Source organism: Sorangium sp. So ce693 (genome assembly GCF_051521375.1).
Classification (GTDB): Bacteria; Myxococcota_A; Polyangia; order Polyangiales; family Polyangiaceae; genus Sorangium; species Sorangium atrum.
Genome location: NZ_CP150347.1, coordinates 4,038,015 through 4,095,685, shown reverse-complemented (window position 1 = coordinate 4,095,685; position 57,671 = coordinate 4,038,015). Strand labels below are relative to the sequence as shown.

44 protein-coding genes and 1 pseudogene (2 of these 45 cut by a window edge) are annotated in these 57,671 nt (G+C 71.2%); 14 read left to right on the top strand and 31 right to left on the bottom strand.

From position 1 onward, the window contains the following. From WMF14_RS15620 to WMF14_RS15600, 5 genes are all read right to left on the bottom strand, one after another. On the bottom strand, positions 1-1,866 hold the 5' portion of the coding sequence (locus WMF14_RS15620) for a pyridoxal-dependent decarboxylase (RefSeq protein ID WP_437801802.1). The gene continues 489 nt to the left of window position 1, outside the view; 1,866 of the gene's 2,355 nt are visible here — the first part of the coding sequence; its start codon is at positions 1,864-1,866; its stop codon lies off the left edge, out of view. A gap of 167 nt (positions 1,867-2,033) precedes the next feature. Beyond that, on the bottom strand, positions 2,034-3,182 hold the full coding sequence (locus WMF14_RS15615; RefSeq protein ID WP_437801800.1) for a DTW domain-containing protein: 1,149 nt from the start codon (positions 3,180-3,182) through the stop codon (positions 2,034-2,036). A gap of 12 nt (positions 3,183-3,194) precedes the next feature. Continuing rightward, on the bottom strand, positions 3,195-4,184 hold the full coding sequence (meaB, locus tag WMF14_RS15610; RefSeq protein WP_437801798.1) for a methylmalonyl Co-A mutase-associated GTPase MeaB: 990 nt from the start codon (positions 4,182-4,184) through the stop codon (positions 3,195-3,197). A gap of 1 nt (position 4,185) precedes the next feature. Beyond that, positions 4,186-6,834, bottom strand: coding sequence for a methylmalonyl-CoA mutase (scpA, locus tag WMF14_RS15605; RefSeq protein WP_437801797.1), 2,649 nt, complete (start codon positions 6,832-6,834; stop codon positions 4,186-4,188). Further along, complete coding sequence (locus WMF14_RS15600; protein ID WP_437801795.1) at positions 6,827-7,279, bottom strand: VOC family protein; 453 nt, start codon at positions 7,277-7,279, stop codon at positions 6,827-6,829. The genes scpA and WMF14_RS15600 overlap by 8 nt, the downstream gene beginning before the upstream one ends. A gap of 236 nt (positions 7,280-7,515) precedes the next feature. Here WMF14_RS15600 and WMF14_RS15595 point away from each other — a divergent pair, with 236 nt between their 5' ends. Further along, positions 7,516-8,379: a PAS domain-containing protein gene (locus WMF14_RS15595; protein WP_437801793.1), complete on the top strand. Its 864-nt coding sequence runs from the start codon at positions 7,516-7,518 to the stop codon at positions 8,377-8,379. A gap of 19 nt (positions 8,380-8,398) precedes the next feature. Here WMF14_RS15595 and WMF14_RS15590 read toward each other — a convergent pair whose 3' ends face one another. Beyond that, positions 8,399-9,898: a M14 family metallopeptidase gene (locus WMF14_RS15590; protein ID WP_437801791.1), complete on the bottom strand. Its 1,500-nt coding sequence runs from the start codon at positions 9,896-9,898 to the stop codon at positions 8,399-8,401. A 511-nt stretch (positions 9,899-10,409) separates the two neighbouring features. Between WMF14_RS15590 and WMF14_RS15585 the strand changes: the two genes are divergently transcribed. After that, positions 10,410-10,730 (top strand): hypothetical protein, encoded by a 321-nt coding sequence (locus WMF14_RS15585; RefSeq protein WP_272103769.1) that lies wholly within the window; start codon positions 10,410-10,412, stop codon positions 10,728-10,730. Positions 10,731-10,881: 151 nt separating this feature from the next. Beyond that, the gene (locus WMF14_RS15580) at positions 10,882-11,691 is read left to right on the top strand and encodes a class I SAM-dependent methyltransferase (RefSeq protein WP_437801789.1); all 810 of its coding nucleotides are present in this window, start codon (positions 10,882-10,884) and stop codon (positions 11,689-11,691) included. 95 nt (positions 11,692-11,786) lie between these two features. On the opposite strand, the gene WMF14_RS15575 is transcribed toward WMF14_RS15580, so the two are convergent. Genes WMF14_RS15575 through WMF14_RS15565 form a run of 3 tightly spaced genes read right to left on the bottom strand, consistent with a single transcriptional unit; the run spans position 11,787 to position 14,200 of the window. Then, positions 11,787-12,533 (bottom strand): glycine-rich domain-containing protein, encoded by a 747-nt coding sequence (locus WMF14_RS15575; protein WP_437801787.1) that lies wholly within the window; start codon positions 12,531-12,533, stop codon positions 11,787-11,789. Between the two features lie 3 nt (positions 12,534-12,536). Continuing rightward, entirely contained in the window at positions 12,537-13,550 is a 1,014-nt protein-coding gene (locus WMF14_RS15570) for a hypothetical protein (protein WP_437801786.1), read from the bottom strand. After that, a complete protein-coding gene (locus WMF14_RS15565) occupies positions 13,547-14,200 on the bottom strand; it encodes a hypothetical protein (RefSeq protein WP_437801784.1) in 654 nt (217 codons plus the stop codon). The genes WMF14_RS15570 and WMF14_RS15565 overlap by 4 nt, the downstream gene beginning before the upstream one ends. A gap of 371 nt (positions 14,201-14,571) precedes the next feature. On the opposite strand from WMF14_RS15565, the gene WMF14_RS15560 reads away from it, so the two are divergent. Beyond that, positions 14,572-14,727 carry a hypothetical protein gene (locus WMF14_RS15560; RefSeq protein ID WP_272103759.1) on the top strand — a complete coding sequence of 52 codons (156 nt, stop codon included), beginning with the start codon at positions 14,572-14,574 and terminating at the stop codon, positions 14,725-14,727. A gap of 156 nt (positions 14,728-14,883) precedes the next feature. Here WMF14_RS15560 and rnk read toward each other — a convergent pair whose 3' ends face one another. From rnk to WMF14_RS15545, 3 genes are all read right to left on the bottom strand, one after another. Continuing rightward, positions 14,884-15,306, bottom strand: a complete 423-nt coding sequence (gene rnk, locus WMF14_RS15555) for a nucleoside diphosphate kinase regulator (RefSeq protein ID WP_272103758.1) — start codon at positions 15,304-15,306, stop codon at positions 14,884-14,886. 502 nt (positions 15,307-15,808) lie between these two features. Further along, entirely contained in the window at positions 15,809-18,208 is a 2,400-nt protein-coding gene (locus tag WMF14_RS15550) for a family 43 glycosylhydrolase (RefSeq protein ID WP_437801781.1), read from the bottom strand. A 41-nt stretch (positions 18,209-18,249) separates the two neighbouring features. Beyond that, positions 18,250-19,731: a hypothetical protein gene (locus tag WMF14_RS15545; protein ID WP_437801779.1), complete on the bottom strand. Its 1,482-nt coding sequence runs from the start codon at positions 19,729-19,731 to the stop codon at positions 18,250-18,252. A 734-nt stretch (positions 19,732-20,465) separates the two neighbouring features. Between WMF14_RS15545 and WMF14_RS15540 the strand changes: the two genes are divergently transcribed. Next, positions 20,466-21,803: an extracellular catalytic domain type 1 short-chain-length polyhydroxyalkanoate depolymerase gene (locus WMF14_RS15540; protein ID WP_437801777.1), complete on the top strand. Its 1,338-nt coding sequence runs from the start codon at positions 20,466-20,468 to the stop codon at positions 21,801-21,803. A gap of 118 nt (positions 21,804-21,921) precedes the next feature. Here WMF14_RS15540 and WMF14_RS15535 read toward each other — a convergent pair whose 3' ends face one another. The 6 genes from WMF14_RS15535 to WMF14_RS15510 form a co-directional block, all read right to left on the bottom strand. Continuing rightward, on the bottom strand, positions 21,922-24,036 hold the full coding sequence (locus WMF14_RS15535) for an ATP-binding cassette domain-containing protein (protein WP_437801775.1): 2,115 nt from the start codon (positions 24,034-24,036) through the stop codon (positions 21,922-21,924). Further along, complete coding sequence (locus WMF14_RS15530) at positions 24,033-26,804, bottom strand: ATP-binding cassette domain-containing protein (protein ID WP_437801773.1); 2,772 nt, start codon at positions 26,802-26,804, stop codon at positions 24,033-24,035. Before WMF14_RS15530 ends, WMF14_RS15535 begins: the two co-directional genes overlap by 4 nt. Next, positions 26,801-27,952, bottom strand: a complete 1,152-nt coding sequence (locus tag WMF14_RS15525) for an HlyD family secretion protein (protein ID WP_437801771.1) — start codon at positions 27,950-27,952, stop codon at positions 26,801-26,803. The genes WMF14_RS15530 and WMF14_RS15525 overlap by 4 nt, the downstream gene beginning before the upstream one ends. Position 27,953: 1 nt before the next feature. Continuing rightward, complete coding sequence (locus WMF14_RS15520) at positions 27,954-28,919, bottom strand: sigma-54 interaction domain-containing protein (protein ID WP_272103749.1); 966 nt, start codon at positions 28,917-28,919, stop codon at positions 27,954-27,956. A gap of 569 nt (positions 28,920-29,488) precedes the next feature. After that, a complete protein-coding gene (locus WMF14_RS15515) occupies positions 29,489-30,022 on the bottom strand; it encodes an LEA type 2 family protein (protein WP_437801769.1) in 534 nt (177 codons plus the stop codon). A 162-nt stretch (positions 30,023-30,184) separates the two neighbouring features. Next, positions 30,185-30,436, bottom strand: coding sequence for a hypothetical protein (locus WMF14_RS15510; RefSeq protein ID WP_437801767.1), 252 nt, complete (start codon positions 30,434-30,436; stop codon positions 30,185-30,187). A gap of 339 nt (positions 30,437-30,775) precedes the next feature. Between WMF14_RS15510 and WMF14_RS15505 the strand changes: the two genes are divergently transcribed. Beyond that, the gene (locus WMF14_RS15505; RefSeq protein WP_437801765.1) at positions 30,776-32,251 is read left to right on the top strand and encodes an amino acid permease; all 1,476 of its coding nucleotides are present in this window, start codon (positions 30,776-30,778) and stop codon (positions 32,249-32,251) included. A 208-nt stretch (positions 32,252-32,459) separates the two neighbouring features. Beyond that, the gene (locus tag WMF14_RS15500; RefSeq protein WP_437801763.1) at positions 32,460-34,817 is read left to right on the top strand and encodes a DUF2169 family type VI secretion system accessory protein; all 2,358 of its coding nucleotides are present in this window, start codon (positions 32,460-32,462) and stop codon (positions 34,815-34,817) included. A gap of 88 nt (positions 34,818-34,905) precedes the next feature. On the opposite strand, the gene WMF14_RS15495 is transcribed toward WMF14_RS15500, so the two are convergent. From WMF14_RS15495 to WMF14_RS15460, 8 genes are all read right to left on the bottom strand, one after another. Then, complete coding sequence (locus tag WMF14_RS15495) at positions 34,906-35,730, bottom strand: DUF4123 domain-containing protein (RefSeq protein ID WP_437801761.1); 825 nt, start codon at positions 35,728-35,730, stop codon at positions 34,906-34,908. Positions 35,731-35,744: 14 nt separating this feature from the next. Further along, the gene (locus WMF14_RS15490; RefSeq protein WP_272103715.1) at positions 35,745-36,101 is read right to left on the bottom strand and encodes a PAAR domain-containing protein; all 357 of its coding nucleotides are present in this window, start codon (positions 36,099-36,101) and stop codon (positions 35,745-35,747) included. 19 nt (positions 36,102-36,120) lie between these two features. Further along, positions 36,121-38,127, bottom strand: coding sequence for a type VI secretion system Vgr family protein (locus WMF14_RS15485; protein WP_437801759.1), 2,007 nt, complete (start codon positions 38,125-38,127; stop codon positions 36,121-36,123). A 146-nt stretch (positions 38,128-38,273) separates the two neighbouring features. Continuing rightward, the gene (locus WMF14_RS15480; protein ID WP_272103712.1) at positions 38,274-39,107 is read right to left on the bottom strand and encodes a class I SAM-dependent methyltransferase; all 834 of its coding nucleotides are present in this window, start codon (positions 39,105-39,107) and stop codon (positions 38,274-38,276) included. Continuing rightward, entirely contained in the window at positions 39,104-39,523 is a 420-nt protein-coding gene (locus tag WMF14_RS15475) for a hypothetical protein (RefSeq protein WP_272103710.1), read from the bottom strand. The genes WMF14_RS15480 and WMF14_RS15475 overlap by 4 nt, the downstream gene beginning before the upstream one ends. A 438-nt stretch (positions 39,524-39,961) precedes the next feature. After that, complete coding sequence (locus tag WMF14_RS15470) at positions 39,962-40,777, bottom strand: hypothetical protein (protein ID WP_437801757.1); 816 nt, start codon at positions 40,775-40,777, stop codon at positions 39,962-39,964. Further along, positions 40,774-41,031, bottom strand: a complete 258-nt coding sequence (locus WMF14_RS15465; RefSeq protein WP_437801755.1) for a hypothetical protein — start codon at positions 41,029-41,031, stop codon at positions 40,774-40,776. The genes WMF14_RS15470 and WMF14_RS15465 overlap by 4 nt, the downstream gene beginning before the upstream one ends. A gap of 686 nt (positions 41,032-41,717) precedes the next feature. Further along, positions 41,718-42,041 (bottom strand): hypothetical protein, encoded by a 324-nt coding sequence (locus WMF14_RS15460; RefSeq protein ID WP_437801753.1) that lies wholly within the window; start codon positions 42,039-42,041, stop codon positions 41,718-41,720. Positions 42,042-42,060: 19 nt separating this feature from the next. Between WMF14_RS15460 and WMF14_RS15455 the strand changes: the two genes are divergently transcribed. After that, positions 42,061-43,290 (top strand): hypothetical protein, encoded by a 1,230-nt coding sequence (locus WMF14_RS15455; RefSeq protein ID WP_272103704.1) that lies wholly within the window; start codon positions 42,061-42,063, stop codon positions 43,288-43,290. 223 nt (positions 43,291-43,513) lie between these two features. Here the strand turns inward: WMF14_RS15455 and WMF14_RS15450 are convergent, their stop codons facing one another. The 4 genes from WMF14_RS15450 to WMF14_RS15435 form a co-directional block, all read right to left on the bottom strand. Continuing rightward, on the bottom strand, positions 43,514-45,250 hold the full coding sequence (locus WMF14_RS15450; protein WP_437801751.1) for a glycoside hydrolase family 43 protein: 1,737 nt from the start codon (positions 45,248-45,250) through the stop codon (positions 43,514-43,516). A 482-nt stretch (positions 45,251-45,732) separates the two neighbouring features. Next, entirely contained in the window at positions 45,733-47,130 is a 1,398-nt protein-coding gene (locus WMF14_RS15445) for a sigma-54-dependent transcriptional regulator (RefSeq protein ID WP_437801749.1), read from the bottom strand. A gap of 324 nt (positions 47,131-47,454) precedes the next feature. After that, positions 47,455-48,873, bottom strand: a complete 1,419-nt coding sequence (locus WMF14_RS15440) for an SGNH/GDSL hydrolase family protein (RefSeq protein ID WP_437801747.1) — start codon at positions 48,871-48,873, stop codon at positions 47,455-47,457. Positions 48,874-49,438: 565 nt separating this feature from the next. Continuing rightward, a complete protein-coding gene (locus WMF14_RS15435; RefSeq protein WP_437801745.1) occupies positions 49,439-49,990 on the bottom strand; it encodes a hypothetical protein in 552 nt (183 codons plus the stop codon). 523 nt (positions 49,991-50,513) lie between these two features. Between WMF14_RS15435 and WMF14_RS15430 the strand changes: the two genes are divergently transcribed. The 5 genes from WMF14_RS15430 to WMF14_RS15410 all read left to right on the top strand — a co-directional run bounded on the left by WMF14_RS15430 (position 50,514) and on the right by WMF14_RS15410 (position 55,289). Then, the gene (locus WMF14_RS15430; protein ID WP_437801743.1) at positions 50,514-51,233 is read left to right on the top strand and encodes a class I SAM-dependent methyltransferase; all 720 of its coding nucleotides are present in this window, start codon (positions 50,514-50,516) and stop codon (positions 51,231-51,233) included. Continuing rightward, positions 51,226-51,885, top strand: a complete 660-nt coding sequence (locus WMF14_RS15425; protein ID WP_437801741.1) for a class I SAM-dependent methyltransferase — start codon at positions 51,226-51,228, stop codon at positions 51,883-51,885. Before WMF14_RS15430 ends, WMF14_RS15425 begins: the two co-directional genes overlap by 8 nt. 24 nt (positions 51,886-51,909) lie before the next feature. Further along, on the top strand, positions 51,910-52,776 hold the full coding sequence (locus WMF14_RS15420; protein WP_437801740.1) for a hypothetical protein: 867 nt from the start codon (positions 51,910-51,912) through the stop codon (positions 52,774-52,776). A gap of 57 nt (positions 52,777-52,833) precedes the next feature. Beyond that, the gene (locus tag WMF14_RS15415; protein ID WP_437801738.1) at positions 52,834-54,207 is read left to right on the top strand and encodes a hypothetical protein; all 1,374 of its coding nucleotides are present in this window, start codon (positions 52,834-52,836) and stop codon (positions 54,205-54,207) included. 68 nt (positions 54,208-54,275) lie between these two features. Then, a complete protein-coding gene (locus WMF14_RS15410; protein WP_437801736.1) occupies positions 54,276-55,289 on the top strand; it encodes a hypothetical protein in 1,014 nt (337 codons plus the stop codon). A gap of 819 nt (positions 55,290-56,108) precedes the next feature. Here WMF14_RS15410 and WMF14_RS15405 read toward each other — a convergent pair. Then, positions 56,109-57,086, bottom strand: coding sequence for a tetratricopeptide repeat protein (locus WMF14_RS15405; RefSeq protein ID WP_437801734.1), 978 nt, complete (start codon positions 57,084-57,086; stop codon positions 56,109-56,111). 514 nt (positions 57,087-57,600) lie between these two features. Here WMF14_RS15405 and WMF14_RS15400 point away from each other — a divergent pair. Further along, positions 57,601-57,671, top strand: a pseudogene (locus WMF14_RS15400) (integrase core domain-containing protein); it runs 1,092 nt beyond the window's last position.

The following is a 57,671-nucleotide window of genomic DNA, read 5'->3' as shown; positions in this document are numbered from 1 at the left end:
CAAGAGATCATAGATCGCCTTGTTCAATCGGTTCATCATTTCGAGGCTGGTGTTGATCGAACCGTCTGGGTGCTTGAAGTTGACGGCGTAGGTGAGGATGTTCTGATCGGGACCGAGCTCCGGCAGCACCGCCATCGCCTCGGGGTCAGCCAGGAGCTCCTCGAGGCTCGGTCGGTCGATGCGCTCGCGGATGAACTGCAGCTCGCTCTCCACGTCGCCGCCCCCGATCTCGGCTGGAAGCCGCGGGACCGGGACGATGATGAACCGATCTTCCCGGCGAGCCAAGCAGAGGAGCCGCGCGTAGAACCTCTTGCAGTTGAAGAGGGCTTTCCGGTGGAGCTGCCCGTACCCGCTCCGGGTCGGCCGGATGACCTTGTGGCTCAGGTAGACCGCCGCCACCGCGGCTCCTGGCTTCGACCCTTCGAGCCCATAGATGCCCACGGTCGGCTCCGCGTCCCCGTGGACGATGTAGGGGGCCTTGAACGTCACCATGTCGCGCATCGCCGAGTTCCGGTAGCAGAGCGCCCCGGCCGGGTACGGGACATAGCCCGACTTGTGCGGATCCACCGTGATCGAATCCGCCCGGCCGAGCGCCGAGAGCTGCGCCGTCACGTACCTGCTCATCCCGATCTCGGCCGCAGGCCCCGAGGGCGCGTCCTTCGCGCGCGGCCCCTCGTCAGGGCGGAGGATCGAGGCGAAATAGCCGCCCCATGCGGCGTCTGCGTGGACCGTGAACGAGAGCCCCTCCTTCTGGAATCGATGGCGCAGGTCGAGGATCGCTTTCAGCGGATCGACCGCGCTCTCCTCCGTGCTCCCGACGACGCTCACCACCGTGTAGACCGGCCGCCGCTCGTCGAGGCAACGCTTCAGCGTCGCCTCCAGCGCGGAGAGGCTCATCCGCGCGTCGCAGTCCACGGGGATATCGAGCACGTTCGCCGAGCCGATGCCCAGCACGGCCGCTGCCTTGGGGAACGAGTAGTGCTTCGTGGCGGGGACGAGAAACACAGGCGAGCACGGCAGGTCTGCCCCACATCGCCGGTAGAGCTCCTGGATCCCCAGGTGCTGGAGGGAGTGGCCCGCCATCGCCGCCGTGATCGTATCGCTCGAGATGCCGTACTCCTGCGTGAGGCGCGCGGGCAGCGCGAGAATCTCGTCCACCTTGAGGTTCAGGAGCGACCAGGCGTCGAGGGCGCCGAGCTGCGCGCGCCTGCCGTCGCACGTGGTCACGACGAGCTCACGCGCCGCCGAGAGGCTCGGCTCGGATCTCATCGCGTCCCGGAGCGACAACGGGTAAAATTTCAAGTTCCTGGAAGACCAGATCGCCTCGATGTTCGCGACCGTGCCGCCGCAAGTGATGTGTCCCCAGGGTCGAATGGCCTTCTCGCCGGCGCCCTCGTCCGGCAGCGAATAGCCGAGCATCCGGCAGAGATCGTCGCCCACGAGCATCTCCAGGATCGTGGTCGCCGTGGACCCTTCGAACGCGACGTTGTTGGGGTTGTAGAGCATCGCGGCGAAGTAGCCGAGCACGCTGGGGATCGAGGTATCCCAGTTCATGTGCCCCTGGTACCGATCGCTGAAGAAGGGCACCGATTTCTTGAGGAACGACATGAGCGATCGAAAGCCGTCCTTCAGCGAGTCCATCGCGTGGAGGTAGGACGGGTGCCGCTTGGACTGCTCGGTGATGTGCGTGGGATCCTGAGGGTGGAAGTTCCGTCGCCAGAACGAGTGATCCCGGACGGCCTCCACGATGAGCCTCTCGAACTCGTCAGCGTTCTCGGCCTTCGGGCCCAAGAACCACGCCTCCGGCGACCTCGTCCCGGCCCCTTTGAGGAACGGCCCGTCGCCGAATTGGAAGTATTGTTTCATCCTGGATCTGTCGTTCGACGCCCGCCCGTCCATAAGGCTTTCGCTCCTCTTCACTCGCCGTCTCGAGGGAATCTCGCAACGAAGGTGGCCAGACGGTACAGGTCACCTTGGCCACGGTCAAGCCGGCGCGATCCGTGTTTGCAGGCGGTTTTGACCCGTTTGTCTCTCTAGCTGTCTGGTGCCGAGTCCTCCCCCGCGAGGTCGAGCAGGCGCGCGAGGACGACCTCGAGCCACCCCACCGCGCGCCCGCACCGACCGGCGCCCCACGGCGCCGGCTCCCCGGCCCGGAGCGCCCGCGCCCCGTTGGCGATGCCGCCGGGGCGCCGCCCGAGGTGCCGCGCGCAGAGGTCGCGCAGGTCGAGGAAAGGCGGGCGCCGGACGCCCTCCTGCGCGAGCACGTCCACCGTGAAAGAGCCCCAGGTGCCCAGCACGCCGTCACCGACGAAGGCGCGGAAGCGGGTCAGGGCAGCGCCCGCGTCCTCGCCGTCGAGAAGGCGCGCCTCGGGCACCTCGAGCTGGTGCGCGACGCTCGGGCCCAGCGGCCGCCGCGGGCGCAGGAACGCCTCGAAGCGCTCGCCCGACGCGCGGCAGGCCACGAGGTGGACGAGCTCGGATGTCGGCTCGGCCGCGCCCGCGCCCGCCGGCCCCCCGGAGCTGGCCCCGCCGTCGACGAGCACCAGCCTCTCCGGCTCGGCGAGGTAGGGGCGCAGCGGCGCGAGCGGCGAGGCCGCCTGCGCGCGCCGCCGCCGCGGGGCCTTGCTCCTCGCCTGGTGCTCGATCTGCCGGTCGACCATGAACGTGAAGGCCCGCAGCATCTCGTCGAAGCGCGCGGGCTCGCCCTCGAGCGCGCCGAGCGCGCTGGCCACCGCCTCGACCGTGGCGAGGCACTCGGGCCGCGGCTCCTTGCGGATGCGGTAGTTGCCCGGCGCGCGGGGCGTCACGCCGATGCGCCGCACCGAGGCCAGGCGCGGGTTCAACGCGAGCATCTTCCTCGCCTGCCACCACGTGCCGTCGACCACGAGGAGCGAGCGCACCGGCGCCCCGCCCGCCGCGGGCGCGTCGCCTCCGGGATAGAGCAAGGCCGTCGTCGGATCGCCGGCGAGGGCGGCGATCCGGGCGTCGTCCTCGAAGACCACCCCCTCGTGCAGCTCGGAGTTGGGCAGCGACAGGTGGGTCATGAGCGCCGTGCCGATGCCGACCTTCCGCTCGCGCGGGTGCTGGAGGAGCACGACCCGGGTCCTCGTCGGCAACGAGGGCAGGAGCGCGCAATAGCAGACCGGACGGGGGCGCCGGCAGCGCCAGCAGACGTCGCGCATGGGAGAGACCCCTTATAAGCTCCGCTGGCCCCAGGCCTCCAGCAGCTGCCGCGCGGCGCGCAGCGGGCTGAGCGATCCCGCCTCGACGAGCGCCTCCACGCCGGACAGGCGCTCGCGCACGCCGGCGCTGCGCAGGAACGCCTCCCGCAGGTGCCCCTCGATGAGCTCGAACAGCCAGCGGCGCGCCTGCGCGGCGCGGCGGCGCAGGAGCCAGCCGCCGGCCTGCATGTGCGCGCGATGGCGCAGCACGTTCTCCCACGCCTCGCTGACGCCTCGGCCCTCCTGGGCCGAGCAGACGCCGACGACGGGCGCCCAGCCGTGAGGCGCCGGAGGGAACAGGTGCAAGGCGCTCTCATAGTCGCGGCGCGCTCGCGCGGCCCTGTCGACGTTCCCGCCGTCGGCCTTGTTGATGATCACGAGATCGACAAGCTCCATGATGCCCCGCTTCACGCCTTGAAGCTCGTCGCCGGCCCCGGGCAACATGAGGAGCAGGAAGCAATCCGTCATGTCGGCGACGGCGACCTCGGATTGCCCGACACCCACCGTCTCGACAAGGATGTTGCTGTATCCGGCCGCCTCGCAGAGCACGATGGCCTGGCGCGTTGCCCGCGCCACGCCGCCGAGCGAGCCGCCCGACGGCGAGGGGCGGATGTAGGCCCGCGGGTCGCTCGCCAGCCGCGGCATCCGGGTCTTGTCGCCGAGGATGCTCCCGCCGTGGACAGGGCTGCTCGGGTCGACAGCGAGCACGGCCACCGTCTCCCCCCGGTCGCGCACGAGGTGAACGCCGAGGGCGTCGACGAACGTGCTCTTGCCGACCCCGGGCACGCCGGTGATGCCGAGGCGCGTGGCGCCGCCGGCGTGAGGCAGGCAGCGCTCCAGGACCTCCTCGGCGAGCTCCTGGTGGCGGGGGAGCGAGCTCTCGGCCAGCGTGATCGCGCGCGCGAGCGCCGCCCGGTCGCCCGCGAGGAGACCGTCGACGAGCTGCCTCGGGCTCGCCTTCAACCTAGCGCGCCTCCTGCGACGAGAGGCTCCCAAGGAGCGTCCGGACGATCCGCGCCGCGGCCTCGGGGATGACCGTCCCGGGCCCGAAGATCCCCGCGACGCCGCGCTCCTCCAGATACCGGTAGTCCTGCGGCGGGATCACGCCGCCCGCCACCACGAGGATGTCCCCGCGGCCCGCCTGCCCGAGCGCGTCGATGAGCTGCGGCACCAGGGTCTTGTGGCCGCCGGCGAGCGAGGAGACCCCGACCACGTGCACGTCGTTCTCGACGGCGTGGCGGGCCACCTCGTCCGGGGTCTGGAAGAGCGGGCCGATATCGACGTCGAACCCGAGATCCGCAAAGGCGGTGGCGATGACCTTCATCCCCCGGTCGTGCCCGTCTTGACCCATCTTGGCGACGAGGATGCGCGGGCGCCGGCCCTCGAGGGCCGCGAACTGCTGGACGAGCGCCTCCGCCTCGCGGCGGGCGGCCGCATCGCGGATCTCCGCGCCGTACACGCCGCTCACCGTGCGCACCGGGGCCTCGTAGCGGCCGAAGACGCGCTCGAGCGCGTCGGAGATCTCGCCGAGCGTCGCGCGGCGGCGCGCGGCGTCGACGGCGAGCGAAAGCAGGTTCCCCTCGCCCGTCTCGGCAGCGCGGGTGAGCGCGGCGAGCGACTCGCCCACGGCGGCCTCCGCGCGGGCGGCCTTCACCTCGCGCAGCCGCGCGAGCTGCTTCTCGCGAACCGCCGTGTTGTCCACCTCGCGGAGCTCGATAGGGGCCTCTCTCTCCAGCCTGTACGCGTTGACCCCGACGATGATGTCGCGGCCCGCGTCGATCCGGGCCTGCTTCCGGGCGGCCGCCTCCTCGATGCGCAGCTTGGGAAGGCCGTTCTCGATGGCCTTGACCATGCCGCCCAGGGACTCCACCTCCTGGATGAACTGCCACGCTCTCCGCGCGAGCCGGTCTGTCAGGCGTTCGACGTGGTAGGAGCCGCCCCACGGGTCGATGACCCGGCAGATATCCGTCTCCCGCTGCAAGAGGAGCTGGGTGTCGCGCGCGATCTTCGCCGAGAAGTCCGAGGGGAGCGCCAGCGCCTCGTCCAGCGCGTTCGTGTGCAGCGACTGCGTGCCGCCGAGCACCGCCGCGAGCGCCTCGATGGCCGTCCGCGTGACGTTGTTGAACGGGTCCTGCTCGGTGAGGCTCCAGCCCGACGTCTGGCAGTGGGTCCGCAGCGCCATGGTCTTCGGGTTCTTCGGGTGGAACCCCTTCACGATCTTCGCCCACAGGAGCCGCGCGGCCCGCAGCTTGGCGATCTCGGTGAAATGGTCCATGCCGATGCCGAAGAAGAACGAGAACCGCCCGGCGAAATCGTCGATATCCATGCCCGACGCGATCCCGGTGCGCAGGTACTCGAGGCCGTCGGCGAGCGTGTACGCGAGCTCCAGCTCGGCGGTCGCGCCGGCCTCCTGCATGTGATAGCCGCTGATGCTGATCGAGTTGAACCTGGGTGTCTTCTCGGCGGTGTAACGGAAGATGTCGGCGACGATCCTCATCGACGGCGCCGGAGGGTAGATATACGTGTTCCGGACCATGAACTCCTTGAGGATGTCGTTCTGGATGGTCCCGGAGAGCAGCTCGGGGCGCGCGCCCTGCTCCTCGGCGGCGACGATGTAGAAGGCCATGATGGGGAGCACGGCGCCGTTCATCGTCATCGACACGCTCATCGTATCGAGCGGGATCTGGTCGAAGAGGATCTTCATGTCCTCGACGGTGTCGATGGCCACACCGGCCTTCCCCACATCGCCGACCACGCGCGGGTGATCCGAGTCGTAGCCGCGGTGGGTCGCGAGGTCGAAGGCCACCGAGAGCCCGGTCTGCCCTGCGGCCAGGTTGCGGCGGTAGAACGCGTTCGACTCCTCGGCCGTCGAGTAGCCGGCGTACTGGCGGACGGTCCACGGGCGGACCACGTACATGCTGGTATACGGCCCGCGCAGGAACGGCGGCGCGCCGGCGGAGAAGCCGAGGTGATCGAGCGACGCGACGTCCGACGGGGCCGCGCCCGGCTCCGGGATCTCCCTCGTGTCGCCGAGCTGCCGCATCGCCGCGCGCGCCAGGCTCCGCGCGAGCTGCTCGACGTACCAGGAGCCGGCCGCAGGGCTGTCTCCGGCGTCGAAGCGGGCCTCCTCGCGGAGGATGACCCGGGCGTTGCCGAGCAGGCGCTCGGGCGGCGTGACCACGATGTCGTCCGCGCCGCCCGCGATGGCCGCCATCATCCCGACGATGCCGCGGAGGAGGTTCTTGTGCTCCTCGTCGCCAGGGACCGCGGCCGACGGGATGACGGCGGTGATCGTGGCGCCCGGCCGCAGGAGCTCGGCCAGGAGGCGCGCCGCGCAGAGGCGGGCGATCTCCAGGAAATAGCTGCATCCCATCGTGAACCGCAGCTCCGGCGCGCCGCTCCCGAGCTCGGCGACCAGCGACGCCACGAGCGGGCCACCCGTGGCCGGCGGGAGCGAGGGGCTGTCCGGCGCGAAGATCGGCGGCACGAGGAGCCCCTCGGCGCTCGCCCAGGAGAGGTCGTCCGCGGTCTTGCCCTTGAGATCCCGGTGGAGCGCCTGCTTCCACGTCGCGAGCGCGACCGGCGCGAACTCGGCGAAGAGCCTGTCATCCATGGGACTGCACGACCTCGATGAGGTGACCGAACGGCGCGTCCTCGCGCGATCGGGGGTGCACGAAGAAGATCGTCGTGCCCCGGGAGCCCGGCCGCGGCGCCGCGTCGATGATGCGGAAGCCGCGCGCCTTGAGCTCGTCGAAGGCGGCCTGGACGTCGCTGACCCGGTAGGCGACGTGGGCGAAGCCCCCGCGACCGCCGTTCTTGTCGATGAGCTTCTGGACGGGAGACTCGGCAGAGAGCGGCTCGAGGAGCTGGACGTGGTTGTCGCTGTCGCCGATGCGGAGCATCACCTCGCGGACCTGATCCGTGCCCCGCACTTCCTCCCGGTGCACCTCGCGGAAGCCGAGCATCTCGTACGCCTCCACCTGCGCGTCGAGCTGCCCGGCGGGCACGGCCATGGCGATGTGGTCGATGAACAGAAACCCGGGAATCTGGTCCTTCATGGGCTCTCGTTGGGTCGGGAGGCCGGTCGGGGCTGCAGGGGCCGGCCGTGTCGAGGGGGGCGCCATGCGCGCAGCTTGAGCCGCGAAGCGGGGCGGCGGCAAGAGCCGCGCGCCGCGCGCCGCGCGACGCTGCTGACGCGCGACGGGCTGCGGGCGTGGGCCGGCGTCGTTATAGACTCGCGACGACGCGCGAGAGCGCGAGCGCGCCCTGGGCAACAGAGGGGGGAGCGTGCGACATGAAGGGACGGGATCACGACGAGCTCGTCGCGGAACTCGAGCGGCTGCGCCTGCGCGTGAGCGAGCTCGAGAAGGACAGGGGCCGTCGCGGCGCGGGGGTGGAACGGCTCGCGGACTACGTGCGGCTCCTGACGAGTTACATGCCGGCGGCGGTCGCGCTGTTCGACCGCGACATGCGTTACCTGCTGACGAGCAAGCGCTGGCTCGAAGACTATGGCCTCGCGCCGCGCGAGATCATCGGTCTCTCGCACTACGAGGTCTTCCCCGACATCCCGCAGCGATGGAAGGACATCCACCAGCGCTGCCTCGCAGGGGCGAGCGAGCGCCACGAGGAGGACCCGTTCCAGCGATCCGACGGGCGCGTCGAGTGGGTGCGCTGGCAGGTCTTCCCGTGGCACGACGAGCGCGGGGGGATCGGTGGCATCATGATGTTCACCGAGGTCATCACCAAGCAGAAGGAGCTCCAGGATCGGCTGCGTGCGCAGTCTGCCGCCCTCCGCGAGCTGTCGACGCCGATCATCCCGATCTGCGACGAGGTGCTGGTCCTGCCGCTCATCGGCACGCTGGACGAGCGCCGCTCGCACCAGCTGGCGGAGGCGCTCCTCAACAAGATCTCCGACAACAGAGCGCAGATATGCATCGTCGACCTCACGGGCGTCTCCGCCTTGGATACGCGGGCAGCGAGCGCGCTCGCGCGGATCGCGCAGGCGGTGCGGCTGCTCGGCGTCGAGGTGGTGTTGACGGGCATCCGGCCCGAGGTCGCTCAGGCGCTGGTCGCCCTGGAGGTGGAGCTCAGCAGCATCGTCACGCGCCGCGACCTCTCCCACGGGATCGCGTTCGCGATGGCGGCCAAGAAGCCCTGACCGCCCGACCCATCCGGGCTCACCGTACCCGCCACGCCGGGTGCTCGTCCCCGATGGCGGGCGCCTCCACGAGGCCGTTCTCGACCGCCCCGTCGTCGCTCTCCGGCTCGCACAGGTACACGGCGATCGCGCCGAGCTGCTGCTCGGTGTCGACCCGGGACCAGCCCGCGGGGGCCCGCCGGGCCTCCTCGCGCCACCGCACCGACACCTCTCCGACCCGGGCCGCCTCCAGGATCGCCCGTCCGCCCTCGGCGCCGAGCGACGCCACCCGGGCGACCTCGACGTCGTAGATGCCCCCGGCCGGCTCGACGCGGAGGCCGTGCCGGCGCAGGGCCTCGGCGATCGCCGGCGGCACGAGGTACGCCCGCGGCCGATCCACCACGGTGGTCCCGACGAACCGCGCGTGGTGCGGGATCCGCAGGGTGACAGGCTCGCCGTCGAACGTCCGCGGGCTGCGCGTCAGGATGTCGATCGGGGCCCCGGTCGGCTCGAGGCGGTACCGGACCGCGACGCGCTCCGGCGGCCGAGCGCTCGCGGCCACGACCTCGCGGACCGCGTCGGCGTGGGCGGCGACCCAGGAGAGGGCCTCGATCTGCCACGCCGAGGCGGTCTGGACGCGCTCCTCGAACGGGAGATAGCTGTAGCACTCGAGGAGCAGGTCGAGCCGCCCCGTGAGCCCGCGGTAGTTCGAGCCGAACCGCGGGTGGTGCGGGTAGGTCATCCAGCCGAGGCCGACGGGCGAGGCCGGGTCGACCTCGCCGTCGGCGTCGAGCACCCGCTCGTCCTCGACGAAGTTGCCGTACCAGCCGCTCTCGAAGCCGCGCCGCCGGACCGCGGCGATCACGTCGGGGACCAGGCAATCGCGCACCATCGCGATCGGCTCGGGGCGGCCGGACTCGATGGTGTGCGGCACATCGACCGTCATGTGGAACCGGTGCACCGACCCGTTGGTCGCGTGGTTGTCGATCGTGAGATCGGGCGCCCAGGGGATGCACACGCGCTGCTGGAGCAGGCGCATCTCGGGCGCGGCCTGGCGGAGGTAGTCGCGGTTCAGGTTGATGCCCTGGCTCTGGGTGCGGGTGCCCACGACGGGACCTGGCTGGCCGGTGAGCTTCTTGAGGTCGAGGCGGCGGTTCCGCGGGTCGAGCGCGTCGTTGCCATCCGCGTTGAACAGCGGAACGACGAGGAGCACGAGGGCGTCGAGCCAGTCCGGGTGGCGGCCGTCGAGCAGATCGCGGACGAGCGCGAGGCTGGCCTCCTTGCCCTCGACCTCGCCGGGATGGATCCCGTCGAGCATCAGCACCACGGGGCGCCCGGCGCGGCGAGCGTCGTCCGGGGATCGCACGCCGTCCCTGGACAGCACGAGCAGCGGCAGCTCCCTCCCGCCCGGGCTGGTCCCGAAGGTGGTCACGTGCAGGCGGGGGTCGTTGCGGCCTTCGAGCGCGCGGACGAACCGCATCACGTCGGCGTGCAGGGAGGTCTCCCGGAATCCGGTGGCTTCGGCGCGGGTGAGCAGCATGGGCCCGATCTCTACCCCGCCGCCCGCAGGAGGGGGCAGCGATCGACGACGACGGCGCGACGACGGCCGACGACGACGGCGCGACGACGGCGCGCCCGCCGGAAGAGCCCGCACGTGTGGTGGTGTGGCGGGTGTGGTGGACGAAGCGACGGAGTCCTCGTCCAGGCTGGTCAGATCGACAGGACAGGATGCGACCCGAAAGCGTGGAAGGCTCGGCAGGCGCGTCAGAGACGCATGTCTTCCCTTCTCCACGGTCACGGGCGTCACGGGCGCGGGCGGTCCGCACGCGGCACACGCGGTGTCAAAACGCTCAAAGAACGGATTGTCATTTTGGCAGGATGAGCCATTGTACAGGTGGCGGAAGTGTCAGCTTTGGCAGAGCGGCGCAAGAAGCCCCTCGATCCATGCGCTGGTTCCAGCGGATGGCTGCTGGCACGACGCTCGCATTCGCAGGAGTCGTCACAGGGACGCTGGCAGCGAGCGGGCGCTCGCGAACGAGGCAGGTAGCACGATGTTGAAGATCCTCCGGAAGTTGAATGAAGGGAGCCTCCTCCAGCGCACAATGATGCATATCGCGGTGCTCGTCGCTGGATCTGCGAGCGTCGTCGCGCTGACCAGCGTGCTGCTCGTGTCGACCGCGAGGACCGTGCTGCCGCGGCACGACGCGACCGAGGGCGGCGCCGACAAGGCAGATGAGGAGCAGAGCGCGGACTCGGATGCTGATCCGAGCTCGTCGGAGGCGGCGGCGAGCCCCGCCGGCGCGAGGGGCGCGCCGAAGGCGCTGGCGCAGGCGCGCATGGCGAGTCGACGCGAGAGCGCGGTCGCGCGGTGATCACCACATCACCTCATCACGGCATCTCCCTCGCGCGGACGCGCGGCGGTCGTCGCCTCGCCGCGAGGGCGTGAGCGCCGGCCAAGGGAACGCCGCGCCAGGACACCTGCGGCTGGATCCGCTCGGCGCGCACGTGGTAGCACCTCTGCCGATGACCCAGCCTCCGAGCCCCCTCGCCACCCCTGTCGCGTGGAACATCGTCGCCGACGACTACGCGGCCGACATCGTCCCTCACTTCGAGAAGTATGCCGCCGACGCGCTCCGGCTCGCCGGCGTCGTCCCGGGCGCCCGCGTGCTCGACGTGGCCGCCGGGCCAGGCACCCTGTCCCTCCTCGCCGCCCGGGAGGCGCGCGTGACCGCGCTCGATTTCGCCCCCGCGATGGTCGAGCAGCTGCGCGAGCGCGCCGCGCGCGCGGGGCTCGCGGTGGACGCCCGCGTCGGCGACGGCATGGCGCTGCCCTTCGAGGACGGCTCCTTCGATGCCGCCTTCTCGATGTTCGGGCTGATGTTCTTCCCCGACCGCGACCGCGGCTTCCGCGAGCTCCTCCGGGTGCTGCGCCCCGGCGGCCGCGCCGTCGTCGGGAGCTGGGCGCCGATGGACAGGACACCCATTCTCGGAGAGCTCTTCTCGGCCATCCGCGCCGAGCTGCCCGGCCTGCCTTTCGGCGAGGGCAAGGCGCCGCTCGGGGATCCAGACGAGTTCCGCGCCGAGATGGAGGCGGCGGGCTTTCGAGACGTGTCGGTGCGAGAGGTCGAGCACGCCATGGAGGCGCCCTCGACCGAGCTGCTCTGGGGCTCGATGCGCCGGAGCAACGCGCCGCTCGTGCTCCTGCGGGAAAAGCTCGGGGAGGCCCGCTGGGGGGAGCTCGGCGAGGCGATCCTGGGCAGGCTGCAAGCGCGGTTCGGCGACGGTCCTCAGCAGCTCTCGATGACCGCCCTCCTGGGCGCCGGCTCGCGCTAGCGCCATCGCATCGCCACGCCCCGAACGGCGCGGCGCGTGGGCCCGGCGAGGGCCCACGACGATCGCTCCTCGCTGCGCCAGCGCGGCCGCACCGGCTACGGAGCGACGCGGAGCGTCCGCGACGCCACGAGCGCCCGGCAGAGGGCGATCCGGTCGTCCAGGTCGAGCCCGGGCAGCTCGCGCACGTAGAAGATGCCGTGCCGGGCGATGAAGCGCAGCGCGGCCTCGCCCCATGCGTCGACGCGCACGAGCACCGCGTCGCCCTGGACGAGCTCCGCCTTGCCGTCGCTCAGCCGGACCGACACCTCGCGATCGCGGATCACGCGGCGCGGGCCGCAGACGGACGACGCGTCGCTCCACAGCTCGGGCGGCGGCTCGCCGTACAGGGCGCTGTACGCGTCCGCGAACTCGTCCCACGTCGCCTCGCGGCAGGCGTGCGTGACGGGCGCATTGCTCGGCGCGTGGTGCAGGAAGCGCCCGAAGAAGCGCCGACAGAAGTCGGCATATTCGATTGTAAAGAGAGCAAACTGGTGCCAGGCCTCGTCGACGCGCAGCGAGAACATCGGGTAAGCCCGGGATCGGTCGGAGTCGACGAGCCAGAGATAGCGCACGAGCTCCCGGAACAGCGCTTCTGCCTCGCGCTCGGTGGCCACGGTCTTGTTCATGAGCAGCTTGCTGATGACGAACGGCGCCCGGTAGGCAAAGAGTTCAGGCCGCCTGCGCGCGCTCGGCGTCACGACGTCTGTTTGCGTGGGCTGCGTGGGCTGCGTGGGCTGCGTGGGCTGCGTGGGCTGCGTGGGCTGCGTGGGCTGCGTGGGCCGCGTGGGCTGCGTGGATTGCATGGCTCAGTTCTCCTGGGCTTCGAAGGGCTGAAAGGTCCCCCAGTCGACGAGGGCGCGGGCGAGCGCGAGCTGCTCCGCCTCCGCGAGGCCGGGGATGTCGCTGGGGCGGAGCTCCCGGGCGGCCGACACCGCGCGGAGGGCGGGCCCGGCCCACGCGTCGACGCGGAGAAGGACCTGGGCGCGCCCGCCGGAGTGGGCGACGAGCTCGGCGCGGCCCGCGCGGGGCGCCACGTCGAGATCCACGCCCGGCCAGCGGCGCGAGAGGACGGCGTGCGCGCCGAGGGCCTCGGTCCGGCCGAGCGCCCGGGCGGCGCGCCGCCGGGTCCCCGCGTCGCCGCGGGCGTGGAGGCGCGCGAGGAGCGCGGCCGCCTGCGGGCCCCGCCGCTCGAGGGCGTCGATCTGCGCCCGGCGCACGCACTCCCGCTCGTGCGCGAGGAGCGCCGCCGAGAGCGCGTCCTCCGGCTCCGCTCGGGGTGCCGCGGGGGTCAGGCCCTCGATGGGGCCCACCTGCGCCTCGATGACAGGACCGTCGTGAGGGCCGAACAGGTGCAGCGAGATGGACCAGCTCCCCGTCGGGTTCCGCGGATCGTGGATGCACGGCCCGTAGATGTGGCCGACCCGCCCGGCCTCCGCGGAGAACAGCCGCTTCGGCACGAGCCGCCGCGCGCGGGCCGTCGCGTCCCAGTCGAAGGTCGCGACGTCGAGCGTGTTGTGGACGACCGCCGTGACCGTCCAGTCCGAGTGCTCGTGGGCGCCGGCCGCGCGCCCGGGCCGCCAGTACGCGAACGCGAGGCGCACGCCGAGCTCGGGGATGACGTGGAACGGCGCGAGATCCGGCGCGCCGTCGCGACGCTCGATCTCGAGCGCGAAGAGGTCGAGCAGGAGCTCGTCGTCCGAGAGCCCGGCGCGGACCGCGCCCTCGACCGCGCGCACATCATCGCGCGCCGGATGGCCGCGGTCTTCTGGGCCCGGGAAATCGAGCCGCCCGAAGAGGGCGGTGAGCTCGGCGAGCCTCATGGCGCGACCCGGAGGAAGTCGCCCTTCACGAGCGGACGGCAGAGCGCCACGCGCTCGCCGTCCTCGAGGCCGGGGAGCTCGCGGACATAGAAGTGATCGCAGTCGACGATGAACTGCAGCGCGTCCTTCGCCCACGCGTCGATGCGCAGGAGCACGCGCGGCGGCTCCAGCGACCACACGAGATCTGCCTTCCCCTCCTCTACCCGAACGAAGATGGGCCGGCCGAACGTGACGCGGATGAGCCGCGTGTCGGGCGTCACGGCGAGCTCGTCGCTCCACGCCGCGGAGACGGGCCCGAAGAGCGCCTCGTACTCGGCGCGAAACTCGGCGCGGGTCATCTCGGGGCGCGATCCGGGGCCGCGAGGAGCCGTGTTGGCGGTGTGGTGGACGAACTCGCCGAAGAAGCGGTGCCCGAAGGCCGCATACTCCTCGGTGAAGAGGACGAACTGGTGCCAGACCTCGTCGATCCTCCGGGAGAACATGGGGACTTGCCGGGTCCGGTTCGCCTCGCAGAGGAAGAGGTATTTCTTTACCTCGTCGAGGAGCCGCGCCGCCTCCTCGCAGGAATGGACCACCCGGTCCTTGACGAGCTTCTCTTCGAGCCACGGCGCGCGGAAGGAGAGCAGTTCGGGGATGATTGACGTGTCCATCACCGTGCGCTCGTTGCGAGCTTCATGCCGAGCGGCGCTCGCCCGCTTCGGAGACGGGCCCATCTCGACGTTTTCGGTGCTCGGCGCACCGGCGTGCGCCTGCGCGCCGAAAACGCCGATCTGAGCCCGTCTCCTGTGCGGGCGAGCGCCGCTCGGGGACCCCACCGCGTGCACCGGAGCTGGCCCGATCGGGAAGGGCGATGCCAGACCGATTTCCCCAACTGGGAAAGGGGTTGCTCAAGCGCGGGCGATACCGCGCCAAAGCGGCCGATATCGCGGCAAAACGGCGTGGCACGGCGACTGCAATAGCCCTCCTCGCGGGACGTCGAGTCCCCGGATGGAAATAACCAACCCACTACGGAGCAATCGCCATGAACGAGCAGATCAAGGTCGAGGTCGAGGTCGAGTCGAAGCAGGAGACCGTCGAGGAGCGCCCTGCGCGCCTGACGGTGGAGGTCCCCACGGAGCTCCAGGCGGGCCTTGCCCCGCAGGTTTGCACCTGCCCGCCCGGCTGTTGCGGCTGCTGAGCCGACCTCGAGGCGCGGGGGACCGCGGCCCGCGGCGACCGGCTCCTCGAACCTGACGACACGACCGCGGAGGCCCGCGCTGCGACGAGCAGCGTCGGGCCTTTCGCGTTCAAGGCGCGCGACGCGCCGGCGAGGCCGGCCGTTCGCGCCGGACGCTCACAGATCGAAGCGACCCGACGCCTCGGGCTGATAGACGATGCGCTCGATCCGGAGCCGCCGGGTGCGGCTCGGCGTGGGCCACTCCACCTCGTCTGCCTCTCGACAGCCGAGCAGCGCGAGCCCCATCGGCGCGAGCACCGAGATGCGGCCGCTCTTCACGTCGGCGATCCCGGGAAACACCACGGTCACGCAGAGCCGCTCCTCTGTGTCGAGATCGAGGAGCTCGACCCTGGAGTTCATGGTGACCACGTTCGGCGGGATATCCGCTGGCTTCACGACGTCGGCGCGCTCGATCTCGATCTCGAGCGCCTCCAGGTTCGGGGAGTCGCCCCCGGGCCGCGCGCGCAGCGCCTCGAGCAGGCGCGCGAGGCGATCGCGGTCAAATTCGGTGAGGACGATGGGGTTCGAGTGAGGTGCCATGAGCTGAGATCTCCTTGTGTCGTCGGTGCGATCCGGGCTCGGCCGAAGGTCCGCGCCGGCGAGCTGGACGGCGTGAGTGCTCGCCCAGGTCGCCCGCTCGGGCGCCCTCGATGCCAGGCCCGCTTCCTTCCGGGAGCGGCCAGCGAAAAACGCCGGGAGGCCGCTCCCCTACGAGCGTGCGGGCGACCTCCGGCAGAGGAGCCGGGATCGCAGGGGGATGAGCGCGCTACGCGCGCCGCGGCAAGGCCACGAACGCGACGCGACGGGGTGCAGGCACACGCTCATTCCATGGGCATGGTAACACGACGGTCCCCCCCAGGGCCATGACAAGGGGCGGCGCGTCCGGGAAGCGGTCCTCATTTGCCGTTGTCGTCCGCCCGACCTTTCATCACTCCCAGGCGGGTCCCCCTCTCCCGCCGATTCATCGCAGAGCCCGCTGCTTCCGGCGATCGCTCGTCATCGACCGGTGCGTCTGGCGGCACTGTTCCGCGGGGACGAACCGTCACAATCCGTCGGATTCTCCGGGATTTTGGGAGAGCCTCGTGCCGAGCTCCCCACCTCGCTGCTCGCGCTCGATTCCTCCGCGAAACAGTCGGTCGCCAATCGTATTCGCGCCGTTCAGGAGCGGTACGCCGAAGTTCGGCGTTCCGTCTGCATTCCACTCGAGCCGCTGGACGCGCGTGTGCCGGTTCGGGTCGTAGAGCGGGTCCCCCGTGATCTTCTCGTAGTTCCGCGCGTGGTACACGAGCACGTCGATCGATCCATCCGCCGAGGTCGTGAACGAGTTGTGGCCCGGGCCATACAGCCCGTTTGCGCTGACGAACACTGGATTCTCGTTCTTCGTCCATGAGCTGGCGCTCAGCAGGTCGTCCGTCGCGCTCGCCGTGAGCAGGCCGAGGCAGTAGCGATCGTCCGTCGCGCTCGCTGAGTAGCTGATGAAGATCCGCCCATTCCGCTCGAGCACGGCAGCACCTTCGTTGACCGCGAACCCCGCCGTCTCCCAGGCGTGCTCGGGTCTGGCGATCCGCACGCTGGGCCTGGCCAGCGTCCACGGGTTCATCATGGCCGCGATGAACAAGCTGCTGTTGTCGCCCTCGACGCTGGGGTCCTCCTGCGCCCACACGAGATAGCGCTTGCCGTCGTGCTCGAACGTCGTCGCGTCGAGCGCGAACGTGTCCGAGTCCGTCACGATCTGCCCTCGCTCGATCCACGTGCCATCCATCGGGTTGGCCGATGAGTTCTCGAGCACATACATGCGAATGGCCCAGATGTTGGTCGAGCTTCCGGCGGCGAAATAGATGTACCACTTGCCGTCGATGAAATGTAGCTCGGGCGCCCAGATGTGCGCCGCCATCGGGCCGGTCGCGTGCTTCGTCCAGACGACCTTCGGGGTCGCGCTGGCCAGGCCTCGTATCGTGGTCGCGCGCCCGATCTCGATGCGATCGTACGTCGGCACGCTCGCGGTGAAGTAGTAGTACCCGTCCGTGTGCCGCTTGATGTGGGGATCGGCGCGCTGCGAGATCAAATAGCCGAGCGGCTCGAGCGCGAACGACGCCTCCGAGTTCTTGACCGCCGTGCCGTCGAGCACGTGCGCATAGATCTGGTAGTTCAGGCGCCGGAGATAACGTGTCGGATCTGAGTACCACTGCAGCGAGACCATCGTCGGATCCCCGTTCAGCGCGGGCACGATCCGGAACGTGGCGTCGCTCCGGAACGTGGTGGTATCCGTGAACACGTCGATCCACAGAAGGTGACTCCTCTCTTCGGGTGGAGTCTGCCAGAGCCCGCTAGCCCGGTTGGCCGTCTCGCTCTGCAGCGGGTACCGGGTCGAATTCATCCTGTCGACGTGCAGGTAGCGACCGCCGAGACCCACAGGCTCGAACGACACCAGCGTCGGATCATCCGGGTTCGCCAGGCCGGGCACCACTCTCCACTGGAAGTCGGCAGGAAGCTGGCTGTTTGCCCTATCGTCGAGGTGGGTGATCATCGCGTGATAATAGGAGTGCGCGACGTAGAGCGGCGCGTCCTCCTTGTGCGTCGTGCGAATCTGGTACCCCCCTCCGACGTCGTCGTCGAGATTGGATAGCTCGAGAACAGCGGGTGCGGCGAGGGCCGCATACTCGGGGTCCTCGCTGGCCGGTGAGCCGAAGACGACACGTACGGGCTGAGCTCCGTCGGCCTGCCAGTCATCGACGCTGCTCAAGGTAACGGTCTGCGCCGTGTTCCAGTTCGCCTCCGTGAACGTCAGGTCCGCATGGCTCAGCGTCGCCTCGGTCGCGTCGCTGACGCTGAGGGCGATCGTCACGGGCGCGCTCGGCTGCGACGCGAGGAGCACGGTGAACGTCACGGGAGCGCCGCGCTCGGCGAGGGTCCCCGACGGGTCGCTGACGACGATCCCCGCCGTCCCTGGACCGTCGTCGTCCGTGTTCGTGATGTCAGCGGACTCCGCGACGAGGCCGTCGCAGGCTGGGTCTGCAGAGACCGAGGGCCCGAAGCGGACGCGGAAGATCTGATCCCCGTCGCTGTCCGCGTCGTCCACGCCCGTGACCGTGATCTCTCGAGGGACGCTCCAATCCTCCACCGTGAAGGAGATGGTCGCCGGTGAGACGGAGCCTTCGGTCGCATCCGAGCTCGAGACCGGCACCATGACAGGCCCGCTCGGCGCGCCGTCGAGCGCCACGCTCACGGTCACCCGCCCGCCGGACTCCGAGGTGCTGAGCGCCGTGACCGCCGGCATGATCCGCAATGAATTGGTCGACGCGTCCGGCGCATCGGTCGAGGGCCCATCCGAGCACCCGACCACCACGAGCAGCGCGGCGAAGGCGCCAGCTGCCGCCGTGAGCGCGACGCGTGGCGCAGAGAGGGAAGTGCGCTCTGGATGGGAAGAACTCGGTGCGCGCATGATGAGGGAACCTCTACCCATCAGTGGGTCCGGTAGGATGTTCAGTAGTGGGCGATGATCGCGTCGAGCTCCGCCTGCGTGACCCGGACCGCGTTCGCGTGGCGCACGCCGGACGGAAAGCGGTACTGCCCGCTCGGGAGCTCCGTCCAAGAGCCCGGATCCGTGTCGAGATCCGTCGTGCTCCAGCACCCGAACACACCGCCGTTCAGGTAGTAGTCGGCGAAGAGGTACCATCGACTCTCCCGCGGATCCTTGATGACGAACGGTCCCTCGGTCGCTCGTCTCCTGCTCTGGGTCGACCCGCGCGTGATGTAGTCCGGACTCCATCGCGTGAACGTCGCCGGATCGAGCGCGAGCGTCGAGGAGCGCGCGATCTGGATGTCCTTGCCCGATCCGGTGAGCGCGCTCCCGCTGCTGTCCGTCTCGTCCTTGAAGAAGAGGTAGTTGCGGTCATTCCATTGCGTGATCGTCGCGTCGATGACGCTGTAGCCCGGATCGAAGAGCACGTCGGGCGTCGGGTTGACGATGGTGACGAAGTCCTCGGTGTAGCTGACGTAGATGCGGTTCGCGCCCGTGGTGTCGTTCCCCGACCAGATGATCGCATAGAGCTCGCGATCGGGATCGTAGTAAGCCTCCGGGGCCCAGGCGTGCATCGGGGTGGCGCTGGGGCCCGAGAGGTTCGTGAGCGTGATCAACCGGGGATTCGTGAAGGTGATGAGATCGGTCGAGTCGGCCACGAAGATCTTGGAGCTCGGATGGTTCCAGTAGTTCGAGTCGTTTTCCGAGAGCGTCCAGTCCGTGGCGATATAGACATACGTTCCATCGTTCTTGCGGAACAGGAACGGATCTCGGATGTGATTCGTGCCCATCCCGGTGAGCTGGTACGCAGGCTGTCCATTGGCGAGGGCCGACCAGTGAAGCCCGTCGGTGCTGTAGGCGAGATGCAGCGAATCGCTCGCCACGTCCTGATTCGGCCCGAAGTAGCTCATCACCCAGGCACCCGGGGAGCAGCTGGTTGCATTCATCGTGGCCGTGTGCTCGCCGTTCGTACACTTGAGGCAGCTGCGGTCCGTGGTGCTGCTCCCCTCCGCGCCGACGAGCTCCCCTGGCACGCAGTCGGTCCACGCGACGCATGTCGTCGTGGGATCGGCGTCGTCGTCCCAGGTGCCGTCCGCGCAATCGACAGGCGCGGCGGTCTTGCCTGCGCAGTACGTGCCCGGCGAGCAGCCGTCACACTGCGCGGGCGTGGTGCTCGTCCCAGGCGCGGTCTGCCTCGTCCCAGGCGCGCAGGGCGTGTGCATCCTGCAGCTCGGCGCGTTCATCGTGTCGCTGAAGGTGTCCTCCGGGCACGCCGTGCACCGCCGGTCCGCCGTAGGCGAGCCCTCGGCGCTCGCGAAGGTGCCTGCGGAGCAGCCTGTCCATGCGACGCAGCTCGTCGCGCTGTCGCCGTCGTGATCCCAGGTGCCCTCGGAGCACGCGGGGGGCTCGGCATCGTGCCCTGCGTCTCCGCCGGTCGTCGTCACCGGGTCGCTGCACCCGGAAGTCCATAAGAGCGCCACCAGGAATCGTGCTCTCGATCTGCTTCCCAAACGTGCCATCTCGCTCCTCGGTTTCGCGCCTAGTTGCTGCGCCGATGGACGCCGACGCCCACCCGGTCCGATGTGCGTGGGGCACCTTTGTCCGCGATGACCGAGCGGAGCCGTGCCGGGATCGATCCCGAGGACGGGCGCCCTGCGCGCACGACGGCCTGTTCTGGACAAAGCGAAAGGGTGGTTCTCGAGCGACTGTGAGCGCTCACATCGGCGACGTCAACCGAAATGGCCCGACGACGAGCTCACGGCCGCCGTTCCCGTGGAGCCCATCCGCCTCGACGCAGGTCCGAGGACCGCTCCTCGTGACGCCGCGCTCCAGAGGCGCCCCGCCCGCCCCCCTCGGGCTGGACGACACCGCGGGCCGGTCGATTGGAATTGACGTTGCTCATGTGAGCGTTCACAATCGACCCGATCGGTATCCTTTTGCTTCGCCATGGATGGGTCGTCGTGAACACGGAGACCTTCGTCATCCGATCGATCTCGGCGCCGCCTCCGTCCGGAGGGTCCGCTTCGCCATCCTCAGCAAGAGGAAGGCGGATCGCGTTAAGGAACCTTCTGTCACCTGAGGTGAGCGTGGCGATTCGCCATCGACATCGCCGGCGTCATGTCGTCGCAGCCTTGCTTGGTTCGACAGAGCCAGTTCACACACAGGAGAGAACTCCATCATGAGCCGAAATTGGACTGCCTGGGGCGCCTTGCTGGCAGCCATGCTGGGGTCGGTACCCTCCGCGGGAGCGGCGACGTTGCGTCAGGTCAACGACTGGGGGGAGAGCGGTCTGCCTCGTGACGTGAGCATGTACGTCTATGTCCCGGACCACGTGGCGCCGAATCCTCCGATTCTGACGCTGGTGCACTACTGCGGCGGGACCGCCAGTACAGTGTTTGGTCAGGCGCGGGGCGGGGGCATCGTCGACGCGGCGGACGACCATGGCTTCATCATGGTCGTCCCCAGCAGCGGAAGATGCTGGGACGTCGTGTCGGACAAGACGCGCACGCGCGAAGGCGGTGGCGACAGTCACGCCATCAGGCAGATGGTGAAGTACGCGCTCGACACGTACGGAGGCAACGCGGATCGCGTCTATGCGACGGGAGATTCGTCCGGCGGCATGATGACCGAGCTCCTGCTTGCCCTCTACCCGGACGTCTTCAAAGCAGGCGCCGCGTTGGCGGGCATGCCGGCCGGGTGCCGCGCAGCCAACGAATCAGGCAACAACGGCGGATACAGCGGAGCGTGCGCGGGCGGCTCGGTGACCCACACAGCGCAAGAATGGGGCGACATCGCCCGTACGCTGGCCCCGGGGTATGCGGGACATCGCCCGCGGCTGCAGCTTTTCCACGGCGACGCGGACACCATCATCAGGTACCCGAACCACACGGAGGCCATCAAGCAATGGACCAACGTTCTGGGCGTGGGCGCGAGCCCGACGTCGACCGATACGGGAGTTCGGCTCGGCAACCACGATGCGACGCGGCAGCGCTGGGAGAACGAGTGCGGCTACGTGGTCCTCGACGCGTTCACCTCGATTGGCGGCGATCACGGCCCATCCGACGCGTTATTCCTCGCTGAGTACGTCATCCCCTTTCTGGGTCTCGACAAGACCGGGCCGGTCGATCCCGAGATAGAGCAGTGCAGCGGTGGGGCGGGCGGAAGCGGCGGCGCAGGCGGAACCGGTGGAGATGGTGCGGGTGGTGGACAGGGGCAGGGCGGCATGAGCGGCGGGACCGCTGGGAGCACGGGGTCGAGCGGCACCGCAGGCGGAAGCGGCACCGCAGGCGGAAGTGCCACCGCAGGCGGAAGCGGCACCGCAGTCGGAAGCGGCGGGAGCAGTGGAACGGGTGGAGCCGTCACGGGTGGTGGCCCGGCCGGTAGCGCTGATTCTGGATCGTGCGCGGTCGGCAGGGCCGATTCGGGGGAGTCTGTCGGGACTTCCCTGGTTGCTCTGGCAATTGCACTTTCGACCTTGATCCGTCGTCGTCGGGGGACGGCGGTGGGGTCCACCTGAACCGGGATTACCGAGGGGAGATCCGCGAACGGCCCGCGCCGATCACCGCGGGCGACGCGGCAGCACTCACGCTGGCGACGACACCCCCATGTCGAGGCCGTACTCCGCTCCCTCACGCTCACGGGTGCGCAATGACGATCAGCGCCGGCGCCCGCTCCAGCACGGCGCCAACGCACTCGCGGGCCGTCAACGGATCCAGCGCGCCAAAGCTCTCGTCGAGGATCACGGCGTCCGAGCGCTGGAGCAGCGCGCGCGCCAGGAACAGCCGGCTCCGCTCGCCGTGCGAGAGCTGCCACCCCGTCTCGCCCACGACCTGATCGAGCCCCGAGGGCATCCTGTCCAGCAGCGGCCCGAGGCCCAGCTTGCGGCAGACGACCTCCGCCTCCCGCCGGTCCTCGGGCGACGCGGGCCACGCGCGGCCCATCAGCAGGTTGAACGCGAGCGTCCCGGAGAGCACGTGGTTGTCGTGGAACTGCGGCGCGCTCGCGACGCGGCTGCGCCACGCGGCCCCGCCCAGCGTCCGCCGGTCGAGGCCGCGCAGCAGCACGAGCCCCGACGACGGCGCGTGAAGGCCGCTGAGCACGGCCGCGAGCGTCGACTTGCCGCCGCCGGAGCGCCCCTCGAGCAGCAGCCGGTCGCCCTTCGAGAGCACCAGGTCGCAGCCGCGGAGGACCGGCTCGCCGCGCTCCCCGTCGTAGCGGAACGAGACGCCCCGCGCCTCGATCACGACGTCCGACGTCGCGGCGCGCCCGAGCACGGCCTGCGGGATCCCGGCGGGCTCGCGGCCCTCGGCCGCCGTGAAGAGACGGGCGATCGAACGCCACGAGACGGCGGCGGAGAGGAGCGCGCCGAGGCTCGTCGCCAGCGTCGCGAACGCGGCCTGCGCCTGGAGGATGCCGCCGGTCGCGACGACCAGCGGGCCCGCGCCCACCCCGCCCAGGACCGCGGGGACCAGGCCGAGCAGCCCGAGCGCGAGCCACCCGCGCGCCGGCAGCGACGCGAGGAGATCACCCACGCCATCCATCCCCCGCGCGGCGCGGTGATAGCGCTCCAGCGCCGCGTCCTCCTCCAGGTGGTGGAGGTGCGAGGCCTGCTGGGCGACGCGCGTCCGGTGCCCGACGACGTGCTCGACGAAGCCGCTCGTGATCGCGAACCGCTCGCCCGTCCACGCCGCCCGCTCCCGGGCGAAGCGGCGCCCGAGCAGCGCCACGGCGAGCGTCCACCCGAGGAGCAGCGCGACGTGGAGGCCGCCGCCGGCGCCGGCGGCGAGGACCGCCGCGGCGCTCGCGAGCTGCACGAGCGCGACGATCGCCCCGAGCGCGCCGCCGAGCCCGGCCGTCTCGACCGCCTCGGACTCGGAGACCATGGCCAGCAGCTCGCCCGAGCCGCGCGCCCGGATCGCGGCAGGATCCAGGCGGAGCGCGCCGCACAGCAGGCGCTGCTTGAGGAGCGCGGCGACGTCGATCGTGAGCATGCCCCCCGTGAACGAGGCGAACAGCTGCACGAAGAGCGCCGAGAGCGACAGGAGCACCCACGCGAACAGCCACCCCGGCTGCACGTCGCCCTCGAGCGCGCCCGCGCCGATCAGCCACCAGGCGAAGACGCCGAGCGCGATCTGCGAGGCAGCGGCCGCGAGGAAGATCGCGCCCCGGCGGAGCACCCCGCGCCTCGAGAGCAGGCGCCGGAAGCTCGACCCAGGATCGGGGCGGAGCAGCCACACGCCGTCGATGGGGCGATCCGCGACGAGCTGGGCGAGCAGCTCGTCGCGCGCCCGCGCGGCGCGCCGCGGCGGGACCTGCGCCGCGGCCAGCCACTTGTCGACGTGCGACGCGGGGCGGTCCTCGAGGTGGGCGGTGAGCGCCCGGCGCACGGTCTCCAGCGGGATCCGCGCCGGCGTGAGCGCCGGCGTCAGCACCGAGAGCCCCCGCCGGCCGACGGACATCACCGCGAGGTAGCCCTGCTCGACGCGGACGATCGAGGGGCCGAGGGACGCGAGCGCGCCCCCGAGCTCGGCGAAGCTGCACTGGATGGCCTCCGCCTCGACGCCCATGCAGCCCGCGTACGCCTCGATCCACGCGGTGGGGTCGCCCTCCGGCGGCGCGCCGGGCGACGGGACCGCGCCGGTCGCGAGCCCGCACGCGGCCGTGAGCGCGCTCATCGCGTGGGCGAGCGCGGACGGCTGCCAGACGAGCCCGCCCAACGTCGCCGCCTGTCCGGCCTCGCCCGCCTTCACGCCGCCCCCTGGATGAGCCGGCCGCCCTCCATCGTCGCGCTCCTGAAGCGCTCCTTCGACCAGACCTCGTCGCGCGCCCGCGCGTCCGCCTCGGCGAGCGCGCGGTAGCGGCTCCGCGGGTCGTCCATGAGCTCTCGCGGCGCGCCGTCCTCGACGACCCTGCCCCCCTCGACGACCAGCACGCGATCGAAGCCGAGCGTGTCCATGACGTCGTGGCTGACGAGGACGAGCGTCGAGCGCCCCCAGTGCTCCCGCGCGCGCGCGAGCAGCTCCCGGCGCCGCTCGCGCTCGAGGCCGCGGAAAGGCTCGTCGAGGAGCACGAGGCGCGCGTCGCCCTTCATGAGCGCCCGCGCGAGGCGGACGCGCTGCCCCTGCCCGCCCGACAGGCGCGCGCCCCCCTCGCCGATCGCCGCCTGCAAGCCGTCGGGAAGGCTCTCCAGGACGCCTGTGAGCTCGGCCTGGCTCATGGACAGGGGCACGCGCGCGAGGGCGTCGCCGGCGTGGCCGAAGGTGATGTTCTCGAGGAGTGTGCGGTTCCAGAGCTGGATCGCCGGGTCCACCCACGCGGTCGCGCGGCGGAGGCGCGGGGCCGCCGCGTCGTCGAAGGGGCGCCCGTCGACGAGGACCTCCCCCCCGGACGCCCGCAGCCACCCGAGGAGCAGCGAGAGCAGCGACGATTTTCCCGCGCCCGACGCCCCCACGATCGCGACGTGCGCCCCCGCCGGGACGCTCAGCGAGACGTCGGACAGGAGCGTGTGCCCGCCGGCCTTCACGCTGACGCCCCGGAGGTCGATCGACGCGGAGCACGCGGCGCCCTGCGCGGCGCGCGCTGCGTCGACAACGTCTTCGGCGGGCGCGCGGGGCAGGTCCATCTCCGGCGCCGCGAGCGGCGCGAAGAGGCGCACGGAGGCGTTGCGCACGTTCTTCCAGCCGAGCAGCGCCGCGACGAGCTCCTGCGCCGCCGCGGGGAGGCGCAGCGACCAGAACACGAGCAGGAGCAGCGCCGCGGCCGGGCCGCCGGAGGCGACGTAGCCGCCGACGATCGCGACCGCCACGGCCGTGCTCGCGATCCCCTGGGCGGCCTGCATGGCGGTGGACTGCGCGTGCACGAGCCGGCCAGTCCGCGCCCACTCGACGAGCAGCGCCTCGTGCTCGCGCCGCACCGCACGCTCCGCGCCGTGGACGCGGATGGGCACGACGCCGAGCAGGGCGTCGAGGTAGAACCGCTCGAGCGACGCCGCGTGCGTGCGCAGGCGCATGAGGCTCTCCACGAGCGGCCGCCGCGCGAGGTACGGGGCGGCGAGCGCGACCGCCGCGGCCACCAGCGACAACCACGCGCCGCCCGGGTAGAGCCAGACGACGCCGAGGAGCGTCGCCGCGAACGACAGCGCCGCGCGCGCGATGCGGGCGAAGAGCGCCGGGGCCTCGCGCATCAGGTGCATCGCGTGGCCCCGCGCGGTCATGTCCGAGGTCGGCCGGCTGCGCAGGTAGCGATCCTCGAGGCGCGGCAGCTTCTCCAGGAACGCCGCCCGGAAGCGCACCTCGAGGGCGCGCCCGAGGCGCGACACGGCGTGGGCCACGAAGATCTCGAGCGCCAGGCCCCCGGCGGCGAACGCGACGAGGGCGAGGAGCCCGAGCGCGCGCTGGTACGCGACGGTGACGCTCTTCACCGCGTCGAACAGCCCGCGGAGGACGACAACGTCGATCGCCGCGATGGCGGCGCTCGCCGCGAGCGCCACCCCGACGAGCGCGAGCGCCCCGCCCGCGTCGGCGCGCAGCATCCAGAAGAACAGGCGCGAGGGGGATGGCGTCGGCAGCTCGAGCTCCCGGCGAACGGACGCCGGCAGCGCCGCCGTCGCGGTCGCGCGCGGCGCGGGCCGGCCCGGCGCAACCCCGCGCGCGGCCTCGGCCGCGGCGCTCCCGCGGTAGCTCGGCGGCGGCGCCGCGCCGGGGGGCGCAGGCGCGCGCGCCGCCGCGCCGGCCTCGCCCGCCCCGCGCCGACGCGGGCCGACGTGGACGATGACCGCGCCATGCACGAGCAGCTTCCCGGGCGCCTTGCCCTCCGTGGCCCAGAAGAACCCCTTCGGGATGGCGCCCGCCTCCCCGGCGAGGGCGCGCTCGAAGACGCCGTGGAGCACGCGCTGCGCCTCGCCCCCGCGCGCGATCGCGCCGCCGTGGACGAGGCGCGCCACCATCCGCACGGCGGCGTCGAGCGCCGCGAACGGCTTCCACCCCGGGTCCGCGTCGGCCCGGGCGATCAGCGCCTCCCCGTCCGCGCGCAGCGCGCGCAGCTTCGCGCGGAGCGGGCCGAGCGAGTCCGCGGACGACGCCCACCGCCGCCACCGCTCGATCGAGATGGGGATCGGGAAGTGCGGCATGTCCTCCATGAAGCGCGCTGAGCGCACCCAGCGGCGCCCGCTCCCGGGGTCGAGGATCTGCACGAACGGCCCGAGCCGGCGCCAGACGACCACGAAGTGGAGCGCGCCGCCCGCGCCGCGCTTGACCACGATCGCGGGCAGGCAGTCGGCCTCTGGCAGGAGGAAGCTGTCGTGGGGGACGACCACCTCGGCGGTCGCGAGCCCGAGCTCCTGCCCGAGCGCGGCGAGCGCGTCGATGGAGGTCCCGTCCACGTCCGTCTGGCAGCGGTCGCGGAGCCACTCGTAGTGCACGTCGACGCCGAACCCCTGCAGCACCGCCTTGAGCGCGGCGGGGCCGCAGTCCATCAGCGACGCCTGCAGCACCTCGGGGACGAGGAACGCGCGCTTCATCGCGCGCCTCCCGGCGCCACGGCGCGCAGGAGGAGCGCCCACGGAGAGACGCGCTCCACCTCGACCTCGGTGGTCCCCGGCATCCCGTGCTGCACAGGGATCGACGCCGCGCTCTCCGGCCGCACGAGCAGCTCGACGCGGATCGCGCCGTCGTACGGCTCGCTCGCCACGTGGGAGACCTCCCCCTCGATCATGCCGAACTGCGTCCACGCGAACCCGTCGAGGCGCATCCGCGCCCTCTGCCCGGGGACGATGCGCCCCACCGCGTCGGACGGCGCGAAGAGCGCGACCGCGTGGAGGTCGTCGCCGGGGACGACCGTCGCCACGAGGTCGCCCGGCTTGAGCACGTCCCCCACCTGGAGCGCCGCGATGTTCCCGAGCTTCCCCGCGATGGGCGCGCGGACCTTGCGCCGCTCGATCTGCGCGAGCGCCGTGGCCACGGCCGCCTCGGCCTCCTGCTGCTCGGCCACCAGATCCCCGAGCGCGCGCCCGAGCTCCGCGAGGCGGGCCGCCGTCTGCCGCTCGTCGTGGTGCCCCGCGACCGAGAGCCGCCGGAGATCGGCGCGCGCCCCCTCCGCCTTGAGCCGCTCGTCGGCGGCGCGGCTCTTCGCCTCGAGGTGGTCGGCCGTCGACGCGAGCCGCTCGTCGTGCAGGCGCTCGGAGATCGCGCGGAGCTCCTCGCCGTGCGCGGCGGAGAGATCCCGCTGGCGCAGGTCGATCCTGGCGCGCGCCACCGAGGCGTCGGACAGCTTCACCTGCCACGCGCGCACCTCCTCCTCGACCGCGATCTGGTGCTGCAGCGCATCGATCTTCGGCGCGAGCGCGGCCGCCCTCGTCCGCTCCTCCTCCAGGCGCCTCTCCTCGACGGAGGCGTCCAGCTCGACGAGCACCTCCCCTTGCTCGACGTGGCGCCCGAGCGACACCTGCACGACCGACACGCGCCCGGGCTCGACGGCGGCCACGCGGTGAGCCATCCGGCTGACCTCCAGGCGCGCCTTCCCGGTCGTCGCGTAGACCGAGACGCGCGCCGCGTGCATCCAGCCCGCCCACGCGCCGAGCACCGCGAGGATCACGGCGAGGCGGATCCAGGTCCTCGGCCCGCGCTCGATCTCGAGCGACCGCATCGTGCGGAAGAACGGCGAGGCCACGTCAGCACTCCTCCAGCGCGACCTTCTTGCGGGGCCGCGCGATGCCGTACGCGTTGAGCTTGTTGGTGAGGGTGCGCCGCGAGACGCCGAGCAGCTCGGCGGCGCGCGTCTGGTTCTGGCGGGCCTGCTCGAGCGCGGCGACGATGCGATCCCGCTCGAAGGAGCGCAGATCGCCCTTGATCCCGGCCTCGACCGGCGCGCGCGGCGCCTCCAGCATCAGGTGATCCGCGCCGATCGGCCCGCCCTTCGACATCACGACCGCGCGCTCGACCACGTGGCGCAGCTCCCGGACGTTCCCCGGCCAGGCGTGCGAGAGGAGCGCGGCGGTCGCCTCCTTCGCGAGCGGCGGCGCCGGGCGCGCGAGCCGCTGCGAGAGGCGCGCCGCGAAGAGCGCCGCGAGCGGCAGGATCTCGGAGGTGCGGGCCCGGAGCGGCGGGATCCGCAGGGTGATCGCGTTGAGGCGGAAGTAGAGGTCCTGGCGGAAGCTCCCCTCCCGCACCATCTGCTCGAGATCGCGGTGCGTCGCCGCGATCACCCGGACGTCCACGCGCCGCGGGCGCGTGCTCCCGACGCGGACGATCTCGCCGTACTCCAGCGTGCGGAGCAGCTTCGCCTGCGTGCGCGGGGACAGCTCCCCCACCTCGTCGAGGAAGAGCGTGCCCTCGTGGGCGGCCTCGAACAGCCCTTCGCGCGGCGCCACCGCCCCGGTGAACGCGCCGCGCTCGTGGCCAAAGAGCTCGCTCTCGACGAGCGACTCCGACAGGCTCGCGCAGTTCACCTTCACGAAGCGCTCGCGCGGGTGCCGCGACATGCCGGCGATCCACTCCGCCACCACCTCTTTTCCCGTCCCGGTCTCGCCGAGGATCAGGACCGGCAGCGGCGTGGGCGCCACGGTCTCGAGGGCCTCGCGCAGGCGCCTCATCTCCGGATCGAGCGCGAGAAAACCGCTGGAACAGTCATCCACCATGAAGGCTCCCCCTCGCGCCGAAGGCGCGGGACGCGCGTGTCGCAAGTGCGACCGAGTTCAGGAGCGAGCCGAAGCAAGTCGGTGACCAACGCGCCGCTCCGTCCATGAACGACCTGGCCAGGATGCCCCCCACGCTCCTCGGCGGCGCGAGGCATCGCCGAGGAGAGCGCGTGTGAGGCGCAGGCTGTCCTGCGCGGAGGCTGCGCGACGAGGCTCGCCGCGCCGCCTGGAGGCCGGAGCCTCCACCTGGTGGCGGGAGCCGCCACCAGGAACGAGGGAGACGCTCGCGGCGCGAGCGCGCTGCTGTCATGACCTGTTATTGCATCGAGCGTCGCGCTGGCCGGCCGGCCGGCCAGCGCGGGCGCCGACGTCGAGGGCGGCCGCGCCAGGTCGGCGCGACTTGCGCAACATCGGCACGTAGTGCGCCAGCGTGGTGGACACCTCGGTGCATGGTCCTCGCCGGAGGCCGAGCGTGTGTCCGTCCGCCCGGGGGCGCCTTGCGTCCGTCCGCCCGGAGGCGCCTTGTGGGCCGCTGGCGTGCAGCCAGCAGGCTCCGGGCGCGGCGGATGTTATCGCAGGATGCCGAGGGCGGTCTCGATCTGGTTGCGGGCGACGACGCCGTGATCGTCGACCGAGTAATCGTCGGCCTCGAGCCGGAAGGTGCGCGTCGCGGTGACGTCCGCCCTGCCGCTGAAGCGGTACGGGATGACGGGCGACGTGAGCGTCTCCCGGAGCAGCTGGAGGCCGAGATCGACGGGGACGCTGACGGGGACGCGGACCTGCGTCGTGCGGTCGGAAGGGAGCCATACGCCGTCGCCGTCGGCCCGGAAGTCGACCGGCAGCGGGTAGCGGCCGGCGAGCACGACCTGGCCGCGGACCGCGCGCACGGCCACGTCGTACGAGTTCGGGTTGTGGACGTTGACGACGATGGTCATGAGGATGCCGAGGCTCGGCGGGAAGGCGATGCGGATCCCTGTGATCTCGGCGTGGTCGAGCTGCATCGTCGGCTTGCTCACGCAGGCGGCGCCGGCGATCGCCGTCAGCGCTGCGAGCGCGAGCGCGGGCAGGCGGCGCAGGGGGGTGGTCTTCCGGGAAAACGGCACGAGCGCGAGCTTAGCCGCGCAGGGCCACGCCGTCACCTCGCGGCGTGGCGGGGCGAGCGCGTCGAACGGCGGCGCGCGCTCGGAGGGCCGCGGCGCTCGGCTCGCGCCGGCGATGCCCGTCGGCGCGCCGGATCCACGTTCGCCGGGGTCGTCGGCCGCCGGTCAGGACGAGCGCCCGGAGGAGCTGGCAGCGACGCTGTCGTGAAGCACCTCGCGTGTCCCGGCGCCGGCGACGAGCAGCCATGTCTGGAGCGTCTTCAGATCGTGCGTGGCCTCCACGGCGGACTTCAGCGCCGGCGGCATGAGGCCGAACCGCTCTTCATAGAGCTCGATCGTCGCCTGCGCCATCGCCTGCGCCATCCCCTCGGCGCGCCCCTGCTCGATGAACTGCCCGACGAGTTCCTTCCTGGCCATCACGGACTCCCCTTCCTCCCGCGTCGCCGGCCCGTGCTCGGCGACCTCCGCCCGCGAGCGTAGCAGCGGACCGAGCTCGATGTCGCGCGCCGGCGCCGCGCGCCGCGTCCAGCGGCCGCCCGGGGGTCGTCGATCGCCTGTCGGATCGTGCGTCCGCCGCGCGCCCGCCGCGCGCCCGGGCGCGGGGGCGCTCGGCGCGGCAGGCTCGGCTCGTCCGGCGGCGCGGGGCCGCTCCCGGCTCGACGGGCCTCCGGCTTGACGTGACGGGGGCCGGGCCGCAGAGCCAGCAGACTGAAGGCCATGGGGAGCCGGCTGCTCGTCCGCAAACCGCTGTCGGTCATGAGAGAAGAGCTGCAGGGGGAGCACCGCCTCCGGCGCGTCCTCGGGCCGCTGCAGCTCACGAGCCTCGGGATCGGCGCCATCATCGGGACAGGCATCTTCGTACTCACAGGCCAGGCCGCGCACGACAAGGCAGGTCCTTCGCTGATGCTATCCTTCGTGGTCGCGGGGATGGCCTGCGTGTTCGCGGCCCTCTGCTACGCGGAGTTCGCGGCGATGGTGCCAGTCGCGGGCTCGGCCTACGCGTACTCGTACGCGACGCTCGGCGAGCTGCCGGCGTGGATCATCGGGTGGGATCTCGTCCTCGAGTACGCCGTCGGCGCCGCCACCGTGGCGCACGGGTGGTCCCATTATTTTCAGGACTTCATCGGGATCTTCGGGGTAGAGCTGCCAAGAGAGCTCAGGAGCGCGCCGTTCGACTACAAACCGGCGCTCGGAGAGCTCGTGTCCACGGGGGCGATCCTCGATCTCCCGGCCATCCTCGTGACGGTCGTGGTCACGGTCATCCTGCTCAAGGGCATCCGCGAGAGCGCGACGCTCAACGCCGTCATGGTCGCGCTCAAGCTCGCCGTCGTGCTCTTCGTCATCGTGGTGGGCGCGTTCCACGTCGACCCGGACAACTGGCGGCCGTTCGCGCCGTTCGGGCTCGGGGGGCTCAGCTTCTTCGGTCACACGATCTTCGGCGAGACCGGTAAAGGGGGAGAGCCGCTCGGGATGCTCGCCGGCGCCGCGACCATCTTCTTCGCGTACATCGGGTTCGATTCGGTGTCGACCCACGCCGAGGAAGCGAAGCGCCCGCAGCGCGATCTGCCCACTGGCATCGTCGCCTCGCTCGTGATCTGCACCCTCCTCTACGTCTCCGTCGCGGCTATCCTGACGGGCATGGTGCCCTACACCGAGCTGAGCATCGACGCGCCGGTCTCCGACGCCTTCGCGCGCGTCGGCCTCCCGTGGGCGCAGCTCATCATCTCCCTCGGGGCGGTCGCCGGGATCACCTCCGTGCTGCTCGTGCTCATGCTCAGCCAGCCGCGCGTGCTGCTCGCAATGGCCCGTGACGGGCTCCTGCCCAGACGCTTCTTCGGATCGGTGCACCCGGTCTTCAAGACGCCCTGGAAGTCCACCTTGCTCACCGGGTTCGTGGTCGCCACCCTCTCCGCGCTCCTCCCGCTGCGGATCCTTGCGGAGCTCGTCAATATCGGGACGCTCCTTGCGTTCCTGTTCGTCTGCGCGGCGGTCCTGATCATGCGCCGGACGGCGCCGGACGCGGCGCGCCCGTTCCGGGTGCCGCTCTACCCGCTCACCCCGATCCTCGGGATCGTGATCTGTCTCCTCCTCATGTTCTCGCTGCCCACCGAGAACTGGCTGCGCCTCGCCGCCTGGCTCCTCGTCGGGTTCGCGATCTACTTCGGCTACAGCCGCAAGCACAGCGCGTTGACGGCGGAGCCCGTGACGCGGATCCCTGAGTCCCCGCGCTAGCTCGCGCGCGGCGCGGCAGCGCGGCGACGCCCGCGGGAGACGCGACGTACGGCGATCGCCTCGAAGTCGAGCCGACATGGTCCTTTCGGGACGCGGCCGCAGCAGGGCTCGCCTTCATCGCAGACAGCCCGCGCGCCCCCTGACGGCGCGGAGCGCCGCGCCATGACTGAATCCACTTCGCCGGAGTGGTGGTACCGTCGGCCCACCTATGGATGTCGTCTCCGACGGGCCGCTCCCTGTCGCCTCGCTCCTCTGGCAGGTGCGCTCCTTGACCTGGGTGCTCACCGTCGTCTGCAAGGCGACCTTCACGCTCGCGCCGGGCGAGTCGCCGCTCGCGCCCGCGCAGGAGCCGATCCGCGAGCGCGACGCGCACCTGGACGACGACCCCGCGCGCAGCCTGATCGAGGCGAGCGATCTCGCGCCGCTCAAGCAGGGCGCCGATGTCGTCCTCGTCGGCCACGCCCACGCGCCCGGCGGCAGCCCCGCGCGGTCGCTGATCGCACGGATGGCGGTGGGCGAGATCGATAAACCCATTCAGGTGTTCTGCGATCGCCTGTTCACCCAGGAGGGCGAGCTCCTGGAAGGAGCGCACTTCACGACGATGCCGCTCGCCTACGAGCGCGCCGCGGGCGGGCCGGACACGGACAACCCTGCGGGCATCCATCGCGCGGCGCGCGACGCCCGCGGCAGGGCCGCCGTCCCGAACCTCCTCCCCGTGGATCGGGTCGTGACCAGCCCGGACGACCCCATCGCGGCGGTGGGCTTCGGGCCCATCGGCCCCACGTGGCCTTTGCGGCACCGCAGGCTCGGCAAACACGCGGCGGCCTGGTCGTCGGGAGCGCTGCTCTCGAGCCCACTGCCGGAGGATTTCGACCGCACCTTCTTCAACGTCGCTCCGCTCGATCAGCGCCTGCTGCAGCTCCGCGAGGACGAGCAGATCGTGCTCGAGAACCTCCATCCCCGCCACCCGCGCCTCGTCACCAGCCTTCCTGGCGTCCGCCCGCGGGCGACCGTCACCGGCCGCGCCGGCGGGCCGCGCGATCTCTCCATGCGCTGCGACACGCTCGTGATCGACGCCGATCGCCTCCTCTGCACGCTGACCTGGCGAGGCCAGCTCCCGCTCGCGAGCCCCAAGGAGTCAGGGCAGATCCGCGTCTCGCTGGAGCGGCCCGCGAGGCAGGCGCCCGCCGAGGCAGCCACCCCCTCGGCGCCGGGGCCCCAGCCGCCGCCGCGCGTGGGCCCGGCCGGCCCCACGGTGAAGCCTCCCTCCCTCGGCCCGTCGACGTTGACCCTCGACATCCACGCGAAGTCGCCCGACGCGCCGCAGGCGACGATCATGCCCTTTCGCGCGGGACCGCCTGCGCCGCCTCCCCCCGAGGCGCCCGCCCCGCGGCCGGCCGAGCCGCCCCGTTTCCGGTCGAAGCGGAGCTCGATCGAGGGCGAGACCGGCGACATCACCGAGGAGGCGACGAAGGTGCCTCTCCCCTTCGTCGCCCCGTCCTCGGCGCCGCCCCCCGCCGCCGCGTCCAACACCCCTCCTTCGAACATCCCTCCTCCGAACACCCCCTCTCCGATCCCTGCCCCGCCGATCGCCAAGGCCTCGCCCGGCGAGCCGATGAGCCCCTGGGCGGCCGGCGCTCCGCAGCCCGGATCGGGCGCCGCGGGTATGATCCCGCACGCGCCGGCGGCGCCGCAGACCATCGGCGCGATGTTCGCGGGTGCAGGCGCGGCGGCGGACTCGAGCGCCGCGTTCGCGCCGGCGGCGGCGCAGCGGGACGCGCTGACGCTCATCTGGTTCGATCGGAAGAGCGTGCCGCGCATCGTCCGCAAGCCGGCCTGGCAGCGCCTGCTCGACGCGATGGAGGACGAGCCCCTCGATCCGGAGGCCGACGATCCGGCCCTCTCCGACGAGCCCGCCGAGATCGAGGATCGGGCGCAGGTCTTCGAGATCCTCGATCGCGGCGCGGCCACCGACGTCGCGGGCGTGCACGGGGCGCTCGCGCGCGCCGCCGGCAAGCGCGGCATGCCGATGCCGCCGCTCGAGCTGGTCGAGGGCGAGCTCTCGCTGTCCTTCGACGAGGTCGAGACGCTGAAGGCCCTGGTCTCCACCGCGACGCCGCTCGCGACCGGCGACGACGCGCTCGCGGCGGCGCTCGAGACCGCCGAGAGATTCCTCGCCACGCCGGGCGTCTCGACCGCGCCCGCCGTGGCCGCAGCGCTGTGCGGGAGGATCCGCGAGGCGCTCGCCCACGGAAAGAGAGGCCGGGTGGAGCTCGCGAGCGAGCAGGTGGAGCGCGCGCTCCTGGAGCAGCGGCACTACCAGAAGCGCAAGGTGCTGGGCGGGCCGCACCTGCGCGCCCTCTTGCGCGTGGCGGGAGAGACGCAGCCGCTCGTGATCTACCTGCCGGCCTCGATCGCCGAGGCGCTGCCGCTCTCGGCGCGCTTCCGGGCGCGGGCGATCGCGGCGGTGCACCCGGCGATGGACGAGCGGGAGGCGGAGCCGGTGGCGCTCCAGGCGGTCGCGCTCGGGCGGGTGGTGCAGGTCCGGCAGGGCCGCGCATCATGAGGGTACGACAGCGGGAGAGGCGCTCACGCCCCCTGCCCGTTCGCGGCCCGCGATGGCGGAGGTCCTCGGCGCTCGGCCCCCAGCGCCGTCAGCCGCACCCGAGCCGCAGCGCCTCGCCCGCCTCGCCCTCGACGAGGAATCCGCCGATCTCCGTCCCCACGATCTCGCTCCGCTGCCTGACCGAGCACGACGGCAGGAACGACCGCAGCACCCGCGGATCGTAGAAGCGGAAATAGAGCCTCTTCCCCGTCTCTTCATCCCTCACGATCAGCGACCGCCGCAGTCTCTGCCGCACTTCTCGGAGCGGCCTCCGCCCGGTCAGGTAGACTCCCCAGCTCTCGCCCCACCCCTCGTTCACCAGCACCGGCAAGAGCGCCGACCCCTTCTCGATCCGCACCAGGTGCGGCGCCGCCCGGGCCATCGCCTCGCCCGCGACCCCCTCGAAGAGCGAGCGATTCTCCTCCTCGCAGGCGCGCAGCAGCGTGAGGATGCGCCGATCGCGGGCGGCGTCGAGGAGGGCGAAGAGCGGCTCCGGCTCGCTCTGCAGCGCCGCGAGCGCGGCGGCCCGCGCGGCGAGCAGCTCGCGTGACGGCGGCGGGCGCGGCGGCGCGGGCGGGAGATCGGCGCCCTGATCGTCGGGCACGAGCCGCAGCAGGAAGTGGGTTTGCCCCGCGACGACGAGGGCGCCGTCGCCGATCGCGGCCTCGGCGACCGCCTTGCCGTCGACCAGCGTCCCCCGGCGGCTCCGATCGAGGAGCCGGCAGACGGCGCCGTCCCACGCCGCCTCGAAGTGCACAGGCGCCATCTGCTCGTCCTGCGAGATCACGAGCTCGGCCCGCCCGAGGCGCCCCACGCGCAGCGCCTCGCCGGCCTGGAGGCGCACGCGCCGCCCGGCGAGCAGCCCTGATGTCACGTGGAGCAGCGCCTTCACCCGGCGCCGCCCATCCGGCAGCTCTCGCAATCGAGGAATGGAGTCCCCGACGCGGACGCGGCGAGCAATGCGTCGATCTCGGGGGTCGAGCCGATGTTCACCGTCGGACACCCGGTCACGATCGCGCCCTTCGGCGCCGTCTCGTCGCCGAGCCGCGCGGCCATGGCGCCCTCGATGAACACGGTCGCCGAGCCCTCGACGATCGCGGCGCTGGCCGGGCACGCGGCGCGATCGCCGACCCGCGCCGCGGGCTGGAAGCCGATGTTCACCGTCCTGGCCGACGTGACGATCGGCGTGGGCCCAGGGTGCGTCTGGCAGGTGTGCAGATCGGTGAGGCGCGCGGCGGCGGGCATGATCTCGCTCCTCCTCGTCTCAGGGAGACGGCGTGTCCTTGGGGTGCGCCTCTTCGGCCTGGAGCGGCGCCGCCGGGTTCGCGCCCTGGCCGGCGCCCGGCGCGCCGCCGCTGTTGATGTTGACGACGGTTCCCACGATGTCGACGCCCCCCGGGTGGATGTCGATGAAGCCCCCAGGCCCCTTGATGGTGAGCCGCTGGCCCGCCTCGAGCACCAGGGTCGCGCCCGCCTTGATGTGGATCTGCCCGCCGGCCTCGAGCGCGTGGTTCGCGCCCACGCGCTCGTCCCGGTTCACGGCGACCGTGAGCGACACCGAGCCGTCGACGGCCTGTCGCTGGTCCAGCTTCACGTGCACGTGGTCGCCCCCGTGGACGAGCTGTTTCCGTGTGCCCTTCACGACCACGTGCTCGTCGCCGCCCACGGTGCTCCGCTTGTGGCGCGCGGTGCGCTCGACCTCATCGCGCTTGACGAGCTGGTTCCTGTCGCGCTGCGCCTGCATGTAGACGAGCTCCTGGCCCGCCTGGTCCTCGAACTTGATCTCGTTGTAGCCCGCGCCGCCGGGCGACGAGCTGCTCTTCCAGGTGCTCACCGTCTTGTGATCAGGCAGCTTGTACGGCACGAGCTCACGGCCGTTGAAGGCGCGCCCGGCCACGATGGGGAGATCGGGATCGCCGTCGAGGAAGGCCACGAGCACCTCCTGGCCGACGCGGGGGAGCATGAACATCCCGAAGCCGGCTCCCGCCCAGCCCTGGCTCACGCGCATCCAGCACGAGCTGTTGTCGTCGAGCTTGCCCTCGCGATCCCACGGAAACTGCACGCGCACCCGTCCGAGCTCGTCGGTGTGGATCTCGGCGCCCGGCGGCCCCACCACGGTCGCGCTCTGCAGCCCGGGCGCGACCGGCCTGGGCGTCTTGCGCGCCGGCCGGTACGGGACCTTGGAATCGGCGAAGAGCGCGCGCCCGTGCACGCTCCACGGCTCGTCGAGCGAGGCCGCGATCTCGAGCTCGGCCACCATCAGCGGCCCTTTTCCCACCTCCGGGTGCGGGTGCTGATCGACGGAGAAGACCCGGCCCGGGTAGAGGTCGATCACGTTGGCTTCGAAGAGCACGCCGCGCTTGTCGGCGCGCATCGCCGCGAGGACCCGTGTCGACAGATCGGCTCCGTGCTTCGGGTCGTGGCGGTAAACGCCCTTGGCGTCGCCGACGGGCGCGCCGCCCCCGGCGCTCGCGGCGAGGAACGCGCCGGGCTCGTAGCTGTACTGCTCGTACTTCGCCTCGGGCGCGGGCGCCGGGGGCGCCTCGCCGGTGAGCGCGAACGAGGGTTTGCGGAAGTCGTGGCCGCGGATCGTGCTCGCGCCGGGCCGGACCTCGTGGCTGAGCCGCACCCTGGTGACGAACTCGCGCTCCGAGGTCTCGAGGGGGTTGTCGATGTAAGGCAGCGGCGGCCCCGGCCGCAGCGGCTCCGACTCGAGCTTGTCGCTCAGGGTGAGCTTGGCGTCCTTCCCGCTGTCCGGGAAGGTGTAGGCGATGCCTGCCTCTTCGAGGAGGCGGCAGAGAAAGGCGTGGTCGCTCTCGCCGTGCTGGACCTTGTACTCGAGCCTTGGATACGCGCCGCGATCGATCTTCCACGCCGGCTCGATCGCCCACTCGCCGAGGAGCGCGTCGACGATGTCGGGGATGGAGAGGTGCTGGTAGATGCGGTGTCCGCGGCGCTGGGTGAGCAGCCAGAGGCGCGGCACGATGCGGAGGTAGTATGTCGAGAGCCCCGTCGGCTCGGCCTGCACCTGCTCCACGTGGCTGCACACGCCCTGCCAGAGCCTGCTGCTCAGCCAGTGGAGGTGCTCGGGGTCGGGCTGGATCTGGAGCGACGCGCTCTGACCGACGAGCGGCTCCAGCTCGAGATCCGAGAGCCTGGACCGGGCCCACACCGAGACGGTGAAGAGCTCGGAGACGGCCTCCTGGATCACGACACGGCGCACGGAGAGCAAGGCCTCCCCGGACTGGAACGAGAGCTCGAAGATCGACATTCGGATCGGTCCTGGGTGCGAGCGCCGCCGCGGGAGGCTGCGGGGAGCGGATGGTAGCCCACCTCAGGAGAGAACGGGGACGTGGCAACGGGGTCAAGCGAATCGGGCCGCACCGGAGCGCCGCGCTCGTCGAACACGGGGCCGGGTCAGCCGCCGCGTCCCCACGAGTGCGCCGGGGCGAGCCGCGCCTCGAACCAGCAGAACGTCTCGCGCACCCGGAACGCGCCGCCGTCGCCGTGCTGCTCGGCGAACCGCGAGAGCGCCGCGGGCTCGACGGTCCGCGGGTCGAACCGGTCGTGGGTCGTCGCCTGCCACCACCTCAGCAGCGCGTCGAGCGTCGGATACACGTGAGTTCCATGCTGCTCCTCCAGGCGGAGCAGCTGCAGCCCGGCGCCCTCGACGTGGTGCGCGAGCGCCGCGGCCTCCTCGAAGGCGAAGTCCCGCAGGATCCGCTCCCCCGAAGGGTCGGCGAGCCGCGAGAGCTCCCCGACGAGCGCAGGGAGCGACGAGACGCACTGGACGAGGATGCGCCCCGCGGGGCGGAGCAGGTCGCGCATGAGGCGGAGGACCGCTCGCTTGTCGCGGATCCAGTGGAACACGAAGTTCGAGAAGACGAGATCGAAGGGGCGGTTCCGGGCGACCTCGCCGAGGGTCTCGGCCGCCGCCACCTGGAACTCCAGGTTGGGCGCCCCTGCGGTGCGCCGGGCGAGCTCGATCCGCGCCTCGTCCGGATCGATCCCCAGGACGCGCCCGTCGGGGCCCACGAGCTCGGCGAGCTGCCGCGTGAGGCCGCCGGTGCCGCAGCCGAGGTCGAGCACGAGCTCGCCCGGCCTCACGCCGGCGAACGCGATGAGGCGCTGGCCGCGCCCCCTCTGCCAGAGGCTCGCGTTCCGGTAGGCCTGCGCGGGGCTCGACGCGGCCACGGCGGGCCCCCTCACGCCGGCGTCCCTGTCGAGGTTCCGAGGAAGGTCACGTCTCATCTCGCACCCCCGTCATCGAAGCGCACGGCGATGAGGTAGCCAGAGCCCCGGACCACGTTCGCGGAGTGCGGGACGCCCGGCGGGATCCAGATGCTCGTGCTCTCGGTGACGTGGTGGACGCGGGAACCGAGCTCGATGCGGTACTCGAGGCCCGTGGGATCAGGGAGGATCACGTTGATCTCCGGGCCGTCGTGGGTGTGCAGCGCCGTGTAGTCCCGGCGCGCCGCCTCGGCGCTGTCCACCCGGTGGATCGCCAGGTGAACCGGGAACCCCGCGGCGAACGACCTGCGGATGCACTCGACGTCCTCATGAAACGCGACAGAGGACAGCGGGCTCGGCACGTTGGCGCGGAGGAGCGCCCCGTCGATCGGCTCTTCGACAGAGAGGTACCTCGTGAGGAGATTCATTGTCGTCATCGGTATCGGCGCAGACATCATGACGCTCCGCTCCGTGTGATGGCGCGGCGGTGCCGCGCGCCCCTGGACGGGTGTTGCGAGCCATCGAGTCATCGAGTCATCGAGCCATCGAGTCATCGAGTGACTTTGCAACGCGCATGCCGCCAGGCGCGCCCTCGCCAGCGTGACGTTGATCGGGGCAGCGCAAGCGTATCGATGCGGCAAATCCGGCCGAACTGGGCGAGCCGCGGCGCGCGCCAGGCCAACGGGTCGACCTCTCCGCCCGGCGAGCCGCCGTGACATGTCACACCCCCGACCGCGACAGCGGCGTGACATGTCACGGCCGGGGGCGTGACATGTCACACCCGACGTCACGCTCTCACCGTGACATCGCGCGCTGCCTGGAACGGTCTGCGCCTCGGCGACGGCTCCCCTGCGGCGTGTACCGCCCCCCCGTCGTCAGTCGGTGATCGTCTCGTATTGCAGCATCGTCCCGCACGCCGCGGCGAAGTACCCGAGGAGCAACATCATGTCCACGCCCGGCCCGAACGCCGTCATATTCGCCGAGGAGAAGAACGCGAACAGGATGTCTCCCGCGGCCATGAGCGCGCAGCCCGCGAGCAGCGATCCCCAGATGGCCCACACCTTGCCGCCACGGAAGGCCCGGGTGATCCGCAGCATCACCAGCGCGGGGACGAGCGCGATCAGATCGAGGATGGGATAGGCGATGTTGATGAGCCGCTCGCCGAGCGGCACCGGCGCGCGCGCGATCGGGGCGAGCACGGGATAACCGACGATCGCCATCGCCGCCGCCGCGCCCGCGGCGATGCCGAGGTGTTCGCGCGCGCTGCCGACGGGGAAGCCGGCGGCGCGGTACACGAAGACGAAGCGCACCGACGCGGCGATCAACAGCGCATATCCGAGGAGGAACGCGGCGTCCGCGATCGACGGCAGCGGCGTGGGCGCGCGCGCGACGAGCGGGTAGTACACGAGCCCGACCTGGCCCAGGGTGAAGAGCGCGAGCCAGGCGCCGACGAGGAACCACGGGCCGCGCGCCGGGTTGTCGCGCTCGAGGCGCGCGGCGCTGCGCAGGCCGAACACGGCGGCGACCGCGAGGCACGCGAGCCGCACGAGCGGACCCACGGTATCGACGACCGGCGTCGGGAGGAGCCGCTCCGAGAGCGCCGCGGCCTGCGGCAGGAGGCGCGGGACGTACACCGCGCACACGATCGTCACCACCACCGGCGCCACGCGGCGAACGGGGACTCGCGTCATGGAGCTCCTCCCGGCGCGCCGATGGCGGCGCGCGCATCGTCGAGGATCCGCTGCGCCTTGTCCCGCCCGACGAACACGCCGAGCCCCGGCGCGACCGCGGCGAGCAGGCGCTCCACGTCGGCCGGGGACAGGCGCCCGTGCTTGAACCCCAGCTTGTCCGCCTGGCTGCGCACGGCCGCGCGCGCCATGTTCTCGCCGAGGTACGGCGCGAGCACGTGCACGAGCTTCTTGATGACCTCGTCCGCCGGAAGCATCGCCTCGCTCAGCGGCGACGCGCCATGGCAGCCGGGTGCTCGCCTTGGCGGACGACGTGGAGGTTCATGGGGGGCAGTCGCACGGTAGATCGCGTCGCGCGAGAGGGTCAACGAGCCAGAAGATGCGCCCGCGGGCCGCCCGACATGCTCCGTGACGATCGCCGAGAGCTCATCGAGCAGCCCACTCGCGCGCCGGCGCCCGAGAGCCGCGGCGCTCGCGCCGCAGGGTGAACGCGATACCCTCCTTCAGGGTTCGAGGCGTCACGAGGTCGCCGAGGCGCGTCCAGGGAGCCGACCAGCGGCATCGCGATGACCTGATCCGTCACCGGCCTGAGCGGGTCGATAGCTCATGACGGCGATCAGCCATCGGTACAGCTTCACTTTTCCAGGCGGAAGCCGGATGGCGCAACGCGCCTTTCATCACCTGGGGTGAGCGGCGAATCACCCTTGACTTATTAAAAACTCTTTACTTTCCCTTCCCCCACGCCTCATCCAAAGACGGCGACGATCGTTTCGCAGCAAATTTACACCCGCTTCTCCGCTCGAAAACCTCGTGCTACGCAAATGCTACCGGCGGTTGGCCGATGCTCCATCTGGCGTCTGGCTCAGCGGCCGCGCGGAAGCATGCGCCCGGCACCCAGCGGTCCGGCATCAGCGGTAACGAGGAGCACCATGCGAATCAACGATCAGGCAGGTCCGTCCACCGTGTCATTGGGCAAGATCTCGCAACGCACATTCGGATTACTCTCGTGCATTACCGCCTTGGTGCTGGGAGCCTGTAGCGGCGACGATCCCGACGCCGGGGGCACCGGTGGAGCAGGCGGCGGCGACGTGCCCACCTCCACCTCGACTTCCTCGTTGACCGGCACCGGCACCAGCACCGGTCCCGGCGCAAGCACCAGCGGCGCCGGCGCCGGCGTCCCCTCCACCTCCACCGCGACGACGGGCTCCTCCTCGTCCACCGGAGATCCCGCCGGCGGCACCGGCGGATCGAGCGGAACGGGCGACACGCACCCGAAGGATCATTGCGTGGACGGTTACGATCCCCATCCCACCGACGCGACGATGAAGGACGGTTCGGCGGAGTTCACGAAGAACGGTCAGATCGATCTCACGGTTCAGCCGGAGGTCATCTCCTGGATGGAGGAGAACGAATGGCAAGCCGCCCACTTCGAGTGGCATAGCATCCGGCGCTGCACCGGCGGCATGGGCATGAGCAGAGTCAATATCTGCAAGTCTGCGGTCCCGGTCCCGTCGGACCAGGAGTGCAAGAGCACGGGCGACGGCTTCCAGTTCCTCGCCATGCACCGGCACATGATCCAGTCGCTGAAGCAGCTCTGGCCGAAGCACTCGGAGCAGTTCGAGGGCTTCAAGAAGTTCCCCACGACGGCGGAGGAGGTGCCTCAGCAGTGGAGATCGGACTTCAGGCCCTGGAGCGCCACGACGCTCGCCAACGCGAAGATCGGCGACGAGATCGACAAGCCGGAGAACCTGAGCCGCTTCCCGGACGAGGGCGCGCTCGGCATGTGGCTCCAGTGCTTCGCCGGCCAGGCCATCCCGGGCACCAACCAGCAGGCCAGCGGCCTGCACGGCGATCTCCACTTCAAGTGGGTGCGCTCCCAGAACACCGACCACGGCCTCGGCAACCAGTTCACGAACATCGACAACTACATGTTCTGGAAGCTGCACGGCTGGATCGACAACGTCTGGGAGAAGTACCGTGTCGCCAAGGGCATGTCGCCCACCGATCAGAAGCTGAAGGACGCGGTCGCTGCCCAGTGTTACGAGATGGACGCGATCGCTCAGGTCATCAACCCCGACCTGACGCCGGATCCGGATCCCGGAAATCCCCTGCCCGAGGAGTCCGGCGTCTTCCACGAGACCATCCGTCCGATCTTCGAGAGCGCGATCCACAAGTGCAGCGGCTGCCACGCTGCGCCGTCGACCGGTCCCCAAGCCGGTCTGTCGCTCGGCGGCGACATCAGCTCGGCGGACATCGTCGCGGGCCTCGTCAACAAGACGGCCAGGGGCGGTGGGCAGTTCAAGCTCGTGGTCCCGGGGAACCCGGACCAGAGCTGGCTCTACCTCAAGGTCGCAGGGACGGCCGGGAACGCCGGATGCAGGCCTTCCGCAGGCGGCACCTGCCAGACGGGCGTCATGCCGCAGGCCGCGGACGGCAAGCCGAGCCTGACGAGCGCCGAGCTTTCGGCCCTCCGCAGCTGGATCCAGAGCGGCGCGCCCGCGCCGACGAAGAAGTAGGCTCGCCCCGCTCCGCCCTCCCCGCGGCCCGCTGCATGAGCGGCCCCTGGGGGGCAGTCCCCCGCCAACACGCGCCTCTCCATCGCCATCGATGAACGCCGCCGGCTCGACGCCGCCCCACACGGCGCACGAGCCGGCTGGCGATCCAACGCGCCCTCGAGCGGGCCCGTGGGGCTCTCGCTCTCGGTCACGCCGATGACCATGCGGGCGGTCGGCTCGCATCTTACGGCTTGGTTACCTCGAAGGAAGCGACCTTCACCGATCCGCCCAGCGACTGCGTGGCGTAGTTGAAGATGCCGAACCGGTAGCCGAGGAAGTACTGCCAGTTCTTGTTCATGCTGAGCGTGTTGCCCAGGTTGGTGAATCGGGTGCCGTCCGTGCTGTAGGAGAAGCGCGCCTGCGCGCCGCCGCCATCCGAGCGGACGTTGGCCTCCACGCGCAGCCAGATCTTGCCGCCGGACACGTCCGCGCCAGCCGCCTCGGTGCCCTTGCCCGTCGTGGCCCAGGAGGTGTTCATGTTGACGCCGTTGGTCATCACGACGCGCGCTCCCCCGCTGGCCTTCTTGACCCCGATCCACGCCGATACGTCGCGCAGGGCGGCCAGGCCGGCGACGTCGCCGTTCTGCATCTTGCTGTAGTCGAGCTCGATCGTCCCGATCGAGACGGGTCCTTCGACACGGCGCGTCAGCGTGTTTCGAGCGGCGTACAGATCGTCGGTCACCGTGGCCGTCTGCAGCGTCAGCCCGGCCCCTGAGGACCACTTGGTGCTGTCGGGGTTGTGGTTCCACTCCCACTCTGGACGCAGGGTCGCCTCCGCGAAGGTGTCCTTGGTCACAGGAGGCTTCACTCGATTCGATCCGCAAGGCAGGTCCGGGAAGGGGTACGTACCTCCCCACTTGCCGTCCACCAGCGTGAGCGAGGGCCAGCCGTCGTTCCAGGTCATCGGGGCCATCACCGGGATGCGGCCGGCCGGGTACGAGTCGTTGAACCCGAGGTAGTACCAGTCGCCGTTCTGCGTCTGGACGATGCCGCCCTGGTGCGGGGAGCCGCCGGAGCCCGGAGCGCCGGCGTAGGGCACCCTCACCGCGAAGGGCCGCATCTCGTAGGGACCAAAGGGCCCCTTCGTCGAGCGCAGCACATACTCACCGTTCGCGTATTGCGTGGTGAAGATGTAGTAGACTCCGTCCTTCTTGATGAAGCGGGAGCCCTCCAGCGGTCCGGAGAGGTCGCCCGGCGTCTGGAACACCGTCTGACTCTTGACCTGGCTGAAGCCGTCCGCGCTCAGCTGCGCCACGCTGATCGTGTTGTTGCCGGAGGCCACGTACATGGTGTCGTCGTCGTCGATCAACAACCCCATGTCGTAGTAACAGCCACCCTTGTGCTTTTCCCACGGACCTTCCGGGGACTTGGATGTGAAGACCCAGCCGCCGCCCTTGTTGTGCATGCAGCCCATCCAGTAGAAGGTCTTGTTGCTCTTCCGGTACTGGAGCGTCGACGCCCAGATGCCGTTGACATAGGATCGACCCCCGCTCAGGTCGTACGACGGGTCGACGTCCAGCAGGGGAACGGAGTGTGAAACGTACTCCCAGTGGACCAGATCGTAGGAGCGGAGCAGGGGCGCTCCCGGCGCATGGTGGAACGTGGACGCCGTGTAGTAGTAGGTGTCGTCGACGCGAATGACCTCGAGGTCGGGGAGGTCCTGCCAGATGAGAGGATTGGAGTAGGTCTCGGGGCAGACAGCCGGGGCGCCGCCGCCGTCGCCGCCGTCGCCGTCGCCGCCGCTGCCGCCGGTACCGGGGTCACCGCCTCCGGTCGCGTCCGAGCCTCCGCTGGCGCTCGTCGAACCGACGCTCGTCGTCTGGCCATTGCTCCCGCCCGAGCCGCTGCTGCTCGAAACGCCCATCCCGGGGCCGGTCGTCGCGCCCGTGGTGCCGCCGCCGCCGCTGCCGCCATCGCCCACCTGCGACTCCCCGCTACACCCTGCAAGGAGAGCGAGAAGACAGACAGCAGACGCCGTACCGCCTGCGCGTCGGTTGAGAGAGCGGGTGCTGGGAGGTTGGGAAGAGAAGTGCATGGTCATGGCCCGATGAAGAGGTGTCAGCGTGAGCGCGCGGCGCGCGGCTTTCAGAAAAATGAAAAATGAACGCGTCCAGGCGACGCTTCTCCTTGGCCGGGACGACCCGCCGTGGTCGCGCGACGGCCGCCCTGAAGCATCGCCACAAGTTTTTCGGGGGAACTCACAGGGAGGTGAGAAGACGGGGAATCAACTCCCACCAATCTCCCCGTCTCCCCGGCTCCCTGTTCAATTTTCCGCCAAGAATGCCGATCCCAGGAGGGGCCTGGTCAGGTCACCGCCCTGCCCGAGCGCACCTGAGTCAATTGTGAACGTTCACATCGAGCCAGTCAACCCAAATTGACACGCGCGTCGCCGTCGATGGCGGCTCAGGATCGCGGCCGGGGGATCCCGAGCCGCTGCCGCCGCTCCCACAGCGCCTTGCGGCTGATGCCGAGCCGGCGGGCGATCTCGGTCTCCGTCAGCTCGTGCTGGTGCTCGAGGACGAAGCGGCGGAAATAGCCCTCGAGGGAGTCGGACGGGGGCTCTCCCTCGTGCGCGTCCGCGGCAGGCGCGGGCGGAGTCGGTTGAGGGGGCGCGTCGAGCCCGAGCAGATCCAGCCCGATCTCGCTCGCGTCGGCGAGGACCATCGCGCGGTGAACGGCGTTCTCCAGCTCCCGGATGTTGCCAGGCCAGGGGGCCGCCGCGATGGCGGCGCGCGCCTCCGGCGTCAGCGTCAGCGGCGCGCGGCCCATCGCCCACGCGCGCCGCCTCAGCAGCGACTCCGCGAGGCGCACCGCATCGCCCGGCCGCTCGCGCAGCGGCGGGAGGCGGATCTCGAGGACCCGCAGCCGGAAGTAGAGGTCGCTCATGAACGATCCGTCGCGCACCATCGCCACGAGATCTCGGCGCGTCGCCGCGATGAGGCGCACATCGACGCGCCGGGCGCGGGTCGCGCCCACGCGCCGCACCTCGCCCGTCTGGAGGAAGCGGAGGAGCCGCGCCTGGACCTTCGGCGGCAGCTCGCCGATCTCGTCGAGCAGCAGCGTCCCGCCCTCCGCGGCCTCGCAGAGCCCGGCGCGCGCCGAGATCGCGCCGGGGACGGCGCCGCGCTCGTATCCGAAGAGCTCCCCCTCGATCTGCCCCTCGGGGATGGCCGCGCAGTGGACCGGAACGAACGCCATCTGCCGGCGCGGGCTCAGCCGGTGCACGGCGCGGGCGAGCGTCTCCTTGCCCGTGCCGCTCTCGCCGAGGACGAGCAGCGTCGCCTCGCTCGGCGCGACCTTGCGCACCCGCGCGAACACCTCCCGCATGGCCGCAGAGCCGCCGACCATGCCCTCGAGCTCGTCGTCTTCCGATGTGGGCGGCGCGGGCGGCGCGGACGACGCGGGCACCGAGTCGCGCGGCGCGGCGTCGGACGGCGTGCCCCGCGCAGGCCGCGCGCCGGGCAGATGGTGGTCGACGAGGGCGACCAGCTCGGCGTGATCGAACGGCTTCGACAGGTAATCCGCGGCGCCGCGCTTCACGGCGTCCACGGCCGCCTTCACCGTGGCGTAGCTCGTCATGAGCACGACCGGCGCGCCGCCGCACTGCCCGACGAGCGCGGTGCCCGGCGCCCCGGGCAGGCGCACGTCGGCCAGCACCAGATCGAACGTGCGCAGATCGTGATCCGCCGAGGCATCCTCGACCGACCCCGCCTCGATGACGTCGTGACCATGACGAGCGAGCAGCCGCCGGAGCTCCGTCCGGATGACGACCTCGTCCTCGACCAGAAGGATCCGGCTCACGGCGCCACCTCGATCCAGCGCCTCGCCCCGATCGCGGCCGCCGCCACGAGCACGGGCGCGCCATCCGTCGCGCTGGCCTCCGTGTCGTCTCCTCCGCGCATGGGACAAGGCTACTCAGGACCGTTGCGGCTGAATACGCGAGGACGCATAGCGCAACGCGTCAACATTGGCGGCTCAGTTGTCCAGGTTACCGGTCATGGCGCCTACGAGGACCGAGGCGCTTTCTCCGCCGGGGGAGCGGGTGGCCTTCGCCGGGCGCGCGGGAGCTCGGAGCTCCGCGCGCCCGATCGGGCGCCCCCCACGCCCCCCAGAGCGGCCTCGGCTCTACTTGGGCTGGGGGACGAACAGCAAGAGGTCGACGACGTTCGCCAGCGCCTCCAGGCCGGTCGGGTTGAAGTGCAGCCCGTCATCCTGGAAGTCGAGGTCCGCCTTCAGCTTGGTAGAATCGCTGGGGTCGACGACGGCCGGCTCGAAATCGATGACCTTGTCGAACTTGTTGCTCGTGCGGATCCAGGTGTTGACCGTCTGGCGGGTGGCCTCGTGCGCGGCGGAGTAGTACCCGTTGCCACCGAACGGCGTGATGGGCGCCCCGTAAACGAGCATCCCTTTGTCGTGCGCCTTGGTGATGAACTCGCCATAGGCCGCGATCAGGTTGTCGGCGACGGGCGGCTGGCTGTCGTTGCCGATGTCGTTCACGCCGATGAACGTGATCAGCCATTTCGCGCCGCGCTGGTCCAGGACGTCGCGCTGGAAGCGGGCCTTGGCCGTCGGCCCGAGCCCGCCGGCGAGCACGGTGCCCCCGCCGATGCCCAGGTTCAGCACGGCGACCTGCTGGGTCCCCTGATTGGACCGCAGCCGGCGAGACAGGAAGTCCGGCCAGCGGGTGTTCCCGTCCGTGTCCGAGCCGCGGCCATCGGTGATCGAGTCACCCAGGATGACGACCGCCGCCGCCTCGGGAGCCGCGTCGACGTCGAGGCCCGTGATGTAGTACCAGTGAGCCGTGGACACAGGGGAGGTCAGGCTCGCCGCCGAGACCCCGTTGCCGGTCTGGATGTACGAGTTGGTCCGCGAGCCCGGGTGCCCGGTGATCCCGGCCGGCACGGCGCCGAACTTGATGGTCACCGCCATCTTGGTGTTGGGCTTGATGGCGTACTCGATCGGATCGGAGAAGACGGTCTTGCCCACCGCGATGGTCACCGAATCGGCGCCCGCGAACTTCAGGGCGTGATCGGTGGCCACGTTGATGCCGTCGGCGGTCGTCGACTCCGCGATGTGGACCGACTCCATGGTCACCGGCCCGTCGCCGAACTCGTTCGAGAGCAGCAGCCGCACGCCCTTGCCACCGATCGAGGTATAGATGACCTGGCGCAGCGTGTTGTTGGCCAGGCCCGGCTCGGGCGGGTTGTTGTTGGTCTCGGTCAGCTGCGGACCGGTCGTCCACGTCCCGACCCAGTGCGCCTCCGCCGCGCCGCCGGCGCCGCCGCCGCCGCCGTCACCGCCCCCGCCGCCCGTGGCCTCGCCGCCGCCGCCGGTGGCGCCAGCGCCGCCGCCGCCGGTGTCGCCGCCGCCACCGCCACCGCCGCCGCCGCCGCCGCCGCCAGAGGCATCACCCCCGCCGGAGCTCGCCGCCGCGCTGCTCGAGCTGGACGTCGAGCTGGACGTGCTGCTCGACGTCGTGGTGTCCGTGTCATCGCCGCAGCCGGCGACAGCCAAAAACAGAAGAGCACAAAGTATTCTTCGCATGGTCCTCGACGCTCGAAAGATTGCCGTGTTCGCGATCGTTCGAATTGCCCCTCGGCGCACCGCCCCCGATCAGCAGCTCCTTCAGCGCATTCGAACTTTCGAATTTCCTTGATTTCAGCCGAGAGCGCGCCGGTTCGCTCGTGCGCGCAGCGTCGCCTGGATCGAGCTCGGATCCATCGAAGAGCTCGTCTGGATGGCTGCGCTGCCCACCGTCGATGTCCGGAGGCGCGCGGGAGAGCGCGGGCCGATGCCATGCCCCTCACCCGCGCGGTCGACTGTGTCACATGAGGACTCAATATACTACTCGGTTCATCGCCGGGAGGACGCCCGGGTGGCGTCGTCCGGCCACGTGACGTTACGTTCGGTAACGCTTCGATGCGCGCGCGTTACGTTTGGTAACACCCGGCACGACGCGTCGTCTAGGCGCTTCGGCCCATGACCCGAGGCCGCCGTGGGTCTCGCGGGCGGCGCTCCGGCCAGCCAGGCGCCCGCCGCCGAGCAGGTCGCAAGAGCGCCGCGCCACGAGACCGGCTGCGATAGCATTCGCGCCGGCTGGGTCGACGGGTCAGCGGCGCTCCACGCACTCGCTCACCCGGGCAAGCACTGTTCCGTGATTGAACTCGTCGAACCTTCGGCGCTCGCAGATGCCCAGGTCGCTGCTGCACCGCGTGGCTACCCGAACGCCGCTACTGAGGTCGCTCACGTCGTAGCACGCCGCGACGTCCTGCGATGCGCACGAGTCGTGGCAGTCGAGTGGTAGGGATTCGCATCGCTCGCGGAGGCGCAGCTGGCACCCGTCGCTCGAAGAGAAGCATTCCTGAGACTGCCGGCCGCAGAACCAGGGAGGGTCGACGGGTCGCGCGACCGGTTCCCGACCGCACCGGAAGCGGAGCCGGAATACGATGCCGCGCTCCGTCCTCATGCCCATTCCCTCGTTGGAGGACAGCACGGTGTAGCCCTCCGGACAGGCCTCGCGGGCTCTCTCGTGCGCCTTGGCGATCGTGTCCTTCTCCGTGGCGAAGAAGATCCCTTTGGCCTCCACGACGAGGCCGGCGTCGGTCGACTCGATGACGTACGCGTATGTCTGCCCGTTCGACGCACAGCCGGCCATCGACATCGCCGCGACGACACGCATCCACATGCGTGCCAGCCTATCGACGCGCGATCTTCGCTGCAAGGCGGCCGTACGCCACCCAACCTGGCAGCCCGTCGGCGTCTTGATCGCGACCGGCGTGCCGGTGCCGGCGGTGACCGCGGAGGCGGTGTCGCGCTTGGCGGCGCAGGAGGGGGCTCGACCGAAGGCGCGCCGGCGCGGTGAAGGTGTGCCCAGACGCGGTCGTGAGGCGCCGATCCCCGTGTCCGAGAAACTCGGCCGCACCCGAGGAGCGCCGCTCCGATGTTAGGATGCGGCGCATGTCCCTGCCGCACCTCGACCCCGGAGCCCTCGAGGCCATCGTCGAACCGACCGACGGGCCGCCCCCGATCGAAGCGGTCCGCGCGTACCGGCGCTCGTTGCGCCTCCACGGGTGATGAGCGCTCCGATGGACCGAGAGTGACCGCTCGACGCGGACGACTTCTCCGCTTACTACGCCTTCGCGCCCGCGGCGCTCGCCATCCGCGAGTGCGTGCGGCTGCGCGCCGTGCGCGAGCTCGATCTGCCGGAGCCGCTGCTCGACGTCGGCTGCGGCGACGGCCTGTTCGCGCGCCTCGCCTACCCGGACAAGCAGGCGTGGGGCATCGACATCAACCCGACCGAGGTGCAGCGCGCGCAGCGGACCGCGTCGTACCGCACGCTCATCTGCGGCAACATCGTCAACGTCCACCTGCCCGAGGGATTCTTCGGCAGCGCCATCGCCAACTGCAGCCTCGAGCACGTGCCCGATCTCCACGGCGCCCTCGTGAACATCCGGCGCGCGCTCAGGCCCGGGGCGCGGTTCGTGCTCATCGTGCCCACGCCCGACTGGACGTACCAGCTCGCCCTGCCCGAGGCGCTCCGCTCCGTGGGCCTCGTCGGCCTCTCGCGGGCGTACGGCGACGCGCTCGATCGGGTCTTCTCGCACGTCCACCTCTACGACGAGGCGGGCTGGCGCGATCACCTCGCGCGCGCGGGCTTCGACCTCGTGGAGACGCGGCCCATCGCGGGCCGGCCGACCTCGTGGGCGTTCGACTTCATGCTGTACCCGAGCCTGCTCGGCTACGTGATGCGCAAGCTCACCGGCCGCTGGATCGCGATGCCAGCGCTCCGCCCGCTCACCGCCGACGTGGCGCGCGCCGTGGTCAACGCGCTCGGGCGCCTCGCCCCGGGCGGCGACGCGGCCGCCGAGTACCTGCTCGTGGCGCAGGCAGGGCCCGATGGCTGACCCGGCGGCGCCGCCCGGCGATTACTTCTCGAACCACCGCCGCCGCGAGCGGTTCCCGTGGTCGCTCTACCACGGCGCGCTCACCCGCCCCCTCGCGCGCGCCATCGCCGCCCGCGGCCCGCGCCCGCGCGTGCTCCTCGTCGGCTGCGGCCTCGAAGGGGAGATCCCCGGCGCCCCGCCCTCGACCGAGCTCTACGGCTGCGATCTCGACGCGCGCGCCATCGAGGCGTGCCGGCGCCTCTACCCGGCGCGCGCGGAGCGCTTCGCCGTCTGTCCGGGGCCGTACGAGCTCCCGACGGGCGGCGGGTTCGACGGCCCGTTCGACGTCGTGCTCGCGAAGGAGGTCGTCGAGCACACCCTCGATCCGTCGCGCTGGGCGCGCGGGCTCTCGGCGCGCCTCGCGCCGGGCGGCGCGCTGCTGCTCACGACCCCGAACTACGGCCGGCTGTCCACGCTGCCGCTCCTCGAGGCCACGGTGCTCGAGTGGATCGCGCGCCGCGACGGCTTCTCGCGCAAGCACATCCACCCGAGCAAGTTCGACGAGCGCAGCCTCGCGGCGCTCGACGTCGGGGAGCGGATGCGGCTCGTGTCGGTGCGGCGGACGCTCACCGGCTGGTCGCTCCTCGGCACCTGGCAGCGCGCCCCGGGCTGACCCGGGCGCCGGCGAGCTCCGTTGATGCTCTACCTCCTGCTCGCGCTCGGCGTGCTCGTCCTCCGGCTGGCCGAGCTCCGCGCCGGCGCGGCCGCCGGCCCTGCCGCGCCGGCCGTACCCGTCGCGTCCGGGCCCGCGCCGGCCGTAGCCACCGCGCCCGGGCCCTCGCCGCGCCTCGCCTGGCTCGCCGCCGCCGCGGCGGTGGCGGTCGCGCTCCTGCCCGCGCTGCGCGACGCGCCCGCGCTCGCCGGGCCCGGCGCCGCGCTGTCGAAGGACACGATCTCGCACCTCGCCATCGCCTTCGACATCGCGACGAGCGGCCTGCCGCACGGGTGGATCGCCACGAACAACGGCGGCTTCCCGATCGCGCTGCACTACCCGCCCGTCGGCTGGCTGCTCGTGGCGGCGCTGATCCGCCTCGGCGTCGCGCCGGTGGTCGCGGTGAAGGGGCTCGGCTTCGCGGCCTTCGTCGGGGCCCCGCTGGTCGTCCTCGCCGCGGCCCGCGCGGTCGGCGCGCGGCCCGCGTCGGCCGCCGCCGGCGCGGTGGCGCTCGCGTGGGTCGCGCCGTACGTGCAGTTCGCCGGCGGGTGGCCGTCGTTCTTCCTCCTCGGGCTGCTCTCGCAGATCCTGGTCATTCCCCTCGTCATCGCCTGGGCCGCCGCGGTGATCCGCCCCGCCCGCTTCGAGCTCGGGCCGGCGCTCGCCGCCGCCTGCGCGGCGACGCACCCGCAGGTCTTCACGGTGAGCGCCGCCGTCCTGGGCGCGGCCGCGATCGCCGCGTGGGATCGGCGGCTGTGCGCGCGCGTGCTCCGCTCGCTCGCCGGCGGCGGCCTGGTCGCGGTCGCGCTCTACGGCCCCGGCATCGCGTCGATGGCCGCGCCCTTCGGCTAGCCTGCCGGCCTCGGCTGGCGGCACATCGGCTTCGGGCCCGAGCGCGTGCTGCCGTGGATGCTCGAGGGCGACCTGCTGGACTACGAGCACGCCCCGGTGATCGGCTCCGCATGGATCGCCTCCTGCTTCCTGCATGCGACGCGCCTCCGCGCCCCGGCGTCGCGGGCCGTCCTCGCGGCGTCGGCGGTCGCGCTGCTCCTGTCGATGAGCGGCGGCTGGATCGTCGGCGCAGGCCCGCTCGGCCGCGCGCTGCTCTCGCTGTTCCAGCCGATGCGCGCCCTCGCCCTCCTGCCGCTCGTCGCGGCCGCGGCCATCCTCAGCGCGCTCGACCTCGCGGCCGCGGCGCTCGCGCGCATCGGCGCCGCGCTGGCAGCGCGGGGCGCGCGCCGCTCGCGCCCCGCGGTCGCCGGGCTCCTGCCAGCCGCGGTCGCCGGGCTCCTGCCAGCCGCGCTCGCGCTCGTCGCGGCCGTCGAGATCCCCGCCCGCGCGGCCGATCTCCACGTCATGGCAGAGAAGCAGGCCGCGCTCGTCGCGTCGCGCGGCTGCCCGCCGCCCGCCGAGGGCTTCGACCCCGATCTCATCGCCCGCTGGCTCGCCGAGGCGCCGCCCGGCCGCGCGAGCTACGCCGTCGAGGACGAGTTCGCGACCTGCTCCATGATGCACGCCGCCGATCTCCGCCGCGCGGTCCCGATGGCCGCCTCGACCGGCGCCGGCGCGCATGTGGGCGTTCACGCCGCGGCCTTCCTCAAGGTGGCGCCCGAGCGCCCCGGGAGCGCCGCGCGTGCCGAGGCGCTCGGCATCCGCACGCTCATCCACCTGACCGCGCAGCGGCCGGGGCCACCCGAGGCGTGGGCGCTCGTGGACAGGCGCGGCGAGGTCGAGCTGTCGCGGCGCGTGGGCGGCACGGACTACGTGGGGCTCGGGTGCGTGCGCGAGGTATGGCGCGGCCGGGAGGCGGATCTGCTCGCGGCGCTCTTCGAGCACCTGGAGCAGCCGCGCACCGCGCTCGACACGCCCGGCGAGCTCATGGCGCTGGAGGCCACCCGCGGCCCGCTCGAGCGCGTGGCCATGGCCGACGACGGCTGCGACGCGGCCCGCGCCAGCGTGCGCGAGGTGCCGCGCGAGCCGGGCGTGTACGAGGCGACCGTCGACGCGGAGGCGCCTGTCGACGTGGTCTTCCGCGCGACGGCGTACAGCGGCTGGCGCGTGCGCGACGGCGGCGTCGAGCTGGCATCGAGGCGCGTCGCCCCGGGCTTCTTCGCGGTGCGGGTCGGGCCCGGCCGGCACCACCTGGAGGCGGTGGTGGCGCTGCCGCGGTTCTACCTGCAGGGGCTCGCGCTCGCGTGCGGGGCCGCGCTCGCGCTGGGGGCGCCGCGGCTCCGGCGGCCGATCTTCCGCCGTGGCCGGCTCGCGGTCACCGAGCGCCGGTGACTGGGATGGCTCCGTCGGCGCCGGAGCAATGGTAAAAGCGGACGCGCCGGGCAGCGGGGAGCGAGCGAGTGCAGAAGGCGGCGAAGGGGTCGACGTACACGCGGGTTGCTGTCGTGCAGCTCGCCTATCATCCGGCGATCGTCGTGGATCGGCGATCGCCGCTCGAGGATCCGCTGTTCGATCCGAGGGTGGCGTCGGACTCGTTGCTTCCCTCGCGGGGCGAGGTGCCGGAGGCGATCAAGCCGAAGCTCGACGCGCTCCGCCGGCGCATCCGGGAGGCGTACGACGCGCAGTTGCTCGCGCGGGTGAGGGCGGTGCTCGCCGCGTGCCGCGAGTACGGCGCGAGGATCGCGGTGCTCCCCGAGTACAGCGTTCCGTGGGAGATCCTCGAGGGCGTCGCCGAGGCCGCGGGTGACATGGTCGTCGTGGCCGGGACGCACACCGTCGACCGGGCAGCGCGGCGATCCGGAATGTACGAGCGGCTCGGTGCGGCCGCGCTTCCCACGGTCGGACAGTCGGTATGTCCGGTGCTCCACGGCGGCAGGCTGCTCGGCCTGCAGGCGAAGCTGAGCCCAGCGATCCCGGAGCGGAGCTCGATGCGGCCTGGCGCGACCTGGACGCCCGTCGAGATGCCCGACGGCTTCCCGGGGCCCATGGCCGTGCTGGTCTGTCTCGACTTCCTGTTTCGAGAGGGCGAACCGCACCGGAAGCTCGTGGCGGAGCGCCTCGGGGCCTGTCGGTTCCTCGCCGTACCGAGCCTGACGCCGCACCACACCCTGCCGGAGTTCGCCGGCAAGGCGTGGGAGGAGGCGCGCCGGTACGGGCGGCCGGTGCTCTATTGCGACGGCGCGGAGGGCGGTGGCACGTCGGTGTACGTCGACGAGGGGCAGGCGCATGATCTGAAGCGGTTTCCGGATCGCGCCGGGTACCTCGACCCGGGCGACGAAGGGGTGATCGTCGCCGACGTCGACCTCGTGGAAGGCTGGCTCGACTCAATGCAAGAACTGGGGAGAGGCCGGTGCCTGCACCTCACTGTACCAGGGCCATCATGCGAGCCTGGACGAAGCCAAGGAGCGATGTGAGTATGCCAATGGGGTGCACCTCGGCTCGGGAGCGCAGTCGTGCGGCTCGTGCCGGTGGGTGAGCGGCGCGAATGGCGATCCGGTTGAAAAGTGCAAGCAGCGTTGCGACAGAATCAACGAGAAGTGCATAGCAAACTGTCCGAAGGGAGATAAGAATTGCATGCACGAGTGCAACGAAGCAAACGGAAAATGTCTCAGGGATTGTGAACGATGAGCATCGCATAGAAGTCGGCGAAACGCACGGTGAAACTGACCCATTCCATCGCGTCCGCCGTTAATTTGCCCGAGTTCGAGTGCGCTCTCGGCAAGGAGCTCGAGGCGATCTCGGCGGCGCCCCTGCGCGGCGGCGCGGGCGGGGTGGCCGAGGCGGGCGTCGGCGAACTCGGCGCGGCTGCAGAGTCGAGGGGCACCTCGGGCGCCGGTAAGTGGGCGCCGCTGCTCAGCACCGAGAGCCCGGGGCCGTGCAGGCCAAGAGTGCCTCGGACAAGCTCGAGGGCCGTTGCTGGCGGCGCGACATGGCGCCGGAGCGTACACCGTGAGTACCGCGGTAGATGCCGGCGAACTCGGGTCGAGCGAGGGTTCGGCTCGGCACACCCTTCAGGCGGGCGCGTTGACCAAGCGAGCTCGGTGAGGCGCTCTGCGGCGACGATAGAGATTATTGCGCAAATCGACGTGTGGGTCCGGTCGGGAGTAGCTCGGTCCAGCTCCACGGCGCGCGGTCGACCCTTGGGCGGCACACAGGCGTGGTCGCCAGCGCCAGAAGGGGGCATCGAGCCGATACGCGACGCAGCCTCGTGGACGAGCTGGTCAAGACGTCGTTCAGCGCTTTGAGAAATCTGGTGTTTCGCCGCGACCGATGGCGAGTGTCCATTTTTCCAGCAATGACGCGCCACTCTCCCAAAACTTCTTGCAACCATCGATGTAGAACGTGACAGCGTCTCGCCGTCCGATGGCCAGCAATCGGGATGCGAGCTCGAGATCGGGTCCAAAAGTCTTGAGTTGTGGCGAGCCGCGAACCTCGCTCGCGGCTCGCAGGTGTGCTGCTGCCCTGGCTGGTTCACCACATGCTAGAGCGATTTTTCCTAGAACGATGTGCGCGAGATGCACGGCATTGCCGTACTGAAACGTGTTGACGTGCCCCTCGGCGTCGGCAAGTAGTCGTTCTGCGGCTTCAGTCGCCCGCTCGTAGTTCTCACACACGACTGCCGCCTCTGCGATGTCCATGAGAATTCCGAGTGCTTCTAGCGAACAGCGCTCAAGCGTGAGCGCCACTTCGTATTCCGCGAGCGCTTCGCGTGCAATTCGTTTGCGCTCCTCGCTCGATGTCGAGCCAATGCAGGATCTGAAGTGCAGCCCTCCTAGGCGCTGTCGCCAAACTGACTCGTCCGGTTCGATTGTGGCTCCTCGCTTGTATAGATCTTCGGCTATGTCTGGATCTCCGGACTCAAGAAAGCTGGCAGCATTCCTGAGGACAGCGAGGTCGTTGGCGCTGTTGGATACCGTGCTCAGCCAGAGGCGTTTCCCCTCGTTGTATGCATCCGGGTAAAGTTCCGGGTGGATGCGCGCGAAGGCAGCAAGATGGATTTCTGGGCGATGTGCGATCAGCCAGTGAACGTGGTCTGCTCGTCGGCGCTGTGCGTCATCATCTTGGTTCGTGAAATAGAACCCGAGCAACTTGGCGCGCGCTTCGATGTCGTTCGAGCTCTTCAGCAGGTGGGTCTCCAGGGCTGCTGCATCTTGCGCTGCCAGGTCGATGCCGTCGGTGCATAGGGAGAGCCAGTCAGGTGCGCGTTCCATGGTGCCGCGAGGATAGCGCGCCTGGCGGGCGCATGTCGGTGAACTCGGTGCCGTTGTTGTCTACCCGACCGGGCTCGTGCAAGTCGCCCAGGATGTCGCACCCCCATGGCCCATGAGTAGACCACGCGTCGCGGGGTAGAGGATCGAGGGCCTCGGCGCCGCGGCAGTGTGACCCGGACGTTCCTGCGGGCGTCTGGCTGTCCATACCCATCACCCATCCGCGGTGACGCGGCCTCGGCCGAGCCGGCGAGCTCGCCGCGGCAAGCTTCAATCCGGCTATTCAGGAAATCGCAGCGTCTCGGCGGAGTTGCCGTCCTCCGCCATCGTCGTGCTGCCATCGAAGTTCCAGCTGATGCCGCCATGGCCCGGCCGATCTCGAAGGTGACGCCCTCGAGCGTGAGGGTACGGACCGGTGGCCTGGGTAACGGTTCAGACCGGCAGCCTGGGTCGCACCTGGACGGACCGGGAGCTTCGGTGACACATGTCGTAGAGGACCGGCGACGGAGGAGCGCTGGTGCCTTGGAAAGAGACATGTTCAGTGGACGAGAGGCTTCGGTTCATCGCGCAGGTAAACGAGTCGGACGA

Bases quoted from the DNA above. Each gene is read 5' to 3' on its own strand.
- WMF14_RS15580 (WP_437801789.1), top strand. From the start codon at position 10,882: ATGACCCAGCCTCCGAGCCCCCTCGCCACCCCTGTCGCGTGGAACATC.
- WMF14_RS15570 (WP_437801786.1), bottom strand. From the start codon at position 13,550: ATGAGGCTCGCCGAGCTCACCGCCCTCTTCGGGCGGCTCGATTTCCCG.
- WMF14_RS15600 (WP_437801795.1), bottom strand. From the start codon at position 7,279: ATGAAGGACCAGATTCCCGGGTTTCTGTTCATCGACCACATCGCCATG.
- WMF14_RS15575 (WP_437801787.1), bottom strand. From the start codon at position 12,533: ATGCAATCCACGCAGCCCACGCGGCCCACGCAGCCCACGCAGCCCACG.
- WMF14_RS15425 (WP_437801741.1), top strand. From the start codon at position 51,226: ATGGCTGACCCGGCGGCGCCGCCCGGCGATTACTTCTCGAACCACCGC.
- WMF14_RS15550 (WP_437801781.1), bottom strand. From the start codon at position 18,208: ATGCGCGCACCGAGTTCTTCCCATCCAGAGCGCACTTCCCTCTCTGCG.
- WMF14_RS15470 (WP_437801757.1), bottom strand. From the start codon at position 40,777: ATGACGCGAGTCCCCGTTCGCCGCGTGGCGCCGGTGGTGGTGACGATC.
- WMF14_RS15480 (WP_272103712.1), bottom strand. From the start codon at position 39,107: ATGAGACGTGACCTTCCTCGGAACCTCGACAGGGACGCCGGCGTGAGG.
- WMF14_RS15520 (WP_272103749.1), bottom strand. From the start codon at position 28,919: ATGGTGGATGACTGTTCCAGCGGTTTTCTCGCGCTCGATCCGGAGATG.
- WMF14_RS15405 (WP_437801734.1), bottom strand. From the start codon at position 57,086: ATGGAACGCGCACCTGACTGGCTCTCCCTATGCACCGACGGCATCGAC.
- scpA (WP_437801797.1), bottom strand. From the start codon at position 6,834: ATGGATGACAGGCTCTTCGCCGAGTTCGCGCCGGTCGCGCTCGCGACG.
- WMF14_RS15530 (WP_437801773.1), bottom strand. From the start codon at position 26,804: ATGAAGCGCGCGTTCCTCGTCCCCGAGGTGCTGCAGGCGTCGCTGATG.
- WMF14_RS15585 (WP_272103769.1), top strand. From the start codon at position 10,410: ATGTTGAAGATCCTCCGGAAGTTGAATGAAGGGAGCCTCCTCCAGCGC.
- WMF14_RS15615 (WP_437801800.1), bottom strand. From the start codon at position 3,182: ATGCGCGACGTCTGCTGGCGCTGCCGGCGCCCCCGTCCGGTCTGCTAT.
- WMF14_RS15490 (WP_272103715.1), bottom strand. From the start codon at position 36,101: ATGCCCGCCGCCGCGCGCCTCACCGATCTGCACACCTGCCAGACGCAC.
- WMF14_RS15435 (WP_437801745.1), bottom strand. From the start codon at position 49,990: ATGTCGATGGCCGGCTGTGCGTCGAACGGGCAGACATACGCGTACGTC.
- WMF14_RS15475 (WP_272103710.1), bottom strand. From the start codon at position 39,523: ATGACGACAATGAATCTCCTCACGAGGTACCTCTCTGTCGAAGAGCCG.
- WMF14_RS15565 (WP_437801784.1), bottom strand. From the start codon at position 14,200: ATGGACACGTCAATCATCCCCGAACTGCTCTCCTTCCGCGCGCCGTGG.
- WMF14_RS15440 (WP_437801747.1), bottom strand. From the start codon at position 48,873: ATGCGAAGAATACTTTGTGCTCTTCTGTTTTTGGCTGTCGCCGGCTGC.
- WMF14_RS15590 (WP_437801791.1), bottom strand. From the start codon at position 9,898: ATGCTGCTCACCCGCGCCGAAGCCACCGGATTCCGGGAGACCTCCCTG.
- WMF14_RS15465 (WP_437801755.1), bottom strand. From the start codon at position 41,031: ATGCTTCCGGCGGACGAGGTCATCAAGAAGCTCGTGCACGTGCTCGCG.
- WMF14_RS15505 (WP_437801765.1), top strand. From the start codon at position 30,776: ATGAGAGAAGAGCTGCAGGGGGAGCACCGCCTCCGGCGCGTCCTCGGG.
- WMF14_RS15415 (WP_437801738.1), top strand. From the start codon at position 52,834: ATGCTCGAGGGCGACCTGCTGGACTACGAGCACGCCCCGGTGATCGGC.
- WMF14_RS15500 (WP_437801763.1), top strand. From the start codon at position 32,460: ATGGATGTCGTCTCCGACGGGCCGCTCCCTGTCGCCTCGCTCCTCTGG.
- WMF14_RS15560 (WP_272103759.1), top strand. From the start codon at position 14,572: ATGAACGAGCAGATCAAGGTCGAGGTCGAGGTCGAGTCGAAGCAGGAG.
- rnk (WP_272103758.1), bottom strand. From the start codon at position 15,306: ATGGCACCTCACTCGAACCCCATCGTCCTCACCGAATTTGACCGCGAT.
- WMF14_RS15485 (WP_437801759.1), bottom strand. From the start codon at position 38,127: ATGTCGATCTTCGAGCTCTCGTTCCAGTCCGGGGAGGCCTTGCTCTCC.
- WMF14_RS15420 (WP_437801740.1), top strand. From the start codon at position 51,910: ATGCTCTACCTCCTGCTCGCGCTCGGCGTGCTCGTCCTCCGGCTGGCC.
- WMF14_RS15540 (WP_437801777.1), top strand. From the start codon at position 20,466: ATGAGCCGAAATTGGACTGCCTGGGGCGCCTTGCTGGCAGCCATGCTG.
- WMF14_RS15510 (WP_437801767.1), bottom strand. From the start codon at position 30,436: ATGGCCAGGAAGGAACTCGTCGGGCAGTTCATCGAGCAGGGGCGCGCC.
- WMF14_RS15595 (WP_437801793.1), top strand. From the start codon at position 7,516: ATGAAGGGACGGGATCACGACGAGCTCGTCGCGGAACTCGAGCGGCTG.